The following is a 57,086-nucleotide window of genomic DNA, read 5'->3' as shown; positions in this document are numbered from 1 at the left end:
GGGAGTCCGCTAGACTTTTCCAAGCACGCGCAAGACGGGCGTGCACCGGGGTGTAGCGCAGCTTGGCAGCGCGCTTCGTTCGGGACGAAGAGGTCGTGGGTTCAAATCCCGCCACCCCGACAGCAGTACCGCAGGTCAAGGGCCTGATCGCTGGCAACAGTGATCAGGCCCTTGATCGTTTGACCGTCATTTGACCGTCGCTCTGAACCGCGCCAGGGGTCACTGACGGGTTCAAACGAGTTCCCCTGAGCACCATGATCACCCCACTCCGACCACCGGCCACCGGCCGCAGTTCAAATCACGCGGCCATGTCTCATTCTCCAGGTCGGTGAGCCGCGTCGCGGGCCGCGGGACGCACACGGCAAACCAGCATCGGGTCCGTCTGGCCACCGAGCAGGCGTTGATCGTCAGCATTCCGAGCGAGGACGAGATCGGCAAGTGGCGTCATCTGGTGTATCTCGCGAAGCGGCACGGGTTGGCCCCTGACAGGGCTCGCTGGGAGGAAGCCATGGCCGCAGCAGGAGTCGTGGCCACCGAGGCCCATTACGCCGGGCACCTGGCAGAGCAGGCTGCGACCTGGAGGGTGCGGAAACTGCGGGAGCACTCCGAGGCGTCGTGCCGAGCGCATGCGCGACGCCCTCGTGCAGACCATGGCCACGGTGCCCGCCCATCTCAAGCGCTTCCTCATCTGGGACCAAGGCAGCGAGATGGGCCGCCACCATGAGCTCTCCGTTGCCGCCGGCATGCCGGTCTACTTCCGCGATCCGTCCAGTCCCGACGATGGCCAGCACCGCCGGGCGATACCGACGAACAGGGCGGTCACTACGTCGGTGTCCTGCCACAGCACGTACACCGCCGACAGGACGAGCAGCGCGAGCATGCCGGGCAGCACGAACAGCGTGCCGGCGACCAGGCCACCGCGGGTGCCGTTGAGCAGCCAGCCGACGTAGATGGCCAGTTGCTGGGCTTCGGGGGCCGGGCAGCAGCACCGGGATCACGTGCAGCCGCTACGCTCCTAGCGACCACACACAGTCACCACTACCCTGGCCAGCCCACCGAACTGACGATAGTTGAATAGGCGAGCTCACCAGTCTCGACCCCGGATCCGCGGGCCGATCACGCGCTCCGACTCGGCTCGCCGGATGTGAGCGCGCGGATGACGTGCTCGATCAACGTGTCGAGATACTCGGGTTCCGGCAGGCCGAGATGGAAGACCAGGCGGTGGTAGAGCGGGCCGTAGAACAGGTCGAGGGCGATGTCCAGATTCGCGTCCGGGTGGAGTTGGCCCTGTTCCTGGGCACGCCGCATCCGCTGCTCGAATTCCGCGATGCGTGGCCGGATCAGGCGCTCGCGCAACAGGCCGGCCAGTTCCGGGTCGCTCAGTGCATCAGCGATCAGCCCTGCGAGGGGGGCGTGTGACGGCGGTGAGAGGAAACTGATGACCGCTGCGAGCTGGGTGCGCATGTCGATGGCGAGGTTGCCGGTGTCCGGGTGGGGGGCCGCGATGTCGGCTGCCTCGTGGAGGGCTTCGAGGACGACGGCACCTTTGGACGGCCACCACCGATAGATCGTCTTCTTGCTGACACCGGCGCGTGCTGCGATGCCCTCGATCGTCACACGACCGTACCCCTCCTCAGCACACAGTTCGAGCGCGGCCGCGAGGACCGCGTCGTGACTCTTCTGGCTGCGCCGCTGCGGGTTCGGTGGTTTGATCACGGTGCCAACATAACAAGACACGACACGTAGCGTGTTGACAGATGCATGAGGGAGGAGGCAATCTCTGAGACGCAAGCGACACGCCACGTGTCGTGTCCTGATGGGGTCGCGGGGTCATCGTCCCTGTGCGCTACGCAGCAAAGTGAGTGAGGTTTCACATGGACACGGTGTTCTCTGCCGACGGCACCACCATCGCCTACGAGCAGCAGGGCTCGGGCCCGGCAGTGGTGCTCGTGGGCGGCGCGTTCATGACTCGCGGCGATTCCGCCGCACTGGCCAGTCTGCTGACCGAGCGGTTCACCGTGATCACCTACGACCGCCGCGGGCGCGGCGACAGCGGGGACAACGCGGTCTACGACGTGCAGCGCGAGGTCGAAGACCTGAACGCGCTAATCGAGCGCGCGGGCGGCGAAGCCATGGTCTTCGGCATGTCCTCCGGTGCCGTACTGGCGCTGGAGGCCACTGCCCGGGGCAGCGCTGTGACCCGGCTGGCCCTGTACGAGCCGCCCTTCGTCACGGACGCCAGCCGCCCGCCACTGCCCGCCGACTACGTCGACCACCTGGAGGCACTCGTGGAGCAGGAGGCCTACGGCGACGCCGTGGCCTACTTCATGACCGCCGCCGTGGGCATGCCCGCCGAGGCTGTCGAAGGCATGCGGCAGGCCCCCTTCTGGACCGGCATGGAAGCCATCGCCCGCACCCTGCCCTACGACGGCCGGGTCATGGGAGCCGGCATGTCCGGCCGTCCCCTGCCCGCCGACCGCTGGCAGTCGGTGAAGGTCCCCGTCCTGGTCGGCAGCGGGGACGCCGGCGCGCCGCACATGCTCACCGGGGCGCGGGAACTTGCCGCACTGGCGGACAACTTCGCCCTGCACATCTTCCCCGGCCAGGAACACAACATCGACCCCGGCATCCTCGCTCCCGTCCTGACGGGCTTCTTCACCACCGGAGAGCAGGCGTGAGCAAGACCTTCGCCACCTTGGGCATGTCCTTGAACGGCTTCATCGCCGGCCCCAACTCCCGTCCCGACAACCCGCTCGGTGACGGCGGAACCCGCATCCACGAATGGGTCTACGGTGTTGAGGCCTGGCGGGCCCGCCAGAACGTCAACGGCGGACGGACCAACCAGGACGACGACATCGTCCGAGAGAACTTCACCCGCGCCGGCGCCTACATCATGGGGCGGCACATGTTCGCCGAAGGGGAGGTCGGCTGGTCCGACCCGCCGCCCTTCCGCGCCCCCGTCTTCGTCCTCACCCACACCCCGCGAGACCCCTGGATCAGGCAGGGCGGAACCACTTTCACCTTCGTCACCGAAGGCATCGACACCGCTCTGGCCCTGGCCCGCCAGGTCTCACAGGACAAGGACGTGCAGATCTCAGGCGGCGCCGACACCGTGCGGCAGTTCTTCAACGCCGGGCTCCTGGACGAACTCCAGATCCACCTCGCGCCCCTCGTGCTCGGCGCGGGCGTCCGGCTCTTCGCCGGCTCCTCGTCCGGCCAGCAAATGAGCACGCGGATGGACCGCACAGTGGGCGGGCGCCCAGGCCGCGTGGGCCGACAGGAGCGAACGTGGCGCTGCTTCAGCAGATCGCGGTGCCAGCGAAGGACGGTATCCGGACGCACGAGGAGCCGCAGCCGACGCAGAACCTCGCGCGGTAACGACGTCAGGAGCGCGGCCAGAAAGGCCCGATCCTCGGGAGCGAACCTCACTCTGGTACCAGCGCCGAGCTGCCGTTCAAGAACGGTGATCTGGTGACGTAGCACAAGGATCTCGGCGTCCTTGTCCCTATCCCCCATCGGCAACAACCGCAGCGCGGCAAAGGCATTTATGACGGTCAGATAGGCCAGACGAAAGAGCACAAGCGATCATTCTGCCGCGATCGGCCCCTTCCGAGGACCGAAGCGGCGCACACCAGGAAGAGCCAGGAAAGCCGGATGACCTGCACGGATGAAATTATCGGCAGGCGCAGCCTACCAGCAGGGCGTACAGCGTGGACATCTGATCCGGGTCGAGTCGTGCCTCTGGTCCGCGTGTCTTCTTCGTGCGTAGTCCATCCTCGCCGTGCTCGCGACGGCAGGCAGTTTCGGTACGCCGTCTTACCTTCACACGTCGCAGGAATGCCGTCCCGAAAACGGTCCATTTCGGGACGGTTGTGTGGAGGGCCGCTGCGGAGGATTCCCCTCGCGCCGGTGGTGATGCTTGTCTGTGGTTTGTGTTGTTTGCTCGTGGCAGCCCATGCGGCGGTTCTATCTTCGGTGAAGGGTCTTCTTCGCGTGTGGAGGGGGTTTTGTGGATCCGATTGTGCTGGCCGCGGGTACCGCGCTGGTGACGGCCATGGCCACGGACGCCTGGCAGTCGGCGCGCGAGGGCGCGGTCGCGTTGTGGCGCAAGGTCCGGCCTGAGCAGGCCGAGATCGTCGAGGCCGAGTTGGTGGAGGTGCGCGAGCAGGTGCTGGAGGCTCGCCGGGACGGCGACGCCGACACCGAGCAGGCCCTGGCCGGGGCGTGGCAGGTCCGGCTGCAGCAGTTGCTGCGCGCCGACCCGTCGCTGGCGGTCGAGATCCGGCGGATGCTGGACGAGGTGCTCACCCCGTCGCTGGATCCGACCTCGCGGGAGCGGATCGGTTCGCTGGTGTTGAAAGCCAAGGCCAGCGGGCGCGGCCGTGTCTACCAGGCAGGCCGTGACCAGACCATCCATGAGCGGTGATCCCGGGGCGTCGTCGATGAAGGGCCAGGCTTCGGGGCACGGCCGGGTGTATCAGGCCGGACGGGATCTGATCGTCCACGAGACGGCCACCGTTGAGACGCCCCGTCGGCCGCTGCCCAATGCCGTCCAGGTCCAGTTACCTCCAGGGTTGGCCGGTTTGCCCCGTCGGCGGGCGGCCACATTCGTCGGCCGCGAGCGTTCACGTCCAGGGAGATGGTGTGCGGGTGATCTAGCCCAAGCTGTGGTGCGGGAGAGATCCATGTGACAGAAGACGGCCACGCCGCAATCCTTCGATTCGCTCATATCAACACGAAGGGGACGAAGTGGCCGTCAATGACATTGTGCCTGCTGCCGGGGAGTACTTGGAAGACACTCTCGCCGCGGCGAGCCCGGACCTGCTCCGGACGATGATCCGCGAGTTCGCCCAGCGGATGATGGACGCCGAGGTCGAGCAGTTGCGCGGCGCCGGCTACGGCGAGATCAGCGGCGAGCGGGTCAACACCCGCAACGGTTACCGCGCCCGGCCGTGGGACACCCGCGCCGGGAGCATCGAACTGGCCGTGCCCCGGCTACGCCAGGGCTCCTACTTCCCGGACTTCCTGCTGGACAAGCGACGCCGGGCCGAGCGGGCGCTCACCTCCGTAGTGGCAACCAGCTACCTGCTCGGGGTGTCGACGCGGCGGGTGGAGAAGCTGGCCGAGGCGATGGGCATCACCTCATTGTCGAAGTCGCAGATCTCGGCGATGGCCGCCGAGCTCGACGTGATGGTCGAGCAGTTCCGGTCCCGGCCGCTGGACGGCGGCCCGTACACCTTCGTCTGGATCGCTGCCGAAAAAGGCGATCGGCGATCTGATCACCGCGGGCAAGCCGGTCCTACTCGTCTCAGCTTCCAACGTCCGCGATGGGACGGCGGGGCAGCCATGGCGCAGTGGACTGCCGTACTGATGGGACACCTTCGATGAAGTGGGTCTCGATGCCAACCGGCGGGCGGGGTCGTCGTGCCTTGGAGGGTAAGGGCTGGTGGTGACAAGCCTGAAGATCCCGGACAACCGTGTGATGATCACGGAGCTGAAGCACAGTCCAGCGATGACACGCTCCTGCGGAGATGAACTGGAGGGCTGGTGCGGCGTCATCATGTCCCTGACGAGGTTCGGCAAGGTCGCCGTGGTGCGACTCGACGGTAACCCGTGGGATTGGCCTCGAGGGGTGCGGCGCTGGTCGGTGGCCTTGGATGATCTGACCGTGATCGAAACCGATGAAGACGGCCGCATACAGGAAACCGTCTATCACCTGGGCGTACCGGGCGTGGCGCGAGGATCGTTCAGCATGCAATGCGGCCGGAGACGAGCACGGGTCTTTGCGGGGCCGAGACGCGCCCGTTGCAGTTCTACGGCTGGTCCCTGCGATTCGTGGCCTCGGCCCAGAGAGCCTGTCGGAAGTGCGTTGGGCTGGCAGTCAGGGATGAAGGGTCACATGATCCGCCTGAACGGTCGGCCTGATCCGATCGAACCGCCGGCCCGTGGAGGCTGACCGACGCGCTGATCTGCTTCAATCAGATCTTCCTGGCCATGGCGCTGCTGGGCTTCACCGTCGCCGAACGGCTCAGCAGTTCGCGGGCCAGCGCCTCACCCCACCAGCGCTCGATCCGGTCGGGTGACCAGGAGCGTTCGGTGCGGAGGGTGGTGTAGACGTCGATGTTGCACAGGGCGGCGTAGATGTCGACGGCGGTGGGGGCGTCCAGCCCGGGACGGAGCGTGCCGTCCGGCCAGGAGGAGAACACCTGGAGGCGGTGCTCGCCGACCTGCCGCCGGCCCAGCAGATAGGTGTCCGCGAGCTCGGGCTCGGTACGGCCCGCGTCACGGATCAGAGCGATGAGATCGCCCGCCCGCTCATACAGGCGCCGGTCGTAGCCGGCCATCGTGGCCAGGTGCCGCCGGGGGTCGGCGGTGGCCTCCAACTCGTCGATCGCCTGGGGCAGGTCCGCGGCCAGGTCCGCGGCGTCGGCCAGCGCCCAGACCAGCCCCGCCTTGTTCTGGTACGCCGCGTACACGGTCGGAACGGAGACCCCCGCCTCCCGGGCGACGTCGCGCACGGTGGTCGCCGCCCATCCTTGTGACAGGAACAGCCGGCGCGCGGCGTCGGCGATCTCCGCTCGCGTCTGGTGTGCCTGCGCGACGCGGCGCAGTGAGTTGTAGCGGCGCCGTCCTGGCTCGTTCTCCATGATTGCATCGAGCCTTTCCGTAGCTTATATTCAATATATGCATCATAAATTCAACTGGTGGTCACCGTGACCATCACCAGTCTGGCGGGTGCGGCAGGCATCGGATTCGTGCTGCTCGCGGTCGTCATCAACGTCATCTACGTCCGCGCCGGACTCCCGTTGCCCACCTCCGGCCAATCCCTGGACACGGCCACCGACGCGCTGGCCGGCATCGGCAAGCGGATCAACGCGCCCTCGGTGTTCGCGCCGGCCTCCTGGCTGTTCACCACCCTGTTCGCCGCCGGACTGCTCGCCGTGCTCTGGCGCGGCGACCAGATCGGAAGCAACATCTGGGCCCTGGCCGGCTTCGCCGGCGTCCTCATGCAGAACGCGACGTTCATGGTGGTCGAATCACTGCGGTTCGGGATGGCCGCGGCCGCCCGGCACCACCGCGGCTCAGTGGCCGGACTGTGGGCCTTCAGCACCGTCTTGTTCGGGTTCAACCAGGTCTTCCTGGCCATCGCAGTGCTTGGCTTCACCGCCGCCGGAGCAAGCCTCGCGTTCATCCCCGCCTGGCACGCGTGGCTGGGCTGGATCAGCGCGGCCCTGCTGTTCGTCTCCTCCACGGCCGCCCCGTACAACGCCGACAGCACCAACCGCATCGCGCTGACGGGCCTGTTCGGCTGGCTCGGCTGGGCCTCCTGGATCGTCGTCTACAGCATCTCCCTGCTGAGCATCTGAGGAAGGAGCAGGCACATGATCCTTGTGACCGGGGCCACCGGCCGGATAGGCGGCCGGGTCATTCACGAACTGACCACGGCGGGCGCGGCAGTGCGGGCGCTCACCAGGCGTCCCGACGAGGCTCGGCTGCCCGGCGGCGCCGCGGCCATGCTCGGCGATCTCCGGGTACCGGCGTCCGTCGGGGCGGCGTTCGAGGGTGTGGACGTGGCCTATCTGTTCCCCGTGCCCGGGTGGCCCCTCGCCGACCTGCTGACGCACGCGCGAAAGGCCGGCGTACGCCGGATCGTCCTGCTGTCCTCGGCGTCGCTCCCCGGTGGGCCCAACGTGATCGAGCGGCAGCATCGCGCCAACGAAGACGCCGTACGCGCCTCCGGCCTGCCCTGGACATTCGTCCGGCCGACCGCGTTCATGGCCAACGACCTGTCCTGGGCGCCCGCGATCCGTGCCGAGGACACGGTGCGCAACGCCTTCCCCGACGCCTCGCTGGCACCGGTCGACGAACACGACGTCGCCGCGGTCGTCGCCGCCGCGTTGCTGGACGACGACCGCGTGGGCCACACGTACGAACTGTCCGGGCCGGAACCGCTGACCACCGTCGAACGGGTGGCGATCCTCGGCGAGGCGCTTGGGCGGCCCCTTCGCTTCACCAAGCTGTCGCCGCTGGAGTTCCAGACGGCCCTCGTCGCCGACCACCCACCCGTGATCGCGGATGCCATGATCGGCGTCCTGGCCGCCGCCACTGACGCGACCGCCCCGATCCTCCCAGGGGTGCACCAGGCCACCGGCGGCCCGCCGGGCACATATGCCGAGTGGGCCGACAGACACGCCGACCACTTCCGCTGAAGCCGAAGGGAGCGGACAAACGATGACGAAGGGCGCTCTGAGTGCCGCCCCCATCGCACGATCGACGAAAGGCGCATGACATGGCTGACATGGCCACCGGCCGCTCCGGCAAGGTCGCCGGGCCGACCAGACCGTACCGTGCGGGCCGGATCATCCGGGCGGGCAACGCGATCGTCGGCGTGCTCATCCGTGCGGGCCTGATCCCCCGCGGCTACCTCTTGACCACCCGAGGCCGCAAGAGCGGCCGCCTGCGCACCCAGCCCGTGGCGATCGTCGAACACGAGGGCAGGCGCTGGCTGGTCGCCCCCTATGGGGCGGTTTCCTGGGTGTTCAACGCTCGTGCCACCGGAAAGGTGATGTTGCGCCGCCGGTTCACCGCACGCGCCTACACCATCCGGGAGCTCGCGCCCGCGGAGGCCGGACCCGTTCTGAAGCGCTATGCGGGCTTCTCGGCACCCGCCCGACCGTATTTCCAGGCCACCAAGGACTCCCCGGTGGAGGACTTCGTCGCCGAGGCCGGACGCCACCCGGTGTTCGAGCTCACCCCACTCTACGGCGACCCCTGGTCAACGGTATGACACCTGAGGCCCGATCCGGCACCGACAGGCGAGGAACACGGACTCGCGCACCTCCCCGGTGTGCCCGCTGTCGTCACACGCCGACGCGTGGAGAGGCTCGGGAGACGGGTGCCTGCAGGGTCCAACGCCCACGGATTCATCCACTTAGAGTGCGGTTCGCAAGTCTATGCCCGCGATGTCGCAGTGTGATCGTATGGATTTGTAGCGTTACTGCCGGTTGGCGGGTCCGGTCGTGCTGTGATGGTTGAGTGACTGAGCGCAAGCCGTACCCGAGCGACTTATCCGACGCCCAGTGGGCGTTGATCGAGCCGGTGCTCACGGCATGGAAGGTCGCGCATCCGTCCGTGAGCGGCCACGCGGGCAACTACGAGTTGCGTGAGATCGTCAATGCCATCCGCTACCAGGGGCGGACCGGCGTGCAATGGCACTATCTCCCGCATGACCTGCCGCCCAAGAGCGCGACGTACTACTACTTCGCCAAGTGGCGCGACGACGGCACCGACAAGACGATCCACGACCTGCTGCGCTGGCATCTGCGCGAGAAGAAGAAACGATTAGCCGACCCGAGCCTGGTCGTGCTGGACACCCAGAGCCTCCACGTCGCGGCCGGAGTCCCCGCCTCCACCACCGGAAAAGACGCCGCCAAGAAGGTGCCGGGCAGGAAACGCGGCCGGGCGGTAGACGTACTGGGCCTGGTCATCGCCGTGGTCATGCTGGCCGCCTCGGCCCACGAGAACACCGCCGGGATCGCCCTGCTGAACCGGGTCGCCGCCGGCACCGAGGGCACGGTGACCAAAGCGCTGATCGACCAGGGATTCAAAAACGCCGTCGTCGCGCATGGCGCCGACCTGGGAATCGACGTGGAGATCGTCGAGCGTAACCCCGCCGGCAAGGGGTTCGTCCCCCAGCCCAAGAGATGGGTCGTGGAGCGAACGTACGGCATCTTGATGTTCCACCGGCGTCTGGTCCATCGGATGTTACGTTCCGCAACTCGTCCCGGTACCCCTTTCCGGAACACCTGGCAGCGGCGGCCCTCGGGTACCGCCGTCGCGGGGGAGCTAGCCGCTAGCGCTCTGGTTGGGGTGGGGGCTGCTGGGATGAGTCCTGCCGGTGCAGAAGTTCGCGTAGCGCCTCGCGTACGGGGATGAGGGCGCGGACGAGGTCGGTGAGGGCGGGCGGGATGCGGGTGGCGGTCTGCAGAAGCAGGACGGTTGCGCCGATCGCGGTGAGGATCGTGGTCGTCATGGCGTCCACGTTCGGGCCCGGCGGTGTTCAAGGGCATCGACACCTCCACGCCGGGCGGACGCCTGCAGTTCCATATGTTCGGCGCCTTCGATGAGTTCCTCCGCGAACTCATCATCGAGGGCACCCTGGAAGGACTGGCCTCGGCCCGCGCACGCGGGCGCGTTGGCGGGCGCCCGGCGGCCCTGGACACCCACGGGGTGGAGATGGCCAGCGCGCTGTACAAGATGAAGGGCGTGGACGGCAAGCGCCGCTACACCGTCCAGCAGATCGCCGACCGGCTCGGCGTCAGCCGCGCCACGATCTACCGCCACCTCGACCCCCAAGGGCCGATCTCGACGTAGGAGGAGCACGTTGCTGCGCCGACCACCGGAACCCATACAGATCCATGGGTAACCGAGACACTCAGTACGGGGGCCAGTCCTTGGAGACATCGACACCGTGAGCGCAGCCACCGAACTCGTAGGAGCTCCCACTCACCTCGGCCGCCGTTCGGCGGCTCGCGGGACGACGGCCTGCTGGTCGACACGCTCGGCCTGGTTCTCCTGCGCCATGGCGGATAAAGGGTGGACAGCTCGCCGCTGCCCACCGATGTGAGATCCCTGGTAGTCGCCGCGCCGGCCAAGGATGCTTCAGCCCGTCCAGCCGCCGTCGAGGCCACGATGCCGAACAAGCGCCCTCTCGGAAGGCCGCCGCGCAGGGGCGACAGGCAGGACTCCCCGAGGCAACGGGGTAATGCCAATATCGGACTCCACCATCACCACGCCAGGCGCGTATGAGCGGTACGCCTAATCCTTTGAGGAGGACCGAGCCCGCCACTCCTTCAAGGCAAGAATGCCTAGGACGAGCTCTGCCACACCGTAAATTATGAACTCTCCACGTCCGATGGGGATCTCCATGGTTACGGCAACCAGGATTCGAATGCCGAAACAGGCTAGCCCGAGAAAAAACAGGCTCCGATATGAGTCCCAATAACTCCTGCCGCTCATGCGCGGAAATAACCTCATATTTCCTCTCCGTTTCCGAGTTGACTTTTTATTTCCACCCGTCGGATTGCCTGTGTATCGATGCTGATGGGGATTCTCATGGCCGGGAATATCGGGCCGGCCATGAGAGGTGAAGTCGCGCATAACCTCACCATTATAGCCGAATTCACGCGGCAAGGGCCGGTCAGGGAAATTTTTCCGTCCGTCTTGGGTCACGGTCCCGAGAGCTGCGGGCCAATCCCTCCCTTTTGTTCTTGCGCTTAACTTCCCTACTTGCTGATTGGGATTGGCTACCTCTGCCATTTGGGCCCTATCGGCCTCGGCCGTTTCCTGCGGAGGGATTTGGTGCGGACCGTGCGGTTCTCGTGGCGGTGATGTCAGTGCCGCCTCCCCTTTCCAGATCACGAGCGTCGCAGGGGCCGCCGGAGCCGCCGGAACTACTGCTGTTTCGGTAGGAAAGCCGTTCACGGATTGAGTCGTCCGGCCGGTCTGGGTTGAGACATCCGGCGTCGGGAAAGTGGCCAGTGGGGTCGCGGTAGATGAGGGGGTTGGCGTTGCCGTAGGTGTAGCGGTTGGCCTGAGCTGAGGGGCTGGGAGGAAGGGTCCAGTCGTCGCGACTGGTGAACGCGCCGGTGCTGGGTTGATACCAGCGGGCGTGCATGTTGACGTTGCCGGTGTCGGGGTCGGGGTAGCCGCTTTGGTAGCCGAGGCTGGTCTGGGCGGTGACTTCGCCGAAGGGGGTGTAGGCAGCGGTCGTGGCGAGGGCGGTGCCTGGAGATCAACACGAGGTTGCCGCTGTCATCGGTGATCCTGCGGTGGGGGCACGAGGAGGGTGGATCGGCGGTCAGCTTCGGCAGCGACGCTCACGACCCATCCCTCGTCGCTCACAGGTTCCGAGAGGCGGCGGACATGGCAGAGGCGCACGGATTCCGCCCTGGGCAGGACCCGTACGCTTTCTGGGCGCGTGCGAACTGACGAAAAGTGTCTGGACCTCAAGCACGGCCTCGGCCGCACCGTAGCGTCGTCAGGTCTTGTTGTCGGTGAACCGGCTTGTGATGTGTTGGCTTTGCCACGGATGGGCGGCATAGGAACCCCTATCCGGCCCTCGACGCGCCGAACCATGACCGCCCGGCCTCGACGTCACACTCCGTCCACCCCAAGTGTGAAGAGCCGGACAGGTGATCACCCCGGGGTAACAAACGTCGCCCGGATTCTCGAACCTCGGGCGCAACCGCGGTCTTCGGGGGCCGGTGATTGTCCGGTGGTGTTTGGCCTATCCGGCGCGATCGTGGAGAGTGACCTGGTAGCCGTCGGGGTCGGCGAAGGTGAATGTCCGACCGAAGGGGCCGTCGATCGGTGCGGAGACGATGGTGTGACCGTCGGCGACCAGTGCATCGTGAATGGCTTGGACGTCTGTGGCGTGGAGCCAGATCGCGGCACCGATGCCGGGCTGAGCGACGGATGCGAGATCGGTGCCGGGAACGACGTCGCGGAGTGCGAACGCGATCGGCTTCGTCTCGAAGACGACGGCGTGCGGAGGCCCGGCCTGCGAGCGGACGAGGCCGAGGTACTGCTCGTAGAACGCCTGCGAAGCGTCGAGGTCGCGCGCTTGGAGGGAGATGAAGTCGGGGCCGGTGGCGGGCATGATGATGCTCCTTCTCTTCGTGTCAGTTTCCTGACACAGGTCAATCTATGTCAGAATACTGACATGAGTCAAAACGGTGTCGGCGTCGACCTGGAGACGTCACTGGGCTACCTGCTGAAAGAGGCGTCGAGCGCCCTCCGTGCAGCCATGGAGGAGGTGCTGCGGCCGCTCGGGATGAGCGTGACGCACTACTCCTGCCTCGAACTGCTGGCTCAACGACCGGGCTTGTCGAACTCCGAGCTCGCGCGGGGCGCGTTCGTGACACGGCAGACGATGAACGTGCTGCTCCAGGCCCTGGAACGAGACGGCTACGTGACCAGGCCTGCGGAGGCACCCGTCGGGAAGGCTCTTCCCACGCGGCTCACACCTCGCGGCCGACGGAGCCTCGAGAAGGCGACCGTAGCGGTCCGGTCCGTCGAGGTCAGAATGCTGGCCGGCATGACCGAGACCGAGCAGTCAGACGCGTTCCGGATCCTGCAGAGCATGATCCGTTCCCTACGCGATGGCAACGACGGTGCATAGCTCGTTCCCCTGCGCACGTCTCGTCGCGCCCGGATAGGGGTTCCGGAGATCTGTGAAGCACCGGCTTGTTCGGAGTCCTCTGCGCTACGGTGCAGTTGTTCCGTACCTCGCGTGCGCGACGGTGAGGTCCCGGCATGGACGGCGGGCGGGCGCAGATCATTGAGCGGGGCGTGCTGACCGCCCCGGACGAGGCATGGGACGTGGCGGTACGCCAGGCGGAGGTGATCGGCCGGCTGGCCGCCGAGGCGCGGGTGGGGTTGGCGGCCGCGGACGCTGCGGCGGCCGAACTGGGGATCTCGCGGCGCCAGGTGTACGTGCTGCCAGGCCGACCACGTCGGCGGGTCCTCGGGGGTCGCCGGTCTCCCCGGCGGCTTCTGCTGCGGCCTTCAGCAGGCGGGCGACCAGTTCCGTAAAAGTCAGCAGGTCCGGGCCAGGTGCCGCGCGACCGGCAGCGCGTCCAGCCCGGCCGCGGAGTACCGAGTTAACTTGACACTTCCTCCCGTCGCCGGTCATCGCCGGCTGTGGCGGGGATGGCGTTGTCGATGAGGACGGCGGCGATGGCGGCGGCGGCGGGGAAGGCGTCGGCGTTGAGGACCCGGGTGCGGGCCGCGGCGCCGTCGATGAGCAGCGCGAGCTGCTCGCCGAGCTGTTCAGGGTCGGCGGCGCCGGCTTCGCGGGCGGTGTCGGCGAGCCGCGCGGCGACGGCTTTCTTGTAGTCGCGTGCGTACTGGGATGCGGGGTGCTGGGGGTCGTGGAGTTCGACGGCGGCGGCGATGTAGGGGCACAGGGGGGTGGTGGGGGGGATGTCGAAGGCGGCGAGGAGCCGTTCGCGGGGCGTGAGGTCGGTGCGGTCGAACAGGGTGGATAGAACGGAGGGGTCGAACCGGCGCAGGTACTCGGCGACGAGTTCGTCCTTGCCGGTGAAGTGCTGGTAGGCCGTGCGCTTGGACACCTGGGCCGCCGCGCAAAGCTGGTCCATGCCGGTGCGGTTGATGCCCTGCTCGCGGAACAGCTGCTGGGACGCGCTGAGGATGCGCTCGCGGGCGCCCCGGCCACGGCGGTGACCCTTGGGGCCCTTCTCCAACTCCGTCATGGGTCAATGGTACCCAGTTGGGTAACGACCGGTGTACATAGTTTGCGTCCCGGCCGCTCGCCCCATACCGTAAGCACACAGAGCGGTGTACATAACGCCGACACCCCAGGTGCGCACGGCACCACCGACCCAAAGGAGCAACCATGGGAAAGCTTGACGGGAAGGTAGCGGTCATCACCGGCGGCACCACCGGCATGGCGCTGGCCGGCGCGAAGCTCTTCGTCGACGAGGGAGCGCACGTCTTCATCACCGGCCGCCGCCAGGACGCCCTGGACGAGGCCGTGAAGCAGATCGGCCGCAACGTCACCGGCGTCCAGGGCGACGCCGCCGACCTGGACGACCTGGACCGCCTGTACGACACCGTCAAGCGGGAGAAGGGCAGCCTCGACGTGCTGTGGGCCAGCGCCGGCGTGGGCGAGCCCGCCCCGCTCGGCGAGATCACCGAGGCTCACTTCCACGCCGCATTCTGGCTCAACGCCCGCGGCACCCTGTTCACCGTCCAGAAGGCTCTCCCGCTCTTCAACGACGGCGGCTCCATCCTCATGACCGGCTCCAACGCCTCCCTCGGCGCCTTCCCCGGCTGGAGCGTCTACGCCGGCAGCAAGGCCGTCCAGCAGGCCTGGGCCCGCGTCTGGCTCAACGAACTCAAGGACCGCCGCATCCGCGTCAACGTCCTGACCCCCGGCCAGGTCGCCACCGCCAAGCAGGAAGAACTCTTCGACGAGGCCACCAAGCGCCAGTTCGAGTCCCTCATCCCCCGCGGCCAGATGGGCCGCCCCGACGAAATCGCCACCGCCGCCCTCTTCCTGGCCTCCGACGACTCCAGCTACGTCAACGGCATGGAACTCGTCGCCGACGGCGGCACCACCGCCATCTAAACCGAACAACGCACAACCAGGGCAGGACATCTCATGAGCAACATCAGCATCATCGGCACCGGGAACATGGCCCGCACCATCGGCGCGCGGGCAGTAGCGGGCGGCAACACCGTCGAGGTCATGGGCCGCGATCAGTCCAAGGCCGCTGACCTGGCCAAGGCTCTCGGCGGCGGCGCCACGACGGGAGAATGGGGCACCGCCCCGGCCGGGGACATCGTCATCGTGGCCCTGTTGTACGACGGTGTCGTGCCGGTCGTCGCCCAGTACGGAGACGCTCTCGCGGGCAAGGTCATCGTCGACATCAGCAATCCCTTCAATTCCACGTTCGACGGGCTAGCCCACCGCGAGGAGACCTCGATCGCGCAGGAAGTCGCCAAGGCGGCCCCGGCCAGCGCCAGCGTGGTGAAGGCGTTCAACACCATCTTCCGTCATGTCCTGGAGAAGGGTCGGCCCGACGTCTTCATCGCCGGCGACAATGCGCAGGCCAAGGCAAGTGTGGCGGCGTTCATCGAGAGCCTCGGGCTGCGCCCGCTGGACGTCGGCGGCCTGAAGATGGCGCACTGGCTGGAAGGAGCGGGCGTGGTCACGGTGGGCCTCGCCAACCACGGGGTGGGGAACTTGGACTTCGCCCTCAGCATCACCGAACTTCCCATAGTCGGGCCCGCTATCAGCAGCACCTCATTCGCCTGACTAGCGGCCCCTCGCTCAGCCCGGGGTCGGCCAGGGCGCGCATTGTTCGCCGAGGCCGGTCTCGGCTCACCACTCGATCCCTCTAGACGATCAACAGCGTGGCGGCTCGCCGTAGCGACGGGAGTTCCATGCCAACACGAGGGCGACCACCCCCACCGCACCGGCACACCTTCGCCGCACGTCACCCGGTGGTCTGCACGCTGCGGGTGTGCAGACCACTTCGCGCATTCGTGCAGACGACTTCGGAAACTGACACGGGGCGTACCGACCGGTGTGTCGGCACCGGGGTTGCGGGACGTTTCCGAGACGATGCTCGGCATGACGACCGCCCCCGTAAGGGGCTACTCCTGCGGCCCGAAAATCTCCCTGTGGGCAGGTCGGACAACGCCTGGATCCGCATCTAACCGCGTGCCGGCGGGTGCTCGGCTGGACGGCGTCCCCAGGCCGAGATCAGCGGCGCGAGTGTCAGGTCGAGTTCGCCCGCGTGGATGGCGGCCAAGTGCGCGTCAATCTCGGCATCGTCGGCCAGGCCGGCCGCGAGCAGCTCGCCGCGCACATGCCGGATGGTCGCCGCCTCCAGCCTGTCGCAGGCCAGCCCGCCCACCGGGAAAGAGCCCGCTGCGGCGACATCTACCAAGCCGGCCTCACACAATGCCCGCGGCAGTGTCCGGCCGTAACGCAGGTCCGCGCCGCGGCGCGTCAGCAGCTTCCGGACCGCGTCGCGCAGCCGGTTGGCCCGTCGCTGCGCCGGGCCGCTGTCGTCCAGGCATGCCAGTGGCTGCAGAGCGGTATCGGCGTCCTCGACCAGCAGCCAGCCGCCGGGCCGCAGCGCCGCCGCCATCGTGGCCAACGCCCGAGCCCGGTCGGGTACATGGACCAGCACGAGCCGGGCGTGCACCAGATCGAATGTCCCCGGCTCCGGGGGTTGATCAGCGGCGACGTCGTGCCGGCGCACCTCGTACCCGCCGCCTGCCTTCAGCCACGACGGGTCGATGTCCGTGGCCAGCACGTACCCGGTCGGACCGACGGCCGCCGCGAGCGCCTCCGGGATACTGCGGCCGCCGGCCCCCACCTCCCAGCAGCGCGAGCCAACCCTGACCCCCAGTCGATCGAAGTGTCCCCGCGTCACACCGTCGAACAGCTCGGCCAGCCAAACGAATCGCTCGCCCGCCTCGGCGCGCGCGTTGTCCAGCAAGTACCCGCGGGCGGGAGCGGGCTCTCCACCGAGCGCGGTAGTCCCGCCTATCGGATCCGGTCGGCCACCGACGTGCGGCGGGCGGGGCGAGGAGGTCATCACCACATGGTCACCTCCCCCAGACCACCAGCGCTACGACGACGGGAGAGGGATATCTCACACACAGCCCGGCGGGGCACGACTGACCAACCCGGACGCCCTGGAACCGGGATGGCGACTGATCCTGCCCAAACACGGCCGCGACGCTCAGAAAGCCAAGCCGGTCCACCGCCGCACCATCTCACGACCCGCAGCCGAGCCAGCTCATCACGTTCCCTCGTCGCAACCCCTGGCGGAGTCACCTAACTTCTCATCGCCACCCATAGCGCCCGAGGCAAGGCAAGGGAATATCACCCCGACCACCGGCGCAGTCTCGCTCCGTCCTGTGATCGGCTCCCACTCGTGTCCGAGGTGGTCGTGCTGCCCCAAGGGCAGGATGATGGCGCTCTCCTTCGCTGCGGGCGCGCTTGCCGCCAGCCGACTCCACCGCAGGCGCCGCCTGCCTGCCCCCACCATTCTCTGGCGGGTTCCCACGGTTCCCACGGAGCTCAATCCCTGAAACTTGTTGGTGATCACCTAGGCCCAATGCTCGCTGTGTATGGAACGCGCGAGTACGCAGCCGTCTGACCGCGTCCTCGGGGGGCGACGTCAGCCGAGGGTTTCCTCAACGAGGTCGAGGTATGCGTGTCCGGCGGCGACGTCGACGGCAGGGCTCTTCCCCAAGAAAGGGGAGATGTCCGCCCACCTTTGGCCAATCGTGTGTGGCTTGCCTGAGAGCTCAACGACAGCGCGGTGCGGCGACCCTCTCGAATTATCTGCTGCTCCGCCGGCGTCCCGATCTCTGGGAGACCGTGCACCGGCTGGCCGTTCACTGCGCGAGACAGGTCAATGACTGGCCCACCGGACACTCCAGTGCCGCGGCTACGAGGCGTCAGGAAAGTGGTGGATGAGAAGCCCCACGGATGACGTGTGGAAAACGGCGCTAGACCACATCGAACTCGTTTCCCTCGGGATCCACCATCGCCACCGCATAGTGATCAATCCCGGGCTGCGACAGCACCCGCGCAACGGACGCCCCCGCCTGGACAAGCCGCTCCACCTCGGCATCCACCCGCGCTTTCCGGGTCTCCAGCGGTACGTCCTCCCGCTTGCCGCCCACCTTCACATCCAGGTGAAACCGGTTCTTGAGCACCTTGCCCTCAGGCACCTGCTGAAACCAGATCCTCGGCCCGTACCCCTCGGGATCGACGATGCTGTCGCTGCCGTCCCCCTCGCCCAGCTCGTCCTCCGGCACTCCGAGAGTGCGCCAGTAATCCCGCCACGTGTCGAATCCACCCGGCGGCGGCTCCACCGTGTACCGCAGCGCGCCCGCCCAGAACCGGGCCATCCGCTCGGGTTCCGCACAGTCAATGACCAGCTGGTAAGAAACCATGGCAGCCATCCTGCCGGACCCATCCGACAATTGTTGGCTCGCGGTCCGGACGGGTCACGCGACCTGGTCATAGCGAACCCTTTCTAGATCGTCCCGTGGCCCGGTTCGCCTCGCGGAGGGACACCCAGGCGTCCGCCACGGGACCCATATGCCGGAGCTTGTCGGGGTTGTTCACCGTGCGGATCGTCTGGATCCGCCCGTCGAGGACGTCGAACACCCAGGTGCTGAGGACCTTGCCGTCCCGGTCGCGGAAGATCGCGCCTGACCGACCGTTCACTTGGTGCGGCTCCACCTTCGCTCCGATCTGGATAAACCGCGGGACGAGCGCGTCGAGTATCCGGGCCACGTTCTGGGCGCCGACGAAGCGGTCGCCCCATTGCGGGGCCTTGCCGCCGCTGTCGCCGACCATCTGGACGTCGGCGGCCAGGAGTTCCCGCAGCCTGCCGACGTCCCCGTCCCGGAAGGCGTCGAGGAATCGCCCGGCGAGCTCGTCGCGTTCTTTCCGGTCGGTTTCGAACCGGGGCCGTCCCGCGTCCATGTGGCGGCGCGCCCGCATCGCGAGCTGGCGGCACGCCGCCTCCGAACGTCCCACCGCCGACGCGACCTGGGGGTAGTCGAACCCGAACACCTCGCGCAGGACGAAGACCGCGCGTTCGAGCGGGCTGAGTCGCTCGAGCAGCACCAGCGCCGCCATCGACAGCGAGTCGGCCAGCTCCGCCGACCGCTCGGGGTCCTGGTAGGGGTCGGTCAGCAGGGGCTCGGGGAACCACGGTCCGACGTACGCCTCCCGCCGGACGCGAGCCGAGCGCAGTACGTCGATCGAGATCCGGGTCACCGTGGCAGCGAGGAAGCCCTTGGTGGACGTGGGTTGTGTCGGGGAGACCTGGAAGCGCAGCCAGGTCTCCTGGACCGCGTCCTCGGCCTCGCTCACACTGCCCAGGATCCGGTAGGCGATCGAGAACAGCAGCGGTCGCAGATCCTGGAACTCCTCCGCAGGTGTCATACCTCTTCCTTCTCCTGATCAGAACCTGTCCGTGACATCCGGCATGAGTGGCCGGGCCGAGATCGCCCTCACCAGGGCAATGGGCCCTCCTCACCGAAGAACCCCGCGGTCGGCCCGTCCGTGTCGAGCGTGGCCATGCGCACCAGGATCGCGGCCCCCTGCGCGGGCGTGAGGTGCCCGGTGTGGTCGTTACTGTCGGTGTCGACGAAGCCGGGGGCGACGGCGTTGACCAGGATGCCGTCCTTGCGCAGCTCATTGGCGTACTGCACGGTCAGCGCGCTCAGCGCGGACTTGGACGGCGAGTAGGCGGCCGACGGCAGTAGTGCCGCGAAGGGCCCGTCCGGGTCGCTCATGAGGGTCAACGACCCGGCGTGGCTGCCGACGTTGACGATGCGTGGCGCCGGTGACCGCCGCAGCAGCGGCAGCATGGCATTGGTCACGGCGATCACCCCGAAGACGTTGGTCTCGAACACCGCCCGCACCATGTCCAGGTCGACGGCGCTGGGGATCTGATCGGTGGCGTCCTCAGGGGAGACGTTTCCGGAGCCGGTGATGCCGGCGTTGTTGATCAGCACGTCGAGACGGCCGAAGCGCTCTTGGATCTGCTCGGCGGCTTCCCGGACGGCGGTTTGGTCGGTGACGTTCAGGGTGATGGCGTGCACGTGGCCGCCCGCCGCGCGCAATTCCGCGGCGGCCTCCTCGCCTCGCCGAGGGTCCCTGGCTCCGATCAGGACCGTCATGCCCAGCGCGGCGAGCCGCTCGGCGGCCGCCCGCCCGATCCCCTTGTTCGCACCGGTGACCAGTGCGATCTTCTGTATGGCCTGCTCATTCATCGGATGGCTCCTCGCCCGGCGTTTCCTTCAGAACCCGTTGTCGAGACCCGAGACGAGACGGTCCTGCCGCCTGTGACATGCGATCGGACATTCACGCCGGGCCCACTCTGTTTCAGCTGGCGCGGCGGCGGTCCTGGACTCAGTGGTGCAGGGTGGCCTCCGCTCCATATACGCCAGCTTCTGGGGATTGCGCACGGTGTAGAGCCCGGTGATGAGGTCGTAGCCGCTGATCGACGATCAGCCCGCCCTCGGACGCGGCCTCACCGGGCGGCGGCGTCGAGGACGGCCTTCAGTGATGCTTCGAGGAGGTCCACGCCGGTGTGGAGTTCGTCGTCGCCGATCGTGAGGGGCGGGGCGATACGGAAGATGCCGCCCATCCCGGGGAGCTGGACGATGTTCATGTGCAGCCCCCGTTCGAGACAGGCCGAGGTGACCGCCTTGCCCAGCGCGTCGGCGGGGGCCTTGCTCGTCTTGTCCTTGACCAGCTCGACGCCTTGCAGCAGACCACGACCGCGTACGTCGCCGACGACCTCGTAGGCGTCGCGAAGCGCCAGCAGTCGCTCGGTGAGCTGCCCGCCCAGCCGCGCGGCACGCTCGACGAGGCCGTCCCGGTCGATGACGTCGAGGACGGTCAGCGCGACGGAGGCGGCCAGCGGGTCGGAGACGTGCGTGGTGTAGAACAGGAACCCCCGCTCGTGGCAGACCTGCTCGATCTCGGCGGTCGTGACGACGGCCGCCACGGGCAGCCCGGCTCCGAGGGTCTTGGACAACGTCAGGACGTCGGGGGTGACGCCGTCGCGCTCGAACGCGTACATCGTGCCGGTGCGGCCGAGACCGGTCTGCGCCTCGTCGAGGATGAGCAGCATCCCGCGCTCCTCGCACATCTCCTTGAGGCGGCGCAGGTAGCCAGGCGGCGGGTCGATGATCCCGCCCGAGGACAGGACGGGCTCAACCAGGCAGGCGGCGAGGCTTCCTGCGGACTGCCGGTCGACCAGGGCGAAGCCGTAGGCCAACTCGGCCTCCCAGTCGTACGACCCGTCGGAGCACCGGAACGGCGACCGGTAGGCGTTCGGCGCGGGCAGCGCGAGGTTGCCCGGAGCGGGCGGACCGTAGCCGCGCCGCCCCGCCGAGAACGTCGCGGAGGCCGCCCCCTGGGTCATGCCGTGCCAGGAGCGGTCGAACGAGACGATCTCATACCTGCCCGTGCACAGCTTGGCCATCTTGATCGCGGCCTCGTTCGCCTCGGCACCCGTGGTGAGCAGCAGCATCTTGCCCAGCGTGGCGGGCAGGGTCGCGGTGAGCCTGCCCGCCAGCTCCACCACCGGCGCGCTGAGCATGCCGCTGTAGAGGTGGTCCAGCGACGCCACCGCCGACGACACCGTCGCCACGATGTCCGGGTGCGCGTGCCCGAGGATGGCGCTCATCTGCCCCGAGGTGAAGTCGAGGATCGGCGTGCCCTCGCGGTCGTAGACGTACGCGCCGCGGGCCCGTTCGATGACTCGCGGGGTGAAGCCGACTCCGTAGCGGATCAGAAGGCGGTCCGCCTCATCCCAGAACGTCGTGTCCATCGCCCATCCTCCCTGACCGCGCCCGGCGACGACGCCGAGCGGCTCGCTCGATGCCATCTTCGATCATCGGCAGGCGTCACGACAGCTCCGCCCCGGCGGCGGCACCCTGCGCGCTTGAGGATCGCGCCGTACACGGCGCAATCACTCGATGCCTCCCGCCAGGCTCAGCACACCGCCGAGCAAGGACAAATCGCCGACCGCTACACCAAGGCAGTCGAACAGATCGGCTCCGGCACGCTGGATGTCCGGTTGGGCGGCATGTGTGCGCTCGAACGGCTCGCACAAGACTCGCCGCGTGACCACCAGACCGTCTACGACGTGCTGACCGCATTCATCCGTGAACACGAAGCGTTGAAGCAGAGAAGCTGCCTCCGGTGCCCGATACCGATGTGCAGGCCGCGCTGACCATCATCGGCCGCCGAAACACCCGCTTAGACGCCCAGAGCCTGACCTGAACAACATCCGTACCCGCGGCGCGCACCTGACCAGCGCGGACCTGCGGCACCTTGCGACGGCCGGGGGCCAAGTTCTGACGCGTCCCCCTCATCAGCGTGCCGCCAGCGCAGCGACCCTCCGTGCGATCCGTACACCCTGATCGGCTTCCAGGGAGGATTGGACCGGATTTTGGCGCTAGAGAGTCGATCTCGACGGCTGTTTGCTCTGGTTGAGGGTCCTACGTGCCTGCTCATGCCTCATATGAGACATACGGAGGGCAGGGCCGGAGTGTGCTGATGGCCACGCCTGCCTCCTGAATCACGGTCCAGCGGTCGGCCCGCCGAGGCGGCGTTCAGCGCGGGATTGCCCAGTCTGGCGCCCACGTCCCGGCGGCGCCGTGGCCGGCCGCTGTGGCGGCGAGGTGGGCGCGGAGGGTGGACAGCGCAGGGTGGGGGTTGTCGCGGTGCCACAGGAGCGAGTGCGGGTAGACGGGCGTGGGGCCGATCACCGGGATACGGCGCAGGCCGTGGCCGGCGGGCCAGACCAGGCGGGTCTGCTCGCCCATGAAGGTGGCCAGGGCCGGGGTGTCGGCGATGGTGTCGAGGAGCGCGTCGGAGCCGAAGTTGGGGCCGGTCGCCTCGATGGTGAGGCCGAACTCGGCGACGAGGTCGTCGTAGTAGGCGGCCCACTCGGTACCGGGGACGATGCCGGGCATCCAGATCCGGTGCCCGGCGAGCTGGGTCAGCGTCACCGAGCGGGCCGACGCCAGCGCGTGGGCGGGCCCGGTGAGGAGCTCGTGCGCCTCGTCAAGCACCCGGACGGACTCGATGTCCTCGGGAAGGGGCCGGGCGGGCATGCCGACGGCACGGAAGGACGCGTCGATCGCACCTGACCTGATGGCGGCCACGGCCGCCTCGATGTCGAACAGCATCACCACGTCGAGCTCGATCTCCGGGTGCGCGCGGTGGAAGCCGCGCATCATGCCTGACTGCGCGCTGCGCGAGGCGATCACGTCGACGCGCAGCGGACGGCTGCCGGTGCGGACGGACGCAACCGCGCGTTCGGCGACCCGGAGCAGTTCGCGGGCGTGGGGCAGGAACGCCTGCCCGTCGATGGTGAGCTCGGCGCCGCGCGGGGTACGGGCGAACAGCCGCACGCCGAGGTTGCGTTCCAGCCTGGCGATGCGCTTGGAGACGGCCTGCTGGGTGACCGCCAGCTCGGCGGCGGCCTCCTGGAACTGCCCCGCGTCGGCGGCGGCGACGAAGGTCCGGACGGTGTTGAGGTCCATGCGGACACACCTTACTGATACAACCGATCGTTGTAATCAATGGCTCCGAAGTTGTTTGATCCCCTGGTACGGCGCGCGCTTTGATGCTTGCGATCGCAAATCGGTTGTGCGAGTGAGTGGCGAGGAGCGTCGGGCATGCGGAGCGAGCGCCGGTTGGGGCGGCAGTTCGGGTGGCTCTGGGGAGCGTACGGGACCAGCACGCTCGGTACGTGGCTCGCCTTCGGCGCGTTCCCGCTGATCGCGATCCAGGTGCTGCACGCCGGGCCGGCGCAGGTCGCGGCGTTGTCCTCGGTGGGAGCTTTGGTGGGCGCGGCCGTGGCGGTGCCGCTGGGCCCGTGGGTGGAGTTCCGCCGCAAGCGGCCGGTGCTGATCGGGATGGACCTGGTGCGGTTCGCGGCGCTGCTGACGATCCCCGCCGCGTTCGCGCTCGGTGTGCTCTCCTTCGTCCAGCTCCTGCTGGTCTCGGTCGTCGTCGCGGCGGCCGACATCACCTTCCGCGCCGCCTCCGGCGCGTACCTGAAGACGTTGCTGCCGGCCGAGGACTTGCTCGTCGCCAACACCCGATTCGAGTCGACGGCCTGGACGACCACGGTCATCGGACCGCCTCTGGGCGGTGCCGCGATCGGGCTTCTCGGTCCGGTGGTGACGGTGGTGGCCGACGCGGTCAGCTACCTGCTCTCGGCCCTGGGCATCCGCGCGGCGGGCGGCCAGGAGCCGCGGCCCGAGCGCCGCCAGGCCGCGCGTCAAGATCGCCGGTGCCGTGCCGCTGTGCTGAAGCGATTCCGTCGCGCGGTGGAGATCGTTAGGGTTCGGCGCATGTCTGATGAGCGCATGATGCGCGGTTATGTGGGCCATTCGCATGGACGTGCCACCTACTCCGGTACGCCGGTGATCGAGCTGGACGGCGCCCCCGTCACGGTCAGCGTCGATGAGGAGGGGCTGCTGTGGACGTGTGATCTCCGCGGCGGCGGATGCGTCAGCCGTCCGCTGGACCTCGACGCGGCCGGGCCCGATGACGACTGGTACATCGAGAACGAGTGGTGGGACGAGGACGATGATGAGGACGAGCGGAAAAGGCTCGTCACCGAGCCCTCCCTCATCGCCGAGCGCGTGACCGTGGCGGAGGTCGATGGCCGACCCGTGGTCGTCACCGGCGGGGGCCGATTCGACTTCCGCCTCGAGGACGGTGACGACGTCAGCGGCGGGATCGTGCGGGCCTGGGACGTGCATACGGGGCGGCGGATCGGCTCGGTCATGCTCGGTCATGTGCTCGGTGTCTGCTCACTCACGACCGTCCGGTCCGAGCGCGGCCTCCTCGCCGTCAGCAGCTGCGAGACGGGCCTGCTGCTGGCCTGGGAACTGGCCACCGGTGTGAAGGTGATCGAGCGGCAGGGCTCCTACAACGGGGAGATGGCCGCCGCCGTGGTCGACGGCCGCCCTGTCGCCGTGACCGGCGGGGCTGACCGGTTTCTCCAGGCATGGGACGTCCTGAGCGGCGAGCAGCTCGGCGCGGACCTGCCGGGGCTGGAGTCTCCCGTCGGCGGCATCGCGATCACCGAGGTGGAGGGCCGCACCGTGGTGCTGGCCGGCGACGGCCCCAGGCTGCGCGCCTGGGACCTCGCGGCCCAGGAGCCGATCGGGGCGCCGCTGACCGGGCACACCGGCAAAATCGAGCGCGTGGTCACCGCGACCGTGGGTGGCCGCGCAATCGCCCTGACCGGGGGCGACGATCCCAACGATTGGGCCACGACCCTCGTGTGGGACCTGGCGCGCGGAGAGCAGATCGGCGAGCCGCTCACCGGCCACTTCCTCGAGTCGGCCACCGAGGTCGCGGGCACGCCGGCCGCCGTCACCCGGAGGTGGGACAGCGCCGTCCACCTGTCGGACCTGACGCCGACAGCCCGCTGATCAGAGCCGTCCGGCGGCGGGGACCCTCACATCGGTCGAGATCAGGCGGCCGGAGCCGGGCGGGTCCTGCCATGCGGCCGCCAGCCACGTGCCTCATGTACCAGAAACCGAGATTTCGCCCTGACCTGCGCCTCTAGGTTGGAGGCGTTGAGCCGGTTGAACATGTCAATCACGCCGAAAAGCAGGATCAGAGCGGCGACTTGCTTCTCGTCGAAGTGGTCGGCGACCCGGTCCCGCCCGGCCTGGCCACGGCCGCGATCCCACCGTGCCCCAGCGCCTGGCGGGCCGGCTCTCGACTGCGTAGCCGGACGCACCGTTGCACATCACCGGGTCCCCGTGATTGCATGCCATAACTGTCCGTGATGGCTCGGAAGGGATTTGGTGCTGGATGCCCTTGTGGAAGCGCCGAGGTGAGCTGATTCTCACTCCCGCCCAATACAACCCCGACGAAGTGCTCCACGCCGTGGACGGCTCCATCATCGTGGGAATGGTGACGGCAAGCGACGTCTGGCCGGGCAAGTTCCGGGCGGGCGTCTACGCCCCAGACACTGTCTGGCTGGACATTTTCCCGGTGAGCGGCACCCGCTGGATTTGCGTGAAACAGGGCACCGAGGTCTTGGTGGACAAGCCGCAGGCGGGCACTGAGGAATTCCTCAGCCCGCAGGAGGCACTTGCCGCAATCGCCAGGAACCGCCTCCTGTAGCCGTCCCATTGAGGAAACACCCCCGCCGTGCAGGCTCAGTACTCCCGAAGCTACGGCGAGGGGCAAAGTAGCCCTTCGTGATCGGGGCCAGATCGATCTGGCCCCGGCTTCTGGTCGGCGGTCGAGACCCGCGCGTAACCGATGAGCATGCGTCGGAATATCTGGCCCGAACCGTTAACCGACGTTGATTTCCGGCGCGAGTCGTCGACACTCCCGACCTGTGGGGGCGTAATCGTTTCTCGACACTTGGACCTGGGCGCGCGCCTCGGCACCGACTCCGCTCGCCCAAACTCAAGCCCAGCGCACCCCTTGACCCAGACGACCACCGCTACGTCCGGCGACAACGCCTGCCTGCATGGCCGCCGCTGTGCCACTCATCCCCCGCACTCCTCTCGAGAGGATCGACAGCGCTGGAGGGCGAGCCAGGTGAGGATTGTGGACCACAGCGGTGCGGCGTACTTCCAGATCGAGGTCAGCTCCGGGGGAAGATCTCGGTCTCGGGGCGCTGCATGTACTCCATCGCCGCGGTGAACTCCGGGTCGCCGAAGCGTCGCTCCATCTCCTCGGGCGTCACATCCTCGATGTGGGTCTGGATCCACCACACGTTGCCGAACGGGTCGCGCACCCGCCCGACCAGGTCGCCGAACGCCAGGTGGGTGACCTCCGAGATGGAGGCGCCTCCCGCCTCGACCGCCTGGCGGTGCACTGCGCGGGCGTCCTCGACATACAGGCGGAGGAACGCGGGCGTCGCGGGCCAACTCGGGTCGCCGTCGAACAGCATCACGATCGCCTCGCCGATGCGGACCTCCGCGTGCCCGATCACCCCGCGTGCGTCAATCACTCGGCCCAGTTCCTCGGCGCCGAACGCCTTTCGGATGTAGTCGATGAGCTCGGCCGTGTCCCGGGAGATGATCCACGGCGTGACGGTCGTGTAGCCCTCGGGGATCGCCTTGACAGACATCTGGGGTGCCTCCTTGCGTGCCGGAATGTGCCACCGACGCTAGGCCTCGTGTAGGTCAGTTTCTGACCTACACGGCACGAAGCGTCCTGGCCGCCATCTCGCGCAGGTAGTCGACCAGCTCGGGCGGCTCGTGCACCTCGAACTCGCACCCCAGCATGACCAGCCGGAATGCCAGCCACTCCAGGGTGTCGCTTTGCCCGGACAGTCGGCAGGTGTCAGCGTCGATCGGCTCCAACTCGCCCGCGGCGTCGCCGAGGCGGGCCGCCACCTGCTCGGCCGGAGCGTGCAGGGTGGCGACGGCGCGGAAGGTGGGCGCCGTCGAGTACAGCCTGGCCGTGACGAAGGCTGCGGCGTCCTCGGCGGGCGGCGTCCTCGGCGGCACCCGCACTCCGGTCGGGTGGGGCTCGCTCACGCGGTCCACGCGAAAGGTCCGCCAGTCGTCCCTGTCGTTGTCGAAGGCCACCAGGTACCAGCGCCTGCCCACGGTGACCAGGCGGTACGGCTCAACCAGCCGCCTGCTCGCGGTGCCGTCGCCCGCCTCGTAGGCGAAGCGCAGCTGTTCGTGGCCGGCCGCGGCCCCGGCGATCGCGGTGAGGATCTCCGGGTCGATGTCCGGCCCGGAGAAAGGAGGGGGAGCCTCGGTCGCGGCGTTCAGCGCGCCGACCCGGCGCCGCAGACGGGACGGCAACACCTGCTGGAGCTTGGCCATCGCGCGGACCGACGCCTGGTCGATGCCCGCGACGGGGTGCCTGGCCACCGTGCGCAGGCCGACGGCGATGGCCACGGCCTCCTCGTCATCGAGCAGCAGCGGCGGCATGGCGGTGCCCGCCACCAGGCGATAGCCGCCCTCGCCGCCCATCGTCGCGCGTACCGGATAGCCGAGGTCTCGCAGCCGCTCGACGTCGCGGCGGATGGTGCGCCGGCTGACCTCCAGACGCGCCGCGAGTTCGCTGCCCGGCCAGTCGCGCGGAGCCTGGAGCAGGGACAGCAGGTTCAGCAGTCGTGCCGAGGTGCCGGACATGTCACCAAGAATGCCAGGAGGCCAGCCAATACCCGGGCCATGGACGGCGGCAGGTTGAGGCAGCGACGACGGCCAAGAGGCGTGTTCAGGCGACGCCGGACAGGTCCAGGCGCTTGGCCATGTCGAGGTGGAAGCGAATGCAAACGAGAAGACCCCCATTGGGCGGCCCCTCGGCCTTCCGCCTGGCTCCGCTAAATATCCGTCTTCCGTAGGGTGTTCGATCGGGGTGACCCGATTGCTCCTCCCCCGCTTCGAGAGCTCCCGGGTGGTCGTTTGAGAATGCCGCCCATTTATTTACCGGCCGCTACAGTTAAGTCAAAACAATAAAGGGTATCGCGCCGGTGGGGTTGGTAAATAATTGACATGAAGCTGGATCCTCGGATTGGCCCGGGATAAAATCCGATCGTCGCAACGCGAAAGGATACTCGTGATGGAAGCAGTAACGGAAAAGCCGCGAAAGAAACTCTCGCTGGACCGGGAAACGGTGCGCAACCTCAATGACCCCATCCTGAGCACGCAGGGATGGAGTCTGTGGACGTGCGACGACGCCGACGCCAGCCTGGAGATTCAGGGCGAGCGGGCCAAGTAGACGACAAGGGTGGGTCGGCGTTGAATCTGAAACCGGTTCCACGCGTCTCGCGTGGCGACTTCCGGCCGACGCGCCTCGCCGGCCTTCCCCGGGTGGTCGTGGACAATGTGCCCGGGTGGCAGGCCGTCGAGTGCTGGAACAGCGCCTACCTGAAGTCCGTGGCCGGCCACCGCGAGGTTGCCGTGCGAGAGACGAACGGCCCACCCAGCAATATTTTCCAGAATCTGGCCCGCGGTGGGCGCACGTTTTTCGGTGATTATCTGGACTGGGTGGTGGAAACCGCGCACGATCTACGGCCTGTCGCCGAAAGGCACACCGACGTCGGCGCCATCACCCAGGCGGTCGCCGCCAGCGGCTTTGAGACCTCCTATTATCTTGACGCGAAGCTGGGCCAGTTGTCAGCGAGGCTCGCCGCCGACGCGCCGGCCCCGGATTGGTTCCGCGCCTCCCCCATGGACACCAATCTGTGGTGCGGCGTCCTGGGCACCTCCTCCGGGCTGCACTGCGACGTGACTCCCAACTGCAACGTCCAGGTGATCGGCCGCAAGCATTTTGTTCTGTTCCCGCCCTCGCAGTCGCGGCTGGTGTATCGCATTCCCCGGATCACCCATTGCCGTTTCGATCCCAACGTCCCGGACTTCGGCAGGTTCCCGCTCGCGCGGCAGGCGTCGGGCTGGCAGTGCACTCTGCGGCCGGGTGAGTCGCTCTACATCCCGGTCGGCTGGTATCACCAGGTGACGGTGGTGACGCCGTGGGCGCTGAACGTCAACTTCTTCTGGCCGCGTCCGTTTCCGCAGGGCATCGTGACGCCGTCGCTGTGGCGGTTCCTGCTCCGGCGGGGGTCGGCCCGGGTGAGGCGACTGCTGCGGGGATGACGGGTGCCGAGGAGGAGCCGGCCTGGCGGCCTGCGGGGTTCTTCGTGCTCCGCACGCCGTGCCTTCCGCTGGACGCGTTGTTCGCGCTGGGCGGTGGCGGCCTGGCGGAGACGGATCTCTCGCATGAGAGTGCGATGGCGGAACACGCTCATGCCCTCGACCGGCTGCGGGCGCTATGCCTGCGGCCTGATGTGCGCGAGGCTCTGTGGGTGGCCTCGCCGTCGCTGGAGGGGCGGCTGGACGGCTGGGCGCGTGACCCGCAGGGCGGGCTCAAGATCGGCCATGGTCTTCTTCGGTATGTCGCGCGCATGGCGGGGCGCCCGACGCCGTTCGGGCTTTTCGCCGGGTGCTCGCTCGGGATGATCGGTGAGGAGACCCGGCTACGCCTTGCGTGTCGGGAGACCTACCGCCGCCACACGAGTTTGGATTCCCGGTATCTCGGTGCCCTGGCGGAGTCCCTGCAGCGAGATCCGGCCCTGCGGCCGCGGCTCAGGTACCTGCCGAACTCCAGCATCTACCGGGCGGCCGGGCGTCTGAGGTATACCGAGACGCGCCCTGCCGGCGCCGGGACGTCGTACCATCTGGTGGCCGTTGAACCGACGGTCCATCTGGTGGCCGCGCTTGAGCGGGCCGCGGGCGGGGCCCTGCCCGGCGAGCTGGCCTGTGCCGTCGACGCCGCCGACCCCGAGGTCGGCCGGGGCGAGGCGCTTGACTTCGTGGACCGGCTGATCGACGCGCAGCTCCTGGTCTGCGAGCTCGCTCCCACGGTGAGCGGGCCCGAGCCGGTCGATGACCTCCTTGACCGGCTGGACCGGGTGGGCGGAGCGCGCGCCCGGCCGGTCGTCTCGGCCCTGCGCCAGGCCCGGACCATGCTCGCGGGTTTGGACGAGTTGCCGCCGGGGGCCGATCCGGAGCGTTACCGCGAGGTCGCCGCGGCGCTTCCGGCCCTGGCCGGGGTCCCGGTCTCCTTCCATGTCGATCTCACGAAGCCCGCCCGGGCGACACTGGGACGGGACGTGGTCGCGGAGATCGAACGTGGGGTGCGCCTGTTGCGCCGCGTCAGCGTGGGGCGGCGCGGCGACCCTCTGGGCCGCTTCCGTGAGGCGTTCCTCCACCGTTACGACCGGCGCGAGGTGCCGCTGTGCGAGGCCTTGGACGACGAGATCGGTATCGGATTCCCCGCTGACGGGCCGTTTGGGGCGGCGCCGGCTCCGCTGCTGGACGATCTGGCGTTCCCGTCTCCTCCACGGGCCGAGGACGCTCGATTCAGCAGGCGGGACGCGCTTGTTCTGCGCTGGTTGACCGAAGCCGCGTGCGCGGGCGTGGCGGAGTTGTCGCTGGGCGAGGCCGAGGTGCGGGCTCTTGAGGAGGCCGGCGACGCAGCCTCGCTGCCGGACTCCTTCGGGGCCGTCGCCACGATCCTCGCGGCTGACGAGGACGCGGTGGCGGCGGGACGCTACCGCATCATGCTGTCCGCGGTGGGCGGTTTGTCCGGAACAACGCTGATGGGCCGGTTCTGCCGTCGTGACGACCGGTTGCTCCGCCACGTGCAGCGGCATCTACAGGCCGAAGAAGCGCTGCGACCGGAGGCGATCTACGCGGAGATCGTGCATCCCGTGCCGGGCAAGGTGGGCAACGTCCTGGTCCGGCCGCACCTTCGCGAGCACGAGATCGTCTATCTCGGGCGCCCTGCCGCGCCGGAGCGGCGAATGCCCCTCGACGACCTCACAGTCTCCGTCGTCGGCGGGCGGGTGGTGCTCCGCTCGCGCTCGCTCGGCCGCGAGGTTCTGCCCCGGCTGACGGTCGCGCACCGCTTCGACGGGGCCGGCAGCCCGGCCTTGTATCGCTTCCTGTGCCACCTGCAGCGCCAAGGGAGGGAGGGCGGGCTGTCCTTCTCATTCGGAGGTCTGGGCGATGCGCCCTATCTGCCGAGGGTCACCGCCGGTCGGCTGGTGCTGTCCCGGGCCCGCTGGCGTCTGTCGGATGCGCAGCTGGCGTCCCTGGAAGGCCCGACGGCCGCCGCCCGATTCGCCGCGGTGCAGGATCTGCGACGCCTCCTTCGCCTGCCGCGATGGGTCGCGGTGGTGGACGCGGATCGGCGGTTGCCCATCGATCTGGACAACCCGCTCTTCGCCGACATGGCCGTTCACCTGTTCCGCGAGCACCGGCCGGTGCGGCTCGAGGAGGTGTTCTTCGGGCCGGATGAGGTGCCCGCGACGGGGCCAGAGGGTCGTTTCGCGCACGAGATCATCGTGCCGTTTCTGCGCACGAGCGCCCTCGAACCCGCCGGCGGCGCCCCGGCGCGACCGAAGAGGCCGCTCACGCGGAGTTTCCCGCCCGGATCGCCCTGGCTTTACGCCAAGCTGTACAGCGGCCCGGTCGGTGCCGACACCATACTCCAGCAGGTCGTGCGGCCCGTGGTGCGCGAGGCGGTGTCCGACGCCTCGGTTGACCGCTGGTTCTTCGTCCGGTATGCCGATCCCGACCCGCATCTGCGGCTGCGGCTGCACGGCGATCCCGGCCGCCTGATGAATGAGGTGCTGCCTGCGCTGCTCGCCGCCTGCGCGCCGTTTCACGCCGAGGGCACGCTCTGGCGGATCCAGCTGGACACCTACGAACGCGAGGTTGAGCGCTACGGCGGAGCCGATGGGATCGTTCTGGCCGAGCGGCTGTTCCACGCCGACAGCGACGCCGCGCTCAAGGTGATCGGGGCGACTCCCGGCGACATGGACACACGCTGGCGGCTGGCGCTGGTCGGTCTCGACCGGTTGCTCGACGATTTGGGCCTGGACCTGGCCGGGCGGCTCTCCGTCAGTACGGCGGCGCGTGATCGTTTCAGCCGCGAATTCGGTGCCGACGCCACCTTCGCCCACCGGCTCGGCGCCCGCTACCGGCGGGAACGGACGGTACTGGAGCCGCTCCTGGCCGCACCAGATCACCTGTATCGGGCACGCTCCGAGGCGTTGCGTCCCGTCGCCGGCGACCTGGCGGCGTGCGCGGGCGCCGACCGGCTCACCCGTCAAGTGACCACCCTCGCCGGTAGCTTCCTGCACATGCACGCGAACCGGATGCTGCCCGCCGCCGCGCGCGCCCAGGAACTTGTCCTCTATGACTTCCTCAGCCGCTGGTACCGCTCGCGCGCGGCCCGGGCCCTCATCGAGGTCGGGACAGAAGCACCGCGTCGTGCCGCCGGTCCGCCTCACCGAATCCGGCGGTGACGAACACGTCGGCGTACCGCGGATTGAGGTACATGACGTAGAAGTCCCGGGGAGCCTCGGCGAGCGATTCGAGGATGCGGTCCACGACCGCGCGCATGGTCTCGGCGCCGAATGGATGGAAGAAGTAGGCGACGGTCACGGACGCCGGCACGGCGAAGGACCCGGCGTCCGCGCATGTGACGCTCAACGCGCAGGAACGGCGGCGGCTGAACCTGGCGATGTTCGCGTTCGCGATCGCGCACAACTCGGGCGACGATTCCACACCGATCGCGGCGGCGAAGCCGTGTCTCGCGGCGAGCATGAGCGCCCGCCCTTTTCCCGCCCCGAAATCCACGAGCACCCGCCCGTCGGTGGCCAACGGGGCGTTTCGCAGCATCTCCGCGAAGAGCAGCGGATTGGTTCCCTCGTGCGCGGTCGTGCAGCCGGGCGACTCCAGAGAGGTATCGGTCCCGTACCGGACATCGAACAGAAGCTCATGCGAGATCAGCCGCATCGTCCGGGCGACACCGTATCTCCGTCGCGCGGCCGGAAACGAACGCGTGATGAGCCGGAACTGACCGGCAAGCCGACCCAGCATCGCGCGCCCAGCCCCCCTGCCGCGATCATGAACGTCACCTCATCCTGTCAGGGGCGTCGAGACGAGTCCCAGCGAAACGCCGGGATGCTGCGGACGGTCTGGCGGCGACTCACCGCCGTGCCTGCTCAGGCCCTGCGCACCCGCGACGACATCGTGGCCACGAGTTGGTCGGCCTGCGGTCCGATTCCCTGTAGTAAGGTCCATCTTGTCGATTACTAACAGATATCAATTGACTACGCACTGCATCGGCTGCTGTGTTCCGCCCGCATGGACCGGACCCGGCGCCCTTCGACGGTCACCGCTGCCCAGCCACCCTCAGGAAGGACGTTCCCTGTGAACCTCAGTACTCCCGCCGGTGCCCACCGGCCGCGCGTCCGGCGCACCGCGGTCACCGCGTTCCTCGTGCTGGCCGTCCTGACCGCCGCGGTCAGCCCCGCTGCCGCCGCCCCGGCCTCATCCACGTTTCCAGCCGCCGGATCGGCAGCAGCCTCGGCGGTACTTTCCGCGCGGGTCGAACCACAGCAAGACGTGCCTGAACTTGATGCCCCGGGCACCGCCAAACCCGTGACGTATCCGCCGGATCACCGCACCCGCCCCAACTCGGGCACCTTCGTCTTCACCGCCCCGCCCCACACCCGCATCACCCGCCTGGAGATGGACTGCCGCCCCCGCCCCTGCGCGGAGGCGATCGCCGCCGACGGCTCCACCGCCACCGTCCGCATGGGCCCCGGGCGCTGGCGCTGGAATACGCCGGTACGGGTCTGGCTTCAGGCCGCCCCCAACGCCCCTATGCAGCGGGCCCGTTACAGCGGAGCCCTGAACGTCGACGGTGAGCGGCAACCACTCGACGTGATCATCACCGAGGGGAAGCAGGGCCTGCTCGGCATCGTCCGTGAGGACGCCCCCAACAACAGCGGTGCGCTGGTATCCGATGTGGTGCCGGGCAGCCCTGCCGACAAGGCCGGGATCCGGCCCGGTGACGTCATCGTCTCCTTCAACGGCAAGGTCATCACCAATGCCAGGGAGCAGAGTGCCGCCCGCGTCGGGGTGTTGCGAGCGGGAGCCGTCGTCCCCGTCACCTACCGCAGGCCCGACGGCAGCCTCAGAACCGCTGAAGTCACCCTGGTCGACGCGCTTTGATCAACGCCGTCGCCCTGTGGGCAGTTGTACGCTCCCTTGCCCATGCTGCCGGGGATCACCACGCTGACCCGGCCGGTGGTGCGGGAGCGGGCCACGCTGGATCTGCTGCAGAGAGAGCGCCGGCGGACCGGTCCGTCAAAGGCGTCGGGGCCACAGATGGTCAAGTCGCTGGATCTGGTGGCCGAGATCGGCGGCACCGGGCTCGGCAAGCTGGAACTGGACGCTGTCGGCCCGGAGCGGGCGCTCCGGGCCGGCGGCGTTCAGGAGGCGGGCACCGTCTGGGGCCGCCATGAGAACACCGCGCGCGAGCGGGGCTCGACCGTGACGCGCAGCCACTGGGTCGCCGTGACGCCGTAGGTCTCCAGCCTCGTCAGGTTGGGGACGCCCGCGTAGCCGGTCTCCACCTCGTACACGTGCTCGTCACCGTGCACGAGCAGGACGGGCTTGCCGTACGCCTTGGCACGGTCGGTGATCCGGGCGCGGATCTCGGAGAATCCGGGGGTGTCGGTCGGCTCGGCCTGCATCATGAGCAGCACACCGGGCGCGTTCGTCTGCCGCGCGGTGTCGAAGGCGGTGTCGATCCAGTCGAGGGCCGCCGCCTTCCGTGCGGTGAACTCGGCCAGTCGCAGGTCGGGACGGTCGCCGCCCGGCAGTTCGGACCATGGCGCCAGGTTGTTCTCGCTGCCGACCACGTGCACAGTCGCGAACACGACGCCCTGCCGGCGGAACAGCACGTTCTCCTTGTAGGCCCTGTGCCGGCTGTCGGACGCCTGGGTCCGCACGCCCATGGGGTGGCGGCCGAGCGTGTGACCGGCCTTCGGGTAGAAGACCGTGCGGACCGCGTCGAGCCGCTCTGTGGGCACGTAGCCCCCTGCGGCGGTGCGGTGGCAGTCGGTCCACTCGTTGTCGCCGGGGGTCAGCACGAACGGGTCGTCGAAGGTGCCGAACAGCTTGGCCAGGTCGGCGAAGCGCGCGTCGTCACAGGTGGACGCGCCATCCTTGACGTCACCGGCGTGCAGGACGAAGCGGACGTCCGGGTCGGCGTTCACCGCGTCGACCAGCGCGGGGAACGCCGCTCGCTGGTCGGCGCCGTATGGGGTGTCGCCGAGCAGGGCGAAGCTGAGAGAGGGGCCGCGGGTCTCCTGGGCGTCGGCCGACGCGGGAGTGACGGTGCCGGCGACCAGGGCTGCCATCAGCGCGGCGACAGCAGCGGAAGATTTACGCATGGGCCGATTCTCCACATAGCCCAACAACCCGGACATTACGCCAAGTCGACAAGTCACCGACGGCTCGCTGACATGGACGTGGCCGACCTCATCCCGGCCGTTGGAGTACGGAACGCGTCCAGCCGCGGGTTCGATCCGATGCCGATGGGGTCTTCGTCCTCGTTCACGGCACGACGCGGAATCTAGGCTCATGGCCACACCCCTGTTCCGCTGGAAGCCTCCATCTCCAGGCTGGCGGTGGGCCCGCCTTTGGGTGCAGGTGCTGAGCCGCGGGCGTGGAAGCGACGCGACTCCTCACGGAGCCGGCACAAGACTGATTTCACCTGCGGCGACGGGACGGACAATGAGCCAGTTGATCGATGAGCGCCCGAAGGACGATCGCCACACGCACGCCCGGGACAAGGTGCGGCAGCACGGCGTGGTCTGGCTCGCCTACGCTTTCACGGCACGGAACCTGATCAGGCTGCTGGCGCCCGCTTTACTGGTGTTTCTGCCGATCGGCTTGCTCGCGGTGCCGGCGTTGGCTGTCCTCGTGGACGACTCGGCGGCGGTGGTCAACGGCGACTTCGAGCTGGTCGGCACGCCTGGCACGCCGTTGCTGGTGTGGTCGGCGGCAGTGCTGGTCGTCTCAGTGGCCGGGCAGGCGGTGGCACTGCCCGCGACGGTGGTGCTCGCCGCCGGACTGCTGGTCGGCAAGGACGTCGCCGTCTCCGGCGCGATGCGGGCCGCGGCCCGGCGCTGGCCCGCGATGGCAGTGCTCATCCTGGTCGGCGTGACGGCGCTCGCGGTGACCTTGGCGGCCGGGCTCGGCATTCTCCTGTGGATCAAGGCGGAGGTCACGGCATACGCCGTCATGGCGGTCCTGGCCTTGTTCGCGATGCCGTGCCTGCTGGCCGTGGCGCCCGTGGTGCTGGAGGGCCGGTCCGTGAAGAGCGCCCTCGCTCGCGCCTACCGGCTGACGGTCGGTGCCTCGTGGGCGACCGCACTCACGCTGGCCTTCGGTGTCGCGCTCTTCCCCATGCTGGCCGCCCAGGCGGTGAACTGGGCCGTGTCCGGACTGCCCATCGTGCCGGCCGTGGCCGGCTACGTGCTGGCGCTGGTCACCGTGCCCTTCCAGGCAGCCGTGATCGCCCGCCTGTTCCTGCACCGCCTGGTCATCAAGGGGACGATCACCGAGTTCAAGGAGATCGTCGACGGCCTGCCGGAAGGTCCGCCCCGCGCGGCCAGGCTCGTGCCGGTGCTCGCGGCGCTACTGCTGCCCGGCCTGCTGTATGGCGGCGCGGTGCTGATCAACCCGCTCGGCTGGCTGGAGGTCTCCCAGACGGTCGTCACCAAGAACGTGCCCCGCGGTTCAGACTACGGGGCGGACGGGCGCCAGCAACCGAGGCTCGATGGGTCAGGCCTGCAAGCCCTGTACGCGGAGCAGGGTGAGCGCATGGTCATGCTCATGGACGACACCCGCGAGGCGAAGCTGCTGACATGCGCAGACAGCAGTTGCGCCCGCTCTCGGCTCACCTGGGCAGAGCCGACCGCCGTCGACGGCAGGCGGACATCGGCCGGCGCCCGGCTGGCAGACGGCCGCCTCGCCGTGACGACATGGGCAGTGGACGAGCGCTACCACTGGGTTGACGACGAGAACTGGCGTGCCCGGCTCGGACTGCTGTTCTGCGACGCGACCGCCTGTGTGCCGGCCCCCGGCGGCAAGACCCTCGCGGAGGTGACGTGGGGCGGCCAGAACAGCGTCGTCGCCCTGGCGGCGCGGCCCGGCGGCGGCCTGCTGGTCGCCCAGCTCCTCGGGCTCTCGGAAAAGAGTGACGACGACAAGGAAGTGCTCGCGGTCACCACCTGCGACGATCCGGCCTGCACCCGTCCACGCACGAAACAGGTCGCCAAGGTCCCCGTCAACAGGTACACCGGCGGCGGACGCGACCTCATCGCCGGCGTGGACCCGGACGACCACCCCGTCGTGCTCCGCCTGGACCACGACAGCGGTGCCATCCACGTGGTCTCCTGCGACGACCCCGCCTGCGCCCGGGCACGCGTGGAGCAGCCCCTCGGGGATGATTCGCCCGGCTACGTGTTCGACCGCCGCGGTCAGCCCCACGCCACCATGGCCATCCGGGCCGACGGCCGTCCGCTGATCGCTTACCAGGACATGGCGGACGGCACGATCAAGCTGCTCGACTGCCGCACCCGCACGTGCGCGCAGGCCGACAAAGCCATGCTGACCACACCTGGTGAGCGCCACGCGGGGCCGGCGATGGTGCTGGATCGGGCGGGACGGGCCTTGGTGGCCTTCCAGGACCTCGACCGCGAACAGATCGTCATCGCCACCTGCACGGGGACGCGCTGCACACGGACTCCGATCACGACGATCCCGCGCGGTGGTGACCACGGCCTGGTCATGGCGCTGGACGGCCGCGGCCGGCCGGTGCTCGCCTGGATAGACGTCGGGGGTTGGGAGGACTGGGACCTGGTCGTGACCAAGCCGCTCACCCTTCGATGACGCAAGGAGCCGGTGACCTTGATGGAGCACGTCGAGCGACTGCGCAAGGGCGGTGTGCCGTTCCGGAGCTATCTGGACGCCGGGCGGCATCTGATGCGGCTCGCGTTGCCCGGTGTGCTGGTGCACGTACCTCTCGCCGCGCTGTCCCTACTGGCGCTGATGGTGGCGACCGGCGATTCGGCGGCGCTGGTCAACCAGCGGTTCCAGCTGATCGGGACGTCCGATGCCCCGTTGCTGACCTGGATGCTCGTGCTTGCGGCGGTCGCGCTCGCCGGGCAGGTCGTGGTGTTCCCAGCGACGGTGATCATCGCCGCGGGTCATCTGGTCGACCGGCAGATGTCGCCCGTCGAGGCGTTGCGGGCGACGGTGCGGCGGCTGCCGTCCCTGCTCGTCCCGCTCCTGGCAGTCGCGCTGGCCGGGGCCGTGGGGGCCGGTGTTCTTGTCGTTGCCGATCGGCATTGGCTGGCCACAGTGGTGCTGGTGGCGGCCGCGTACGCGGCGATGCCTTGTCTGCTGACCGTGCCGGCCATCCTGTTGCACGGCTGCTCAGGGCTGGGCTCGATCGGCCGCGCCTATCGCCTGACCGAGCTGAGTTTCCTGCCGGCGTCGTTCACGCTTGCCTTCGGGGTCGTCCTCGTTCCCGGCGCGGCGTTGTGGGCTTTCTGGTCAGGGCTGAGCCTGCTCCCCGGCCCGCTCGCGGTCCTCGGATGGGGCCTGGCCGGTACCGTGCTCGGGCTGGCCGTAACGCCTTTCCAAGCCGCCGTGGTCGCTCGCCAGTTCCTCCATTGCATGGCCTGGCGTACCAAGGTGGACGACTCGGACCTGGCGCACGGCCTGCCTGATGGTCCGCCGCCGCGCGCGGTACGGCCCGTCCTCCTGGCGGTGGCGCTGCTGCCCGGACTGCTGTTCAGCGGACTCGTGCTGGTCAACCCATTCGCGTGGCCGGAGATCAGCGAGACGAACGTGACGGCGTCCTGGCCGCCCGAAAAGTCCTCCGCCTCCGGTGACCGCAGACCGGAGGTGCGCCCCTTCGACCTCCGGGACCTGTACACAGGCCGCGGGGCGAGCCTGATCGCGGTGATGGACGGCTACGAGGACCATTCCAGCCTGCTGGCCTGCACAGACCCCTCATGCCGGAAGACGAGCTTCGCGTGGGCCGAGCCACACGACTCCGCCACCCGATGGCAGGCCGGCACGGCCGGCACACGGCTGCCCGACGGCCGCCTCCTCCTGACCACCTGGACCTCCACCAGGCTCGAACTGCTCACATGCGAGGCGACCAGGTGTGAACGGAGCAGCGGGACCGTCGCGACAACGCGCACGCCACCGGAGTCGGTGGGAGTGGCGCTGGCCGCGCGACAGGGCGGCGGCGTGGTGGTGGCCTACGCCGACGCAGACCCGGCGGGCGGCGACAGGCCGACTCACGACCTCGTCTCCTTCATCATCTGCGAGGACACGAGCTGCGCGCACCCGGAACCCCGGCAGGTCGCCCGCCTGGAGGCGGGCGGGTACTCGCCCGACGAGCACGACCTGGCCGTCGCCGTCGCTCCCGGGGACCGTCCGGTCGCCGCCCGGTACGACCCCGCCACCGGCCAGATCCATGTGATCTCCTGCCTGGATGCCGCCTGCCATCAGCCGCGCGTGACCAGCCCCGTGCCCCCCGCGGCACCGAACCCCGGCCATCGGGTCTGGACGGCCGGCCTGGCCATGGCGGTACGACCCGACGGCCGCCCCGCCATCGCCTACCGGGACCTGCGCGACCATGCGGCCAAACTGCTCGACTGCCGCACCCTCGACTGTGCCCAGGCCGACGTGCGCACGCTGGGTGCCGGAAGCGAGTACCACTCCGTCCCAGCGCTGGCCCTGGACCGCGCGGGGCGTCCGCTGGTGGCGTTCGAGAGCCTCGATCAACGACGGCTCATGCTCGCCATCTGCACCGGCAGCCGCTGCGAGAGCGTCCCGGTGTCCAAGAACAGGAGCGGCTTCGGAGAACGACTGGTCATGACCATGAACGCCGAGGGCGCCCCGGCGATCGCCTGGATCGACTCCGCGCTCGCGCCGTCCGGCCTGAAGTGGAACCTGCACGTCACCACCCCGCTCAATCTCACCGGAACCAGGTAGGCCGAGCTCTATGCCGGGGCGTCATGCTGCCTCGTTGTCACACGGAAGAAGTATGTGCCGACCGCGATAGTTACTTTACGAAGTTGACTCATTACAGACTGTGATCGCATCAGTTACTCGTCGCGAAAGGACGTCCGATGCGACCCATCCCTACAGCTCTCCTCGCCACAGCCGCCGCCGGAGCGCTCGCCCTCTCCATCGCCGACCCCGCCTCCGCCGCATCCGGTTTTGTACGGATCCACTCGGCATCCGGCCAGGTAAAGACGATCAACGATCCACAGCCCCACGTCTGCCACCAGGGCTTTACAGGGCAATCCACCATCATCAACCAGACCGAGGGCACGATCTTGGTCTTCCCAGACCAGAACTGCCGGACCAAGGTCTTCATCCCGGTTCCCTCGCACGAGACTGTTCACGGCAGATACGCCAGCTTCTTTGCCGTGGACTGAATCCGAGCCAGAGCAGAGCTTCTTCCCGATCGGCGTGCACCTCCCTCAAGCGGTGGGTGACGTTACTCGAGCGGCAGGGCGTGCCGTTCGGCAACCTGGCGGATCTCCTCCAGCGGGTACGGCGTCTTCCTGCTCTCACTCTGCAGATCGTGGTAGAAGTCGTTCAGCACGGTGGCCAGCGGGCTGTGCCGCGACAGCAGGACCGCGACCCCGCCGGGCACGCCGACGGGCCGCTCTCCCGCAGCCCATCCCCGCACCAGTTCGCGACGCCCTGGCCAGTCGGCGCCGTGGAAGGCGCCGGCCAGCCAGTTCACCAGGTACGTCAGCGTGTACGTGCGGTCAAAGGTGAGGTGCCGGTGATAAAAGGCTTGTTCCTCCTCTGACAGGTCGAACCGGGTCGACACGGCCTGCCCGAAGTCGGTCAGGTAGAACCGGCGCCCGTCGGTGAGGATGTTCTTGAAATGCGCGTCGAAGTGCAGCAGGCCGCCCGCGTTCATGAAGGCCACGGCCTCTCGCAGTCCCTGGTCCGCCAGGGCGCAGGCGCGGTCGGCGTCGCCCGTGCGCACCCGCTCGTCCAGCCACTGGTGCAGGTTGAAGGGGAAGTACTCCAGGAAGAGCGTCAGGCTCGCCGGCGCCCCTGCCAGCGCTTCAAGGCGGCGGCGCACGCCGGGCGCGCCCTCCCAGAAAGTGACCGCCTGATCGATGTCGGCCAGCTCTCCGTACAGCGGGGCGGGCTCGGCGTTGGGCAGCACCCGCCAGTGATACAGCAGCGGGAAGCCGGGGAACCGGCCGGTCAGTACCCAATCGGTGGTCATCGTGTGCGCGGCCAGCTCGCGCCAGGCGCCGAAGCCGGGCGAGCCGATGCCGTACTGGCAGAAAGGCGGCAGCCCGAACAGGTTGACCGTCGAGTGCGGGTGGCGGAGTTCGAGCTCGGTGAGGGGCACGCGTTTGACGAAGACAGAGGAACCGCCGACCTCGATCCGCGCGGACGCCCCGCCGATGCCGGTGCCGAGCGGCACGGCCTCGCGCTCCAGCAACTCGGCCAGCTCCCGGTCGTCGTAGCGGGCCAAGGCTGTGGAAACGTCACAGTGGGTGGTCAGCCGCGCGTCCATCATCATGATCACCTTCAGTCGCCCACGCCCAGGCCCTCCTGGCGGCCATCGCCGCCAGGAGGGCCTGGGCGTCGTGTGCTGCTCAGACTGGCGTCGCCGCTGTCCGAAAGCAGCCCGGCACTGCCACTCTGACTAGCCCGGGGTGGCCGGCGGCCTGAGGATCTGCCAGAGGCGCCAGATAATCGTCGGTGTCTTCGAGGACGGAGTGTCCGACGTGTATGGCTTGGAGGCCGGGCCGTGCCCGGTGCCCTGGTCAGCCATCTCATCAGCCATGCTCCGGGCGGTCCCTTGGTGGGACCCGGTGGGTTGGACCCTCCCCAACTGCTCGTCGATCGAGCGTCTCTGCGCGTCGGTCAGCCCGCGCGACTGGCTCTGGCCGGTGTTCGGCGGGTTTCGCTGCGCCTTGGGCGGCGACTGCCGTTGGACCGCCTTGCGACTGGTCGGACGGACGGCGGGCCGATGCCTGACTGTGCTCTTGGGCCTGCTCGCACGCCTGGTCACCGCCCTGCGCGCAGCCGAGGCTCGGCGCTTGGCCGCCGCGGCCCGGCGCGCTGCCGCTGCCGCTCGTCGCCTGGCCGCCGCAGCGGCTGCCCGCTGCCTGGCCAGCGCGGCCTTCTTCCTCGCCGCCTGCGCCGCCCTCTTCCTGGCGGCTTCCGCGGCTCTCTTCCTGGCTGCCTCAGCCGCCTTCTTCTTGGCCGCTTCCGCGGCCCTCCGCTTGGCCGCCTCCAAGGCGCGCTTCCTGGCCAGCGCAGCGGCTCTGCGCCTGGCCGCGGCGAGCGCCGCCCTCCTGGCAGCGGCCTGCGCGGCCCGCCTGGCTGCGGCCTGGGCCAGCTTCCTGGCGATGGCGCGCGCCGCGATCCTCGCCGCGATGCCGACGACGAACCAGACGATCTGGCCGTCGGGGTCGGTCATGGTGACGGGGCTGTTGTTGGCGTAGGCGTAGGCGTTGAGCTGCTGCGGATCGCTCTCGTCGATGATCGGGTCGACCGAGAGGAAGCGGCCGTTCGTGGCGTCGTACTCGCGGGCGCCGAGGTGGACGAGTCCGGTGGTCGCGTCCTTGGTGCCGCCGACGAATCCGCGTTGGCCCGGCCACCACGGTGGTGGTGTCCCTCGATCCTCACCGAACGGGGTCTGCCTGCGGACGGCCAGGTCTCCTGTGCCGGCGTTCACCATGGCCTGCGCGGTGCCCTGGTGGTCGTTGGCCATGAAGAAGACCTGGTTGTCCGGGGTGCGTACGGCGATGGCCTCGCCGCCGATGGTGTAGTAGCGGGTCTGCTCGACGACGTCCTTGGCGTAGTCGAGGCGCAGTTCCATGTCGTCGATGTAGAGGGTGGCGTCGGTGGGGGTCTTGCGGATCAGGCGGTCACCGTCGGCGTCGTAGAGGAACGAGGTCGTCTTGCCGGCCTCGGTCACCGACTCCAGGTTGCCTTCGGCGTCCCAGACCAGGCTCTGGTCGGAGGTGCCGACCTTGCGCCGGGTGGTGTTGCCGGCGGCGTCGTACTCGAAGAGGTCGGCGCCGACGGTCTGCAGCGCGTGCGGCTGCTTGCCGCCCGCCGCCGGGTAGGTGAAGGTGCGCGCCTGCTCGGCCGCGCCGCCCCAGGCGTGCTTGGTCTCCTTGGTCCGGTTTCCGGTGACGTCGTAGGCGTAGCTGACCGCGTACGGGGCCACGCCGCCGATCTTGTCCCCGGTCGGGCCGGAGGCGCAGTCGTCGGTGGCCGTCCACGCCGAGGTCAACCGGCGCAGATAGTCGTGCTTGAAGCACTGCGTGTCTTGACCGCTCGCCTTGTCGGCGATCTTGGTGACGTTGCCGGCCGCGTCGTAGCTGTAATTGAGGTCCAGATCGCTGGCGGCGGCACCTGCCCGGTCCAGCCGCATGCTGCTGAGCCTGCGGGTGCCCTCGTCATGGGTGTAGGTCAGCCAGGTCTTCTTGGCGCCCTCGCCCAGCTCGTACTGGAGGGTCTCGCCCATCTTGGAGTAGCGGGTCATGCCCACGTACGCCGACAGCCCGGTGACCTTGGTCGGCTGGCTGAGCCCGTCGTAGGTGTACACGACCGACTCCTCCGCCAGGCCGCCGCCCGCCGGGAAACTGGCCGACTGGACCTGGTCGTCGAGCGTGTAGCGGGTGTTGAGCTGGTAGGAGCCGGCGAGCTTGCCCTCCCGTGCCGGGATGGTGACGGTCTGGCGCAGGGTGCGGTAGTCGGCGTCGATGGCGTTGATCTCGGCCGTGTACGCCTGCCCGCCCACGTACCGGATGCTGGCGTTGAGCTCTCCCTTGGCCAGCGCGTCGTACTTCCACTCGGCCAGCAGCGTGCCGGTGGCGGATCCTTCGCGCAGCTGGGTCTTGCGGCCCAGGGCGTCGTAGCCGTACCAGAGCGTCTTGCCGCGCCCGTCGGTGGTGGTGACGATCTCGTCGGCGTCGTTGTAGGTGGTGGTCGTGACGCCCTTGTCCGGGTCCTCGGTCTTGATCTCCCGGCCGCGCAGGTCGTAGTGGTGCTTCCACACGTTGCCCGCCGGGTCGGTCACCGTGAACAGGCGTCCGGCCGTGTCGTAGGTGTACTTGGTGGAGTCGTACTCGCCGGTCGGGGTCGCGCCCTTGTACTGGCGCAGCTCGATCAGGCGGTCCTCGGCGTCACCGATGCGGGTCGTCGCCGTGCCGCCCTGCGGCGGTGTGACGTGGAGCCGGTCGCCCTCCTCCTTGGCCGTCACCCGGTACTTCTCCACGCCCTTCACCTTGAGGATCTCGGCGTTGGGCTCGCCCGTTCCGTCGAACAGCGAGATGACCTGGTTGGGCACGTCGGTGTCGGCGACCGCGAGCAGGTCGGTGGACGGCGTGCCCGTGGCGAAGTAGCCGGTGTTGGCCTTGTACTCCTCGCCCTGGGAGTTGTAGATGGTGTCGGTGATCGTGCGCCCGTCACGCAGCGCGGGATCCTGCGTCTGGTCGTCCGTCGGCGCGGGTTCCTGGGTCTGGCGCTCGCGCATCAGGCCGTCGTACAGCTCGTGGCTGGTGGTGTAGCCGCCGTCCGCGCGCAACGTCTTGGTGGTGACGTAGCTCGGCCCGTCGGTGCGCATCGTGTAGGAGTACTCGGTGCTGGGCGACTGGCCGCCCGCCTTGCTCCGATCGGGCTGCCAGACCTTGGTCAGACGGCCGAGCGCGTCGTACTCCATGTCCACGCGGCGGTTGTTCGCGTCGATCTCGGCGACGGGCTCGCCCCAGGCCGGTTCGAGCAGGGTGCGCTCGACGTGGCCCAACTGGTTGGTCTCCGTGGTCTCGGTCGCGAGCGCGCCCGAGGCCGGGCTGTAGGTGGTGACGGCCTTGGTGCCGACCGGGTCCGTCTCGCTGGTCTCACGGCCGTAGGCGTCATAGGTGCGGGTGGTGCCGGTGATCGTCGCGCCGTCCGCCGAGACGAGCTCCTGAACCGAGGTCACATCGCCCTTGGTCGGGGCCTGACCGTGCGCCTGTCCGTCGTACTGGACCTTCTCGTCGGAGATGACCTCGTCCGCCGCCAGCTTGGCCACGGAGGTGCCGCAGCCCGCGGCGACCTTCTGGACCTGGCTGGGGTAGTCGAGCATCCAGGAGGTGTCGTTGCGGGCGTAGCTGTAGCGGGTGCACTGGTCGTCATCGCCGCTGGCCAGGTCGCCCTTTTCGTCTACCTGGAGGAGCAGGCCCTTGGTGTCGTACGAGCGCTCCTCGCCGGTACGCCGCCACTTGTCCCCGGGCAGCGCGGTGCGGGTGACCATGGACTTGGGCTGCACCACGTGCGCGGCCTTGGTGACGCCGCCCTGCGTGGACTCGGCCGTCTTGACCGACCACGGCTCCTGTGCGGTCGCGGTCAGCAGCGCCCCGCCGTCACCGTCGAACAGGATCTCCTCCCGCTCGAACCCCGCGAGTTGGTCGAGGTCGTCCAGCTTGACGCCCTCGGTGTCCTCGACCTGCGCGCTGCGCTTGGAACCGTCGGCCTGCTTGTCGCCGTGCATGCCGCGGAAGTAGCGGAACTCCGTCAGCGTGCGCTTGCCGTCCTGGCCGTCGCCCTCGCGGACGCGAACCCGGCCGAACCCTCGGAAGTCCGCCCACGTGCGGTGCTCGGGCTTGACCAGGATGTTGTCGGCGTAGTGCCAGGCCGCGCCGTCGAGATACTCGTAGTCGGTGACCACGTTCGGCGAGCCCGCGACCCTGTCGACCTCGATCGTCTGGGTGACCAGGTACTTGTGGAACCAGTCGGTGACCTCCGCCTCGTTCGGCGGGGCCCAGCGCTGCGGGAAGCAGCGCCTGGTGTTCTTGTCCGCCGTGGGGACGTCGCCCGGCTTGCAGTCGGCGGCCGAGTAGTTGATCCGCAGCTCACCGCCGGACTCGTTGTTGACCGCCTGGACCCGCCACTTGACCAGCGGGGCGCGGCCCTCGTTGGCGTCCACCCGGTTCGGGAGCTGGACACCGATGAAGGTGACCGGCGGCAGCGACAGCGTGCCGCCTACGTGACCGCTCTGCTGGATCGAGGCCAGCCACAGCGCCGGGCTCATGCCGTCACCCGAAGCGGGGAACTGGTGCTTCAGCGCCCACGAGTCCACCGCGTAGTACTGGCCGGAGGCGTTGAGCACCTGGGTGGTGACCTTGGCCAGGCGCTTGCGGGTGAAGAACGTCGGGGTGGTGCGGTCGGTGCACTTCACTCCGGCGTCGCAGATCTGGTCGAAGGGGACGTCCGGCCAGGAACCCGCGGTCTCCTTCTTGAGCTGCTCGGGCGCGCAGGTGATGCTCCCGCTGGGCAGGCAGCGCTCGGCAGTCTCGAACACCACGCGAGCGGTCGGCGCCTTGGTGAACAGCTCGTTCTTCAGGTAGCCGTAGTCGATGCGAGCCAGGTAGGCGCCCCGGACGTACTGGGTGCCGAGCTCCGGCTTCATGTTGCGGCCGTAGTAGTTGGTCTCCTGCGTGTACCAGTATGTGGTGGCGTTGCCGTGGGTGTCCGCCTCGTAGTCGAGGTTCCACCGGTACGCCTGCTGGCACCAGGCGTTGGCCGGGGTGCTGTTGTAGCAGGGCTCGCCGCTGTTGTTGCCGAACACCGGCACCGTCTGCACCGACTTCGTCTCCGCCTTGCCGCTCACCCAGCCGGGCAGGCGGTTCAGGCCGAAGGTGTACTGCGTGCCGTCCGGAGTGGTGACCCGCCAGTACTCGCCGTTGTTGTCGCCGTTCGTGGCGCCGGTCAGCGCCTCGATCCGGGTGCCGTCGTCCCGCTTGGGCCGCCACTGCTTCGTGGTGGCGTCCTTGACGAGCTCGACCGACGAGTCGCCCAGGGACATGGTGGCGTTGTCCTGGTCCCAGCACAGATCGCCGGTCTTCTTGCCGTCGAGCATGCAGGACTTGTAACGGCGTTCGATGTAGCCGCCCGGGTTCAGCTCGAAGCCCTCACCCGCCCAGGACGCCTGGTTGTTGGTGGAGGAGGTGCGCCCGTCCACGCTCTGCGAGGAGTAGCCCAGCGACACGCCCGGCTCCTCACCGCCCAGCGCCGGAGGCGTGCGCAGCTCATAGCCCCAGGTGAAGTCACCCGATTGAGGGCCCACACTCCAGTCGGACGAAGCCGTCAAAGAGGTGGCGGCATGGTCGCCCGACGGGCCGGACGCCGCCGCGGTCAGCGCGTACAGGCCGCCCGTCTCGACCTCGGCGCTCACCGTGCCGTTCTTGGCGTTGTTGTCGCTCTTCACCGGCTGCGGCTGAGCGCAGCCGGCCGCGCCGGTGAGCGCGCACTCCTCCAGCTTCACCATGCGCAGCCGGGAGCCGTAGTCACCGCCGTAGGCGTAACGGAAGCCGGAGTAGTCCACCTCCAGGCGGGTTTTGACTGGCTTGGCCGCAGCCGCCGCTGCCACCCCCTGCCCCGGCGTGACTCGCATCGCCAGGCCGAGCAGGTCGGTGTCGAGCAGCTCGACACTGATCGGGGCCGTCGCCTTCGCCGCCTTGGCCGTCTCCGGCGCCAGCTTCACCGGGAAGCCGGCCGCCAGAGTGGAGGCGGAGCCGCCCAGCTCCGCCTTCTGCGGTTTGGGCCAGGTGACGGCCGGCGCCGCCTTCCACGCCTGCTTGGCGACGGGATCCGCCAGGGGCGACTTGACGGGGACCTTCCCGCCCGTCACCGGCGCTTCTTTCTGCACGGCCGGCGCCGAGCGCGGGGCCGCGTAGGCGGGCATGGCGTACGCCATCTCCACCAGCAGGACGATCGAGAGAACAGGGGCCAGCCTGCGTGGCCAGCGCGATTCGGGCTTGGCCTCTTGCGTCGCGAAGCGATTCCACGACGTGTCCGGGCGATCCGGATCCTGTGGGGTTCGTTGAAGGCCGTTCCATCGGGAGTGGGGTAGGTCTAACTCACTCGGCAGATCCATTAACCTTCTCCAGGTGCTTACGGGGCAGCTGGCTGAGCGAGGTGTGCGGTGCTCAGCGTGTCATCGGAGGCGCGACAACCCGGCGGGTCTTGTTGGGGGTGAGGAGACGGTCTCGACGGTGCGACCCGCCCTTCCGTGCCGCCGTGGCGCGATCAACGTCCGGTACGCGATCCGCCACTCGGCTGTCCTGAGCTGGGGTTACGCCCGGGGCAACGGGCGTCTGGGCATATCCGCGGTCTTTGATCAGTGATCGCATCGTCGCCCTGGAGAAGCTGCTGGTCCAGACTTTTGCGCCTTCTGCTCAAATATTTTTCAGAGGTGCGGGTCCCCCTGAAACTTTCTGTCTGGCGTCGGCGCCTGCTGATGGCCGGCGATGAATCCGCCCAAACTGTCGATAATTACACCATCACTATATGAATGCGGCAGTATGTCCCGAATGGGTTCCCGGATCACCATCCCTTTGATCGCTCTGTTCGCGGCCTCAGCCTGTGCCCTGTCCCCCGAAGCCGCGCCACGCACGTCCGCCCCACCGGCTCCAACGCCCCCCTCCACCGCCCCGCCGCCCTCAGCCGACGCGAGCATCACCACCCAGGACACCCGCCCGGCACTCGCGCAAACATCCAGCACGATGACCGAGAACCTCAAAGTCGAGGTGGTCGGGCTCAACCGGGTCAAAGGCAAGCACCTGATCGCCCAGGTCAAGCTGACCAACACCGGCAGCGAGAAAAAACTGTCGTGGACCGGCGAGATGAGCGACAACACCCGCCCGATCGGCAAGATCCGATGGGCCTCCGGCATCGGAGTGCTCGACGCCCAGGCACGTACCTGGATCCTGCCCTACCAACCGGCCGACTTCCCGTGTCTGTGCAGTGACCAGGACCGTGACGACCTCGACCACTTCATCGACCCGGGCCAGTCCATCAGCCTGTACGCGGTCATGCCCGCCCCCTCCGGCAACCCCGTGAGCACCACGGTCGTCACCCCCGTAGGGCCGCCGATGGTAGACGTCCCGATCAGCGACGACCCACCGGTCACACCGCCTGGGATGACGATCCCCGACCCGGACGCCGAGCCCGTCACCACCGTCACCCGCCGCCTCGTGACCCCATCCGAATCACTCGACAGGACGGAGGAGACAGCCGACGACGGCACGGATCTTCATGTAAGCCTCTCCTCCGACGTGCTGTTCGCGGTCAACAAGGCCACGCTCACGCCCAAGGCGAAAACGATCCTGGCCCGCACGGCGAAGCTCGTCGATGCCTCGTCCGGCGCGAGCGTGAAGGTGGAGGGGCATGCGGACTCCTCCGGCACCGACGCCATCAACGACCCCTTGTCCACCCGCCGCGCCCAGGCCGTGCGCCAGGCGCTGTCCACGGTGGTCACGAGGCAGGGCGTGGACTTCCAGGCCAAGGGGTACGGCTCACGCCGCCCGCTGTACAACAACGACACCGACGAGGGCAAACGCCGCAACCGCCGCGTCACGGTGGCATTCGCCAAGCCTCAGCCGGCCACGGCCGCCACGCCACCCACGACCCCCGCTCCGGGCACGACAGGTCTGACGGGAACCGGCAAGGCGGACGGCCAGCCGATCTCCATGGAGATCACCGGCCTGCGACGGCTGGCGGGCGACCTCGGGCTGCTGACGTACCGGATCACGAACCAGGGCGACAGCGAAGCCCGGTTCAACGAACTCCACCGGGCACAGGACTGGACGTCGTTCAAGCGCCGGGCCGCCTCCAACATCACGCTTACCGACGTGGCGGCCCGCCGCCAGTACCTGCCCGCCCGTCTCCAAGTGGCCGACGGCGACAGCGTGGACTCCTATTGCGCCTGCACCGACGTGTCCGGCGTACGCCTGGGCACCGAGAAGTTCGACCCCAGCCGGCAACGCGAATTCTGGAGCCTTTTCGCGCTGCCCGAGACGGCCGGCACGGTGAACGTCAAGATCGCCGGCTTCACCGACCTTCAAGTGCCGATCAGCAGTGTTCGCGGATACTCGACTTGGTGACGAACGCGGACCCCGCCGGCACCTTCGACCGCACTGATCAGCTGAGCCTTGGAAGGTGCGCTTCGTTACGCCAAGCGCGTACGGGCGGTGGGGGCCGGGTGGGGCGGGCTACCTTTGCGGGTGTGCATAGAGTGAAGAGTTCCGGCGGCCGTCTGCTTGCCGTCGAGGAGTGGGGCGTGCCCGGCGGTGTTCCGGTGCTGTACACGCATGGCTCGCCCATGAGCAGGCTGGCCCGCTACCCCGACGACAGCCTGTTCACTGACCTGAACGTACGGCTGATCACCTACGACCGCCCCGGCTTCGGTGAGTCCGAGGCGCACCGGGGCCGCAGCGTGGCCGACGCGGCGGCCGACATCGAGGCCATCGCCGACGAGCTGGGTCTGGAGCGCTTCCCGCTGTTCGGCGTCTCTGGCGGCGGCCCGCACGCGCTGGCCTTCGCTGCCCTACGCCCCGAACGGGTGACCCGCGTGGCGACGCTGGCAAGCCCGGCCCCGGTCGATGCCGAGGGGCTGGAGTGGGGTGCCGGGATGATGGAGTCCAACCGCAGGTCGTCGGCTGCGGCCCTGCGCGGGCGCGAGGCGCTGGTGGAGCTGTTCGCCCAGGACGACGAGGAGGGCCAGAGCCCTGCCTCCCTGCTGCCCGCCGCCGAGCAGGCGGTCCTGGCCAGGCCGGAGGTCCGGGCGATGCTGGGTGCTGCCTTCGCCGAGGCGGTCCGCCCGGGCAAGGATGGCTGGATCGACGACGAGATGGCTCTGTACGGCCTGCCGTGGGGCTTTGACCCGGCCGCCATCTCGGCGCCCGCCCGCGTCTGGCATGGCGAGCTCGACACGGTCATCCCGGTGACGCACGCCCGGTGGATCGCCGCCCGGGTCCCCGCAGCGGAACTGCTGGCTGATCCGGAGGCAGGCCACGCCGGTCATTTCGCCGCCACGCCGGACATCCTGCGCTGGCTGCTGCTGGGCTGATCAGGGAAGTACAGCCAGGAGGTGCTGCCTAACCGCGCAGCAGTCTCTCCCGTCTGGCCAGCAGCCGCTTACGCTCGGCGGACAGCTCGGTGTGGCGGGCCCGCAGGTGGGCGCCTGTCTCCTGGACCCATTGGATCGTCTTGTCGACCTCGGCGCGGGTGTTCTCGATGCGCTGATGCTTGATCACGTCAGTGATGATGTTGTCGAAGAACAAGTCGACGAACCACCGCGTGTCCACCTGCGGCAGGTGAGGACGCGCGGAGACGCCGACGTCGGCCAGCTCGCGGGAGAAGACGTCCAGGGCCCGCTGGGCGTGCCAGGCAGCCTCGTCGGCGGCGTCCAGCCGGTTGGACTCGATCAGGTCGGCGATCACGCCGCCGCCGAACATGTCCCAGGTGGAGGCGTTCACGGCCCAGTTCAGATGGCGCAGCACATGACCCAGCGCGTCACGTGCGGCCCGCCCGGCCCGATGGGCCTGCGCATGCTCACGCACGTCCGCCGTCACACGGTCGAGGGTGGCAGCGAGGTCGGCCAACTCCCTGGCACGGGCATCACCATCGCTGATGAGCTGCCGCTCCTTCTCGGCCAGCAATTCTGCGTACTCCTCCGGGGCCGTCGCGAGCCCGGCCAGCTCGTCCTCGGCCGCACGCGCATCCGCCTCAAGCTGGGACAGGCGGGCCTGGTGGCCCTCGACCCGCTGCCTGGCGGCGGCCGCCTCGGCACGTTCACGGTCCAGCCGCTCCTCGCGGTTACCCAGCAGGCGGGCCAGGACGGCGGATAATCCGCCTTCCAAGCGGGTGACGTCGTCCTCCTCCAGGGACAGCTCCAGCTCCAGGTCGGCCAGGGTGCGGTGGGCTCGCTGGATCTGCTCCGTGGTGGCCTCACGCACGCGCCGCAGGTGGTTGGCCCGGCGTATGCGGGCGGCTGCTTCCCTCAGTCGCTCGTCAAGATCTGGTGAGCTGGTCACACCTTGAAGGACGAACGAGACACTCCCAACGTTTCAACCGGCAGCCCGGACAGAACGCCCACACGCCCATCACGGGCGGGATCGTTCAAAGTCGTGTCGGTACGCGTCCAGGACGAGGCCGTGAAAATGATGGACGGCGTGCTCCGACAACCCCGACCCGTCGGGGTTGTAAACGATCTTTCCCTGGGTGAACGCAGGGGTGCGCATCCCGCGCTGGACGCTCTCCACCAAGGCGATGTCCTCCACCTGGAGAACCTCGTCGATGTAGCGAATGCTGTCCGACTCGGCCTCGTTGGGCTCGGCGGTCTCCAGGTAGAAGTCCCAGATCTCGCGAGTGCGTTCCGGACCGTCAGGGATGATCTGCAGCACCATGAAGTTTCCGCGGCCGGGGTAGCGCAGCAGGCAGGTGTTGGGCCACAGCCACCAGACCGCGTGCTCGGTGACCGTCGCGCCGGACACGTCGTAGGCGGAGTTCTCCGTCTGCCCCGCCTGGGCCATGTGGCTGGAGTAGATCCCGTACGTGGTGACCTTGTAGGTGCTCATGTCGACCAGGGACACGAAGTCCTTGTGGGCCACATGGCAGTGGTAGCACTCCAAGAAGTTGTCGACGACGTTCTTCCAGTTGGAGGCGATGTCGTAGGTGAGCCGGCGGGCGAGGGTCAGCTTGGCCACGTCCGGCGCCCGCGCTTCGATCTCCGCCTCCAGGCCTCCGGCCTGCTCCGACAGGGAAGCCGCCTCGGGGGCGAGGTTGACGTAGACCATGCCGCCGAACTCGGTGACCTGGATCTGGTCCAGGCACACGGTGGAGATGTCGAAGCCCGGCATGCCGCCGGTGTTGCGTGCTCGCCTCAACCGGCCGGTCAGGTCGAAGTTCCAGGCGTGGTAGGGGCACACGATGCTGCGCCGGACGCCGGACCCGGACAGCAGTTCGTGCGCCCGGTGCTTGCACACGTTGTAGAACGCCCGCAGCGTGCCGGCCTCGTCCCGGACGGCGACGATCGGCATCCCGGCCACCGTGCCCGTCACATAGCTTCCCATCTCCCGCAGCTTCTCCACATGACATAACCACTGCCACGTACGAGCGAAGATCGCCCGCTGGTCGACGTCGAACCACTTCGGATCCGTGTAGGCATCGGCGTGCAATGACATCGACAGCGCGGGATTCGGGTGGTATCCGGCAGAAATGTGATCGATTGCAGGGGTCGAATCCGGTGTCACCGTACCTCCCATGCAGGTACCAAACGCATGCATGCTCGAGGTTCTACGTTTCCTTATTTAGGCTAATGATCCTTTTAGGGAGGATTCAAGGGCCCGCTCAACGAAGTGGCCGACCTCTTGCGCGACAATCACCCGCACGGGGTGAGCGTGCGCCTGTTCAACGTGATGGCGTTCAAGCCGTTCCAGTGCTGCTGCCCGGCAGCTCCCATCAGCGGTTCGGCGGCTCGTACCGCTCAATGTGATCGCGGAACCAATCGAGCATGAAGCGGTGTGAGGCGATGCTCTAGTCCAGCGTCGTACGCTGAGGGGTCGCTCGTGGCTACCCGGGAGCCACCGGGACTTGGCTCGTCTACTGCCTGCGGCAGGCACCGTTGACCAGACCAAGGGGCAGGCCATCCCCTTCCGGGTCATGGCGCGGTGCCTGAACGTCTGGCGAACGTGAGGGGGGTCGCCCAGTTCACCACCCGGCGTGAGCGAGCCATCATGCCATGGAGACGACCCATTTGCCTCGGGTGTGCGGGGCGACGGCGAAGCTGGCGAGGGCGTCCTGGGTGAATGTGGCGGCGAACCCCGCGCCCAGGCGTCGGCCTGCTGCTGTTCGAGCCGCTCCAGCCTGGCCCTGTCCTCGCTGCTCCCAGTCCGTGCCGGCTCATCCGGTGTTGTCATTACCATGGCCACACTCCAACTCCCTGCGATTGCGATCAGCCCTGCCACGACAAGGAGCACACCCAACGGGTTCGCCGGACGATGAGCCGGCCGGTGCCGTCGGTGGCGCCGAGTACGGTCCGGTCTCATGGCCGGGCTTCGGGAGCCGGCAGGATCTTCAGCACGCAGCCGAGTTTCGCCGTTATCGTTGGCTGGGCATGTGATCATCCGCGCCTGTGGTTGATGCCCGGAAACCGTCCAGCCCGAAGGCCAGCAGTCGCTCAGCCTGGAGCGCGGAGCTCTGCTCGCCCGCCCACGCTGCCGCGTTGACCAGCGCGTACAGGTCCGGGGCTGTGACGTCCGGCCGCGCAGCACCGGCTGCCCGGGCCCGCGCCACCAGCCCCTCTCCAGCGGCGAGCACCGCCTTGCATGCCGTGTGCAGTTCCGAGGTTTCGTCCTCGATGGCCTGCATCAACGTGGCTCCCAGTCCGCGGTAAAGAGTCGTGTGCGCCATCGCCGCCCTCGCCCATGCGGCCAGGCCGTCGAAGGGCGAGGGGTGGGCGAGCAGTTCCTCGCCGGTCGTGGCCAGGGTCCGCATCCGGTCACCCATCAGCGCCTCCAGTAGTGCACGCCGGGTGGGGAAGTGGCCGTAGAGCGTGCCATTGGCCACCCCGGCCCGGCGCGCGATCTCCTCCAGTGAGAAGTCCGCGCCGTGCTCGCCGAAGGCGGCCGCCGCCTCGGCCAGCAGCCGTTCGTAGTTACGGCGTGCGTCCGCGCGCATGCGGCGCCGGGGCGCCGGTGTGCCGGTGTCCATGGGCAGAATCCTCACTGGCAAAGTTGAGACAGTCTCAGTATATTTCTCGGGACAGTCTCATCTTATGATTCGGGAGATCCCACCGCATGACCACGCCCCAAGAGCGTTCACTCTCGTCCACAACCGCCGCGATCAGGAGCGGCAAGCCCATACTCGTCACCGGCGCCACCGGCCGGCAGGGCGGAGCCGCCGCCACGCACCTGCTGGCCGACGGCTGGCCGGTCCGCATCCTGGTCCGCAACCCCGCCACCGAAGCCGCCGGCCAACTGGCCGCGACAGGCGCCGAACTGCACCGGGGCGACCTGGACGATCCCGGCAGCCTCAAGGCGGCCATGGTCGGCGCCCACGGCGTCTTCGCCGTCACCCCGGACGACCTGGACACCGAACGCGAGATCCGGCGCGGCCGGCACCTGGCAGACGCCGCCGCAGCGGCCAGGGTCGCCCATCTGGTCTTCACTTCCGTCGGCGGCGCCGAACGAGGCACCGGCATCTCGTATTGGGAGAGCAAGTGGGCGATCGAGCAGCACATCGCCGCCCTCGGGCTACCAGCCACCGTTCTGCGGCCAGTGCGCTTCATGGAAAACCATGCCATCCCCGAGCTGGGGCTGGGCGGCATCTCCCCCGACGGGGTGCTGCGCCACCTGTTCGCCCCCGACGTCCCCGTGCAGCTGATCGCCGTAACCGACATCGGCGCGTTCGCCGCCCTCGCCTTCGCCGACCCGGCCACATACCTGGGCCAGGCCTTGGAGCTGGCAGGCGACGAGCTGAGCCCCAACGCCACTGTGCGCCTGATCGGCTGGCACCTCGGACGCCAGATCACTTACCAGCAGGTCGCCGGCAAGGAGCTGAACCTGAACGAGGACGCCTCGCGTGCCTTCACCGCCCAACGGGGACTGTGGCGCGCCGACATCCCTGCCCTGCGCCACTGCCACCCCGACCTGCTTGACTTCCCCACTTGGCTGAATCAAGGCGGCGCCGACGCCATCGCCGCGCTCCTCGATGCCTGACCCAAAGCCCCGTCCCGCTATCCCTGACAGGCTCTCGGGGAGCAGCCGATGCGCCGCAGCGGCCGCCATGAACTCGCGGTCTGGGTCATCCACCGGTAGGTAGCTGGTGTCCGGTGATGGGGGCTAAACGGTACCGTGAGCAGGTGGGAGACCTCATCGGCTTCACCAGATGCTCGACAGCCCTCCAACACCTCACCGCCCAGCAGCAGATCCTCGCCGACCTCGGCGTCGCCAACGACCGCATCTACCTCGCCGAGCTGATGGAGGTCTTCTCCGCCGGCCGCGCCACCGTCTACCGCGTCCTCGACCGTGCCGTATCCAGGACCACCGTCGAGATGGACTCGCAACCTCGACCCGCCCGATAGGTCACATGGACACCGCACTCGAACTCGCGCTTCTCCCCGCGTTCCCCACGGCCCTGGCCGCCGACGTCCGCGCCGTCGTGCAGACCCTGCCGGAATCGCGCCTCCAACCCGCGGGCTCTTTCACCGCCTGGATCCAAGGCGAACACATCACCATCCCCTACCGCCTGTACAACCCGGTACCGGCCGACGACCTTTCAGGCCTGCCCGCAGTACAGGCCAAGGTCCTGCACTGCCTCTACACCCGCCACCACGACGGCCACATCCGCCAGCGCCACCTCAGCCAGATCAGCGACGCCACAGATCCGTGGATCGTCCCCTTCGTGGTCCAGCTCATCGGCGAATACGTGCTTGACATCATGATCACGATCAAGCGGGGACTCACCGACATCGACCAACCCGGCACTCCCCACCACCAGGCCTACGGGCGGTTCATCGCCGCCAACCCCGACTTCCTCTTCCTGACCAGCCAACGCGTCGCCAGCTACTGGAACTGCTACTACCGGAACAGATTTCCCACCCCTCCTACCCCGGCCGCATCCTCATCGACTCACTGAAAGCCGCCGCAGCCCACTACCGAGACCCCGCCACCCCAGCCCAGGCCGCGCCCAGGGAGATGGTGTTTGAGAAGGTCACCCGTAATCGGTGACTATTAGGAAGCAATCGCCTCAATATTCACTTTAGCATCGTTTGTCTC

48 protein-coding genes, 1 tRNA gene and 3 pseudogenes are annotated in these 57,086 nt (G+C 68.6%); 31 read left to right on the top strand and 21 right to left on the bottom strand.

All coding sequences use genetic code 11. The features are described 5' to 3' along the window. Window positions 1–46 precede the first annotated feature (46 nt). Both ACFOY2_RS26805 and ACFOY2_RS54750 read left to right on the top strand, forming a co-directional pair. Window positions 47–120: transfer RNA gene (locus tag ACFOY2_RS26805), tRNA-Pro, on the top strand. 491 nt (window positions 121–611) lie between these two features. Beyond that, window positions 612–776, top strand: a pseudogene (locus tag ACFOY2_RS54750) (IS30 family transposase); the annotation flags it as partial. Here the strand turns inward: ACFOY2_RS54750 and ACFOY2_RS26800 are convergent. Next, entirely contained in the window at window positions 752–937 is a 186-nt protein-coding gene (locus ACFOY2_RS26800; protein WP_379531060.1) for a hypothetical protein, read from the bottom strand. The pseudogene ACFOY2_RS54750 and the gene ACFOY2_RS26800 sit on opposite strands and share 25 nt — an antisense overlap. Before the next feature lie 179 nt (window positions 938–1,116). Then, the gene (locus ACFOY2_RS26795) at window positions 1,117–1,716 is read right to left on the bottom strand and encodes a TetR/AcrR family transcriptional regulator (protein WP_379530839.1); all 600 of its coding nucleotides are present in this window, start codon (window positions 1,714–1,716) and stop codon (window positions 1,117–1,119) included. 158 nt (window positions 1,717–1,874) lie between these two features. Between ACFOY2_RS26795 and ACFOY2_RS26790 the strand changes: the two genes are divergently transcribed. The 4 genes and pseudogenes from ACFOY2_RS26790 to ACFOY2_RS26775 form a co-directional block, all read left to right on the top strand. Continuing rightward, the gene (locus tag ACFOY2_RS26790; protein WP_379530838.1) at window positions 1,875–2,678 is read left to right on the top strand and encodes an alpha/beta fold hydrolase; all 804 of its coding nucleotides are present in this window, start codon (window positions 1,875–1,877) and stop codon (window positions 2,676–2,678) included. Beyond that, window positions 2,675–3,475: a dihydrofolate reductase family protein gene (locus ACFOY2_RS26785; RefSeq protein WP_379530837.1), complete on the top strand. Its 801-nt coding sequence runs from the start codon at window positions 2,675–2,677 to the stop codon at window positions 3,473–3,475. The genes ACFOY2_RS26790 and ACFOY2_RS26785 overlap by 4 nt, the downstream gene beginning before the upstream one ends. 534 nt (window positions 3,476–4,009) lie before the next feature. Next, on the top strand, window positions 4,010–4,426 hold the full coding sequence (locus ACFOY2_RS26780; protein WP_379530836.1) for a hypothetical protein: 417 nt from the start codon (window positions 4,010–4,012) through the stop codon (window positions 4,424–4,426). Window positions 4,427–4,764: 338 nt separating this feature from the next. Further along, window positions 4,765–5,256 (top strand): annotated as a pseudogene (locus ACFOY2_RS26775) (transposase); the annotation flags it as partial. A gap of 722 nt (window positions 5,257–5,978) precedes the next feature. Here ACFOY2_RS26775 and ACFOY2_RS26770 read toward each other — a convergent pair. Further along, window positions 5,979–6,647: a TetR/AcrR family transcriptional regulator gene (locus tag ACFOY2_RS26770; protein WP_379530835.1), complete on the bottom strand. Its 669-nt coding sequence runs from the start codon at window positions 6,645–6,647 to the stop codon at window positions 5,979–5,981. A gap of 66 nt (window positions 6,648–6,713) precedes the next feature. Between ACFOY2_RS26770 and ACFOY2_RS26765 the strand changes: the two genes are divergently transcribed. The 5 genes from ACFOY2_RS26765 (at window position 6,714) to ACFOY2_RS26745 (ending at window position 10,374) form a co-directional block, all read left to right on the top strand. Next, a complete protein-coding gene (locus tag ACFOY2_RS26765; RefSeq protein ID WP_379530834.1) occupies window positions 6,714–7,367 on the top strand; it encodes a hypothetical protein in 654 nt (217 codons plus the stop codon). A 15-nt stretch (window positions 7,368–7,382) separates the two neighbouring features. Further along, complete coding sequence (locus ACFOY2_RS26760; RefSeq protein WP_379530833.1) at window positions 7,383–8,210, top strand: NAD(P)H-binding protein; 828 nt, start codon at window positions 7,383–7,385, stop codon at window positions 8,208–8,210. 80 nt (window positions 8,211–8,290) lie between these two features. Continuing rightward, on the top strand, window positions 8,291–8,788 hold the full coding sequence (locus ACFOY2_RS26755; protein ID WP_379530832.1) for a nitroreductase family deazaflavin-dependent oxidoreductase: 498 nt from the start codon (window positions 8,291–8,293) through the stop codon (window positions 8,786–8,788). 248 nt (window positions 8,789–9,036) lie between these two features. Further along, on the top strand, window positions 9,037–9,936 hold the full coding sequence (locus tag ACFOY2_RS26750) for an IS5 family transposase (protein WP_379530831.1): 900 nt from the start codon (window positions 9,037–9,039) through the stop codon (window positions 9,934–9,936). 120 nt (window positions 9,937–10,056) lie between these two features. Further along, a complete protein-coding gene (locus tag ACFOY2_RS26745) occupies window positions 10,057–10,374 on the top strand; it encodes a recombinase family protein (RefSeq protein ID WP_379530830.1) in 318 nt (105 codons plus the stop codon). 952 nt (window positions 10,375–11,326) lie between these two features. Here ACFOY2_RS26745 and ACFOY2_RS26740 read toward each other — a convergent pair. Beyond that, window positions 11,327–11,749 (bottom strand): annotated as a pseudogene (locus tag ACFOY2_RS26740) (RHS repeat-associated core domain-containing protein); the annotation flags it as partial. A 540-nt stretch (window positions 11,750–12,289) separates the two neighbouring features. After that, complete coding sequence (locus ACFOY2_RS26735; protein WP_379530829.1) at window positions 12,290–12,661, bottom strand: VOC family protein; 372 nt, start codon at window positions 12,659–12,661, stop codon at window positions 12,290–12,292. Window positions 12,662–12,724: 63 nt separating this feature from the next. Here ACFOY2_RS26735 and ACFOY2_RS26730 point away from each other — a divergent pair, with 63 nt between their 5' ends. Both ACFOY2_RS26730 and ACFOY2_RS26725 read left to right on the top strand, forming a co-directional pair. Continuing rightward, entirely contained in the window at window positions 12,725–13,183 is a 459-nt protein-coding gene (locus ACFOY2_RS26730; RefSeq protein ID WP_379530828.1) for a MarR family winged helix-turn-helix transcriptional regulator, read from the top strand. A 134-nt stretch (window positions 13,184–13,317) separates the two neighbouring features. Continuing rightward, window positions 13,318–13,596 (top strand): hypothetical protein, encoded by a 279-nt coding sequence (locus tag ACFOY2_RS26725; protein ID WP_379530827.1) that lies wholly within the window; start codon window positions 13,318–13,320, stop codon window positions 13,594–13,596. Between the two features lie 68 nt (window positions 13,597–13,664). On the opposite strand, the gene ACFOY2_RS26720 is transcribed toward ACFOY2_RS26725, so the two are convergent. Next, entirely contained in the window at window positions 13,665–14,276 is a 612-nt protein-coding gene (locus ACFOY2_RS26720; protein WP_379530826.1) for a TetR/AcrR family transcriptional regulator, read from the bottom strand. A 143-nt stretch (window positions 14,277–14,419) separates the two neighbouring features. Here ACFOY2_RS26720 and ACFOY2_RS26715 point away from each other — a divergent pair, with 143 nt between their 5' ends. Beyond that, window positions 14,420–15,154 (top strand): SDR family NAD(P)-dependent oxidoreductase, encoded by a 735-nt coding sequence (locus ACFOY2_RS26715; RefSeq protein ID WP_189316376.1) that lies wholly within the window; start codon window positions 14,420–14,422, stop codon window positions 15,152–15,154. A 33-nt stretch (window positions 15,155–15,187) separates the two neighbouring features. Continuing rightward, window positions 15,188–15,844, top strand: coding sequence for an NADPH-dependent F420 reductase (locus ACFOY2_RS26710; protein WP_379530825.1), 657 nt, complete (start codon window positions 15,188–15,190; stop codon window positions 15,842–15,844). Between the two features lie 400 nt (window positions 15,845–16,244). Here the strand turns inward: ACFOY2_RS26710 and ACFOY2_RS26705 are convergent, their stop codons facing one another. From ACFOY2_RS26705 to ACFOY2_RS26685, 5 genes are all read right to left on the bottom strand, one after another. Further along, window positions 16,245–17,039: a methyltransferase domain-containing protein gene (locus ACFOY2_RS26705; protein WP_379530824.1), complete on the bottom strand. Its 795-nt coding sequence runs from the start codon at window positions 17,037–17,039 to the stop codon at window positions 16,245–16,247. Window positions 17,040–18,060: 1,021 nt separating this feature from the next. Then, on the bottom strand, window positions 18,061–18,510 hold the full coding sequence (locus ACFOY2_RS26700) for a VOC family protein (RefSeq protein WP_379530823.1): 450 nt from the start codon (window positions 18,508–18,510) through the stop codon (window positions 18,061–18,063). A gap of 67 nt (window positions 18,511–18,577) precedes the next feature. Further along, the gene (locus ACFOY2_RS26695; protein ID WP_379530822.1) at window positions 18,578–19,513 is read right to left on the bottom strand and encodes an RNA polymerase sigma-70 factor; all 936 of its coding nucleotides are present in this window, start codon (window positions 19,511–19,513) and stop codon (window positions 18,578–18,580) included. A gap of 68 nt (window positions 19,514–19,581) precedes the next feature. Further along, the gene (locus tag ACFOY2_RS26690; RefSeq protein WP_379530821.1) at window positions 19,582–20,346 is read right to left on the bottom strand and encodes an SDR family NAD(P)-dependent oxidoreductase; all 765 of its coding nucleotides are present in this window, start codon (window positions 20,344–20,346) and stop codon (window positions 19,582–19,584) included. A gap of 260 nt (window positions 20,347–20,606) precedes the next feature. Then, entirely contained in the window at window positions 20,607–21,971 is a 1,365-nt protein-coding gene (locus ACFOY2_RS26685; protein WP_379530820.1) for an aspartate aminotransferase family protein, read from the bottom strand. Window positions 21,972–22,028: 57 nt separating this feature from the next. Here ACFOY2_RS26685 and ACFOY2_RS26680 point away from each other — a divergent pair, with 57 nt between their 5' ends. Then, window positions 22,029–22,319, top strand: a complete 291-nt coding sequence (locus ACFOY2_RS26680; RefSeq protein WP_379530819.1) for a hypothetical protein — start codon at window positions 22,029–22,031, stop codon at window positions 22,317–22,319. A gap of 382 nt (window positions 22,320–22,701) precedes the next feature. Here the strand turns inward: ACFOY2_RS26680 and ACFOY2_RS26675 are convergent, their stop codons facing one another. Next, window positions 22,702–23,637: a LysR family transcriptional regulator gene (locus tag ACFOY2_RS26675; protein ID WP_379530818.1), complete on the bottom strand. Its 936-nt coding sequence runs from the start codon at window positions 23,635–23,637 to the stop codon at window positions 22,702–22,704. Window positions 23,638–23,772: 135 nt separating this feature from the next. On the opposite strand from ACFOY2_RS26675, the gene ACFOY2_RS26670 reads away from it, so the two are divergent. Together ACFOY2_RS26670 and ACFOY2_RS26665 are read left to right on the top strand one after the other, a co-directional pair. After that, entirely contained in the window at window positions 23,773–25,545 is a 1,773-nt protein-coding gene (locus ACFOY2_RS26670; RefSeq protein ID WP_379530817.1) for an MFS transporter, read from the top strand. Between the two features lie 388 nt (window positions 25,546–25,933). Next, window positions 25,934–26,248 (top strand): hypothetical protein, encoded by a 315-nt coding sequence (locus tag ACFOY2_RS26665; protein ID WP_379530816.1) that lies wholly within the window; start codon window positions 25,934–25,936, stop codon window positions 26,246–26,248. Between the two features lie 472 nt (window positions 26,249–26,720). Here the strand turns inward: ACFOY2_RS26665 and ACFOY2_RS26660 are convergent, their stop codons facing one another. Together ACFOY2_RS26660 and ACFOY2_RS26655 are read right to left on the bottom strand one after the other, a co-directional pair. Further along, window positions 26,721–27,209 carry a VOC family protein gene (locus ACFOY2_RS26660; RefSeq protein WP_379530815.1) on the bottom strand — a complete coding sequence of 163 codons (489 nt, stop codon included), beginning with the start codon at window positions 27,207–27,209 and terminating at the stop codon, window positions 26,721–26,723. 67 nt (window positions 27,210–27,276) lie between these two features. Then, entirely contained in the window at window positions 27,277–28,230 is a 954-nt protein-coding gene (locus tag ACFOY2_RS26655) for a helix-turn-helix transcriptional regulator (protein ID WP_379530814.1), read from the bottom strand. A gap of 430 nt (window positions 28,231–28,660) precedes the next feature. On the opposite strand from ACFOY2_RS26655, the gene ACFOY2_RS26650 reads away from it, so the two are divergent. The 3 genes from ACFOY2_RS26650 (at window position 28,661) to ACFOY2_RS26640 (ending at window position 32,912) form a co-directional block, all read left to right on the top strand. After that, window positions 28,661–28,819, top strand: coding sequence for a hypothetical protein (locus ACFOY2_RS26650; protein WP_379530813.1), 159 nt, complete (start codon window positions 28,661–28,663; stop codon window positions 28,817–28,819). A 20-nt stretch (window positions 28,820–28,839) separates the two neighbouring features. After that, window positions 28,840–29,694, top strand: a complete 855-nt coding sequence (locus ACFOY2_RS26645; RefSeq protein ID WP_379530812.1) for a cupin-like domain-containing protein — start codon at window positions 28,840–28,842, stop codon at window positions 29,692–29,694. 77 nt (window positions 29,695–29,771) lie between these two features. Continuing rightward, window positions 29,772–32,912: a lantibiotic dehydratase gene (locus tag ACFOY2_RS26640; protein WP_379530811.1), complete on the top strand. Its 3,141-nt coding sequence runs from the start codon at window positions 29,772–29,774 to the stop codon at window positions 32,910–32,912. On the opposite strand, the gene ACFOY2_RS26635 is transcribed toward ACFOY2_RS26640, so the two are convergent. Then, window positions 32,848–33,405: an SAM-dependent methyltransferase gene (locus ACFOY2_RS26635; protein ID WP_379530810.1), complete on the bottom strand. Its 558-nt coding sequence runs from the start codon at window positions 33,403–33,405 to the stop codon at window positions 32,848–32,850. The genes ACFOY2_RS26640 and ACFOY2_RS26635 overlap by 65 nt on opposite strands. 417 nt (window positions 33,406–33,822) lie before the next feature. Here ACFOY2_RS26635 and ACFOY2_RS26630 point away from each other — a divergent pair, with 417 nt between their 5' ends. Then, window positions 33,823–34,629 (top strand): S1C family serine protease, encoded by an 807-nt coding sequence (locus ACFOY2_RS26630; protein ID WP_379530809.1) that lies wholly within the window; start codon window positions 33,823–33,825, stop codon window positions 34,627–34,629. Window positions 34,630–34,665: 36 nt separating this feature from the next. After that, window positions 34,666–34,986, top strand: a complete 321-nt coding sequence (locus tag ACFOY2_RS26625; RefSeq protein WP_379530808.1) for a hypothetical protein — start codon at window positions 34,666–34,668, stop codon at window positions 34,984–34,986. Here ACFOY2_RS26625 and ACFOY2_RS26620 read toward each other — a convergent pair. Further along, complete coding sequence (locus ACFOY2_RS26620) at window positions 34,890–35,855, bottom strand: metallophosphoesterase (protein ID WP_379530807.1); 966 nt, start codon at window positions 35,853–35,855, stop codon at window positions 34,890–34,892. The genes ACFOY2_RS26625 and ACFOY2_RS26620 overlap by 97 nt on opposite strands. A 343-nt stretch (window positions 35,856–36,198) precedes the next feature. Here ACFOY2_RS26620 and ACFOY2_RS26615 point away from each other — a divergent pair, with 343 nt between their 5' ends. From ACFOY2_RS26615 to ACFOY2_RS26605, 3 genes are all read left to right on the top strand, one after another. Further along, on the top strand, window positions 36,199–38,361 hold the full coding sequence (locus ACFOY2_RS26615) for a hypothetical protein (RefSeq protein ID WP_379530806.1): 2,163 nt from the start codon (window positions 36,199–36,201) through the stop codon (window positions 38,359–38,361). Window positions 38,362–38,373: 12 nt separating this feature from the next. Next, window positions 38,374–40,482, top strand: coding sequence for a hypothetical protein (locus ACFOY2_RS26610; RefSeq protein ID WP_379530805.1), 2,109 nt, complete (start codon window positions 38,374–38,376; stop codon window positions 40,480–40,482). A gap of 137 nt (window positions 40,483–40,619) precedes the next feature. Continuing rightward, complete coding sequence (locus ACFOY2_RS26605) at window positions 40,620–40,931, top strand: hypothetical protein (protein WP_379530804.1); 312 nt, start codon at window positions 40,620–40,622, stop codon at window positions 40,929–40,931. Between the two features lie 62 nt (window positions 40,932–40,993). Here ACFOY2_RS26605 and ACFOY2_RS26600 read toward each other — a convergent pair whose 3' ends face one another. Together ACFOY2_RS26600 and ACFOY2_RS26595 are read right to left on the bottom strand one after the other, a co-directional pair. After that, window positions 40,994–42,049: a protein kinase family protein gene (locus ACFOY2_RS26600; protein WP_379530803.1), complete on the bottom strand. Its 1,056-nt coding sequence runs from the start codon at window positions 42,047–42,049 to the stop codon at window positions 40,994–40,996. A gap of 126 nt (window positions 42,050–42,175) precedes the next feature. Further along, window positions 42,176–48,223 (bottom strand): RHS repeat domain-containing protein, encoded by a 6,048-nt coding sequence (locus ACFOY2_RS26595; RefSeq protein ID WP_379531058.1) that lies wholly within the window; start codon window positions 48,221–48,223, stop codon window positions 42,176–42,178. Window positions 48,224–49,031: 808 nt separating this feature from the next. On the opposite strand from ACFOY2_RS26595, the gene ACFOY2_RS26590 reads away from it, so the two are divergent. Together ACFOY2_RS26590 and ACFOY2_RS26585 are read left to right on the top strand one after the other, a co-directional pair. Then, window positions 49,032–50,411: an OmpA family protein gene (locus tag ACFOY2_RS26590; protein WP_379530802.1), complete on the top strand. Its 1,380-nt coding sequence runs from the start codon at window positions 49,032–49,034 to the stop codon at window positions 50,409–50,411. Between the two features lie 122 nt (window positions 50,412–50,533). Further along, window positions 50,534–51,376: an alpha/beta fold hydrolase gene (locus ACFOY2_RS26585; RefSeq protein WP_379530801.1), complete on the top strand. Its 843-nt coding sequence runs from the start codon at window positions 50,534–50,536 to the stop codon at window positions 51,374–51,376. Window positions 51,377–51,404: 28 nt separating this feature from the next. Here the strand turns inward: ACFOY2_RS26585 and ACFOY2_RS26580 are convergent, their stop codons facing one another. The 3 genes from ACFOY2_RS26580 to ACFOY2_RS26570 all read right to left on the bottom strand — a co-directional run bounded on the left by ACFOY2_RS26580 (window position 51,405) and on the right by ACFOY2_RS26570 (window position 55,020). Further along, window positions 51,405–52,343: a hypothetical protein gene (locus ACFOY2_RS26580; RefSeq protein ID WP_379530800.1), complete on the bottom strand. Its 939-nt coding sequence runs from the start codon at window positions 52,341–52,343 to the stop codon at window positions 51,405–51,407. A 69-nt stretch (window positions 52,344–52,412) separates the two neighbouring features. Further along, a complete protein-coding gene (locus ACFOY2_RS26575; RefSeq protein WP_379530799.1) occupies window positions 52,413–53,492 on the bottom strand; it encodes an aromatic ring-hydroxylating oxygenase subunit alpha in 1,080 nt (359 codons plus the stop codon). 916 nt (window positions 53,493–54,408) lie between these two features. Then, complete coding sequence (locus ACFOY2_RS26570) at window positions 54,409–55,020, bottom strand: TetR/AcrR family transcriptional regulator (RefSeq protein ID WP_379530798.1); 612 nt, start codon at window positions 55,018–55,020, stop codon at window positions 54,409–54,411. Between the two features lie 86 nt (window positions 55,021–55,106). Between ACFOY2_RS26570 and ACFOY2_RS26565 the strand changes: the two genes are divergently transcribed. From ACFOY2_RS26565 to ACFOY2_RS26555, 3 genes are all read left to right on the top strand, one after another. Continuing rightward, a complete protein-coding gene (locus ACFOY2_RS26565; RefSeq protein ID WP_379530797.1) occupies window positions 55,107–56,027 on the top strand; it encodes an NmrA/HSCARG family protein in 921 nt (306 codons plus the stop codon). A 143-nt stretch (window positions 56,028–56,170) separates the two neighbouring features. Then, window positions 56,171–56,392, top strand: a complete 222-nt coding sequence (locus ACFOY2_RS26560) for a hypothetical protein (RefSeq protein WP_379530796.1) — start codon at window positions 56,171–56,173, stop codon at window positions 56,390–56,392. A gap of 5 nt (window positions 56,393–56,397) precedes the next feature. Further along, window positions 56,398–56,946, top strand: coding sequence for a hypothetical protein (locus tag ACFOY2_RS26555; protein WP_379530795.1), 549 nt, complete (start codon window positions 56,398–56,400; stop codon window positions 56,944–56,946). Window positions 56,947–57,086: the final 140 nt, after the last annotated feature.

Source organism: Nonomuraea purpurea (assembly GCF_042650645.1).
GTDB lineage: Bacteria > Actinomycetota > Actinomycetes > Streptosporangiales > Streptosporangiaceae > Nonomuraea > Nonomuraea purpurea.
Note: the sequence above shows the minus strand (reverse complement) of the source record. Positions and strands in the feature narration are given on the sequence as shown.

Bases quoted from the DNA above. Each gene is read 5' to 3' on its own strand.
- ACFOY2_RS26790 (WP_379530838.1), top strand. From the start codon at position 1,875: ATGGACACGGTGTTCTCTGCCGACGGCACCACCATCGCCTACGAGCAG.
- ACFOY2_RS26770 (WP_379530835.1), bottom strand. From the start codon at position 6,647: ATGGAGAACGAGCCAGGACGGCGCCGCTACAACTCACTGCGCCGCGTC.
- ACFOY2_RS26760 (WP_379530833.1), top strand. From the start codon at position 7,383: ATGATCCTTGTGACCGGGGCCACCGGCCGGATAGGCGGCCGGGTCATT.
- ACFOY2_RS26755 (WP_379530832.1), top strand. From the start codon at position 8,291: ATGGCTGACATGGCCACCGGCCGCTCCGGCAAGGTCGCCGGGCCGACC.
- ACFOY2_RS26735 (WP_379530829.1), bottom strand. From the start codon at position 12,661: ATGCCCGCCACCGGCCCCGACTTCATCTCCCTCCAAGCGCGCGACCTC.
- ACFOY2_RS26730 (WP_379530828.1), top strand. From the start codon at position 12,725: ATGAGTCAAAACGGTGTCGGCGTCGACCTGGAGACGTCACTGGGCTAC.
- ACFOY2_RS26725 (WP_379530827.1), top strand. From the start codon at position 13,318: ATGGACGGCGGGCGGGCGCAGATCATTGAGCGGGGCGTGCTGACCGCC.
- ACFOY2_RS26720 (WP_379530826.1), bottom strand. From the start codon at position 14,276: ATGACGGAGTTGGAGAAGGGCCCCAAGGGTCACCGCCGTGGCCGGGGC.
- ACFOY2_RS26715 (WP_189316376.1), top strand. From the start codon at position 14,420: ATGGGAAAGCTTGACGGGAAGGTAGCGGTCATCACCGGCGGCACCACC.
- ACFOY2_RS26710 (WP_379530825.1), top strand. From the start codon at position 15,188: ATGAGCAACATCAGCATCATCGGCACCGGGAACATGGCCCGCACCATC.
- ACFOY2_RS26700 (WP_379530823.1), bottom strand. From the start codon at position 18,510: ATGGTTTCTTACCAGCTGGTCATTGACTGTGCGGAACCCGAGCGGATG.
- ACFOY2_RS26695 (WP_379530822.1), bottom strand. From the start codon at position 19,513: ATGACACCTGCGGAGGAGTTCCAGGATCTGCGACCGCTGCTGTTCTCG.
- ACFOY2_RS26690 (WP_379530821.1), bottom strand. From the start codon at position 20,346: ATGAATGAGCAGGCCATACAGAAGATCGCACTGGTCACCGGTGCGAAC.
- ACFOY2_RS26685 (WP_379530820.1), bottom strand. From the start codon at position 21,971: ATGGCATCGAGCGAGCCGCTCGGCGTCGTCGCCGGGCGCGGTCAGGGA.
- ACFOY2_RS26675 (WP_379530818.1), bottom strand. From the start codon at position 23,637: ATGGACCTCAACACCGTCCGGACCTTCGTCGCCGCCGCCGACGCGGGG.
- ACFOY2_RS26670 (WP_379530817.1), top strand. From the start codon at position 23,773: ATGCGGAGCGAGCGCCGGTTGGGGCGGCAGTTCGGGTGGCTCTGGGGA.
- ACFOY2_RS26665 (WP_379530816.1), top strand. From the start codon at position 25,934: ATGCCCTTGTGGAAGCGCCGAGGTGAGCTGATTCTCACTCCCGCCCAA.
- ACFOY2_RS26660 (WP_379530815.1), bottom strand. From the start codon at position 27,209: ATGTCTGTCAAGGCGATCCCCGAGGGCTACACGACCGTCACGCCGTGG.
- ACFOY2_RS26655 (WP_379530814.1), bottom strand. From the start codon at position 28,230: ATGTCCGGCACCTCGGCACGACTGCTGAACCTGCTGTCCCTGCTCCAG.
- ACFOY2_RS26650 (WP_379530813.1), top strand. From the start codon at position 28,661: ATGGAAGCAGTAACGGAAAAGCCGCGAAAGAAACTCTCGCTGGACCGG.
- ACFOY2_RS26635 (WP_379530810.1), bottom strand. From the start codon at position 33,405: ATGCGGCTGATCTCGCATGAGCTTCTGTTCGATGTCCGGTACGGGACC.
- ACFOY2_RS26620 (WP_379530807.1), bottom strand. From the start codon at position 35,855: ATGCGTAAATCTTCCGCTGCTGTCGCCGCGCTGATGGCAGCCCTGGTC.
- ACFOY2_RS26615 (WP_379530806.1), top strand. From the start codon at position 36,199: ATGAGCCAGTTGATCGATGAGCGCCCGAAGGACGATCGCCACACGCAC.
- ACFOY2_RS26605 (WP_379530804.1), top strand. From the start codon at position 40,620: ATGCGACCCATCCCTACAGCTCTCCTCGCCACAGCCGCCGCCGGAGCG.
- ACFOY2_RS26600 (WP_379530803.1), bottom strand. From the start codon at position 42,049: ATGATGATGGACGCGCGGCTGACCACCCACTGTGACGTTTCCACAGCC.
- ACFOY2_RS26595 (WP_379531058.1), bottom strand. From the start codon at position 48,223: ATGGCGTACGCCATGCCCGCCTACGCGGCCCCGCGCTCGGCGCCGGCC.
- ACFOY2_RS26590 (WP_379530802.1), top strand. From the start codon at position 49,032: ATGACCGAGAACCTCAAAGTCGAGGTGGTCGGGCTCAACCGGGTCAAA.
- ACFOY2_RS26575 (WP_379530799.1), bottom strand. From the start codon at position 53,492: ATGTCATTGCACGCCGATGCCTACACGGATCCGAAGTGGTTCGACGTC.
- ACFOY2_RS26570 (WP_379530798.1), bottom strand. From the start codon at position 55,020: ATGGACACCGGCACACCGGCGCCCCGGCGCCGCATGCGCGCGGACGCA.
- ACFOY2_RS26565 (WP_379530797.1), top strand. From the start codon at position 55,107: ATGACCACGCCCCAAGAGCGTTCACTCTCGTCCACAACCGCCGCGATC.
- ACFOY2_RS26555 (WP_379530795.1), top strand. From the start codon at position 56,398: ATGGACACCGCACTCGAACTCGCGCTTCTCCCCGCGTTCCCCACGGCC.